At 65.1% G+C, this 54,302-nt stretch carries 61 protein-coding genes (1 of these 61 running past the window's edge); 12 read left to right on the top strand and 49 right to left on the bottom strand.

Translation table 11 applies throughout. The features are described 5' to 3' along the window. A protein-coding gene (locus ACQ5SA_RS06110) for a T6SS phospholipase effector Tle1-like catalytic domain-containing protein (RefSeq protein ID WP_353101447.1) crosses the window boundary here: on the top strand, nt 1-568 show its 3' portion. Its footprint begins 905 nt before the window's first position; only the last 568 of its 1,473 coding nucleotides appear in the window; its start codon lies beyond the left edge, outside the window; it ends in the stop codon at nt 566-568. A 78-nt stretch (nt 569-646) separates the two neighbouring features. Here ACQ5SA_RS06110 and ACQ5SA_RS06105 read toward each other — a convergent pair whose 3' ends face one another. From ACQ5SA_RS06105 to ACQ5SA_RS06075, 7 genes are all read right to left on the bottom strand, one after another. Next, nucleotides 647-1,471: a ferritin-like domain-containing protein gene (locus ACQ5SA_RS06105; RefSeq protein ID WP_499313454.1), complete on the bottom strand. Its 825-nt coding sequence runs from the start codon at nt 1,469-1,471 to the stop codon at nt 647-649. A gap of 10 nt (nt 1,472-1,481) precedes the next feature. Beyond that, nucleotides 1,482-2,948 carry an amidophosphoribosyltransferase gene (gene purF / locus ACQ5SA_RS06100; protein WP_499313451.1) on the bottom strand — a complete coding sequence of 489 codons (1,467 nt, stop codon included), beginning with the start codon at nt 2,946-2,948 and terminating at the stop codon, nt 1,482-1,484. A gap of 30 nt (nt 2,949-2,978) precedes the next feature. Then, on the bottom strand, nt 2,979-3,758 hold the full coding sequence (locus tag ACQ5SA_RS06095; protein WP_230112740.1) for a CvpA family protein: 780 nt from the start codon (nt 3,756-3,758) through the stop codon (nt 2,979-2,981). Between the two features lie 46 nt (nt 3,759-3,804). After that, nucleotides 3,805-4,842 (bottom strand): SPOR domain-containing protein, encoded by a 1,038-nt coding sequence (locus ACQ5SA_RS06090; RefSeq protein WP_499313447.1) that lies wholly within the window; start codon nt 4,840-4,842, stop codon nt 3,805-3,807. 81 nt (nt 4,843-4,923) lie between these two features. After that, nucleotides 4,924-6,195 (bottom strand): bifunctional tetrahydrofolate synthase/dihydrofolate synthase, encoded by a 1,272-nt coding sequence (gene folC / locus ACQ5SA_RS06085; protein ID WP_499313443.1) that lies wholly within the window; start codon nt 6,193-6,195, stop codon nt 4,924-4,926. 42 nt (nt 6,196-6,237) lie between these two features. Continuing rightward, complete coding sequence (locus tag ACQ5SA_RS06080; protein ID WP_499313439.1) at nt 6,238-6,882, bottom strand: histidine phosphatase family protein; 645 nt, start codon at nt 6,880-6,882, stop codon at nt 6,238-6,240. 189 nt (nt 6,883-7,071) lie between these two features. Further along, complete coding sequence (locus ACQ5SA_RS06075) at nt 7,072-9,234, bottom strand: S46 family peptidase (protein WP_499313436.1); 2,163 nt, start codon at nt 9,232-9,234, stop codon at nt 7,072-7,074. A 512-nt stretch (nt 9,235-9,746) separates the two neighbouring features. Between ACQ5SA_RS06075 and tdh the strand changes: the two genes are divergently transcribed. Then, the gene (gene tdh, locus ACQ5SA_RS06070) at nt 9,747-10,769 is read left to right on the top strand and encodes an L-threonine 3-dehydrogenase (protein ID WP_032952044.1); all 1,023 of its coding nucleotides are present in this window, start codon (nt 9,747-9,749) and stop codon (nt 10,767-10,769) included. Between the two features lie 196 nt (nt 10,770-10,965). Here tdh and ACQ5SA_RS06065 read toward each other — a convergent pair whose 3' ends face one another. Beyond that, nucleotides 10,966-11,658: a TorF family putative porin gene (locus ACQ5SA_RS06065; protein WP_482997133.1), complete on the bottom strand. Its 693-nt coding sequence runs from the start codon at nt 11,656-11,658 to the stop codon at nt 10,966-10,968. A 210-nt stretch (nt 11,659-11,868) separates the two neighbouring features. Between ACQ5SA_RS06065 and kbl the strand changes: the two genes are divergently transcribed. Then, entirely contained in the window at nt 11,869-13,074 is a 1,206-nt protein-coding gene (gene kbl / locus ACQ5SA_RS06060) for a glycine C-acetyltransferase (protein WP_499313434.1), read from the top strand. A 127-nt stretch (nt 13,075-13,201) separates the two neighbouring features. On the opposite strand, the gene ACQ5SA_RS06055 is transcribed toward kbl, so the two are convergent. The 4 genes from ACQ5SA_RS06055 to ACQ5SA_RS06040 form a co-directional block, all read right to left on the bottom strand. Beyond that, nucleotides 13,202-13,540 (bottom strand): hypothetical protein, encoded by a 339-nt coding sequence (locus ACQ5SA_RS06055; protein ID WP_025878095.1) that lies wholly within the window; start codon nt 13,538-13,540, stop codon nt 13,202-13,204. A gap of 85 nt (nt 13,541-13,625) precedes the next feature. Continuing rightward, on the bottom strand, nt 13,626-14,435 hold the full coding sequence (locus ACQ5SA_RS06050) for a pseudouridine synthase (RefSeq protein WP_499313430.1): 810 nt from the start codon (nt 14,433-14,435) through the stop codon (nt 13,626-13,628). Between the two features lie 20 nt (nt 14,436-14,455). Then, entirely contained in the window at nt 14,456-14,962 is a 507-nt protein-coding gene (locus ACQ5SA_RS06045; RefSeq protein WP_049467667.1) for a hypothetical protein, read from the bottom strand. Between the two features lie 217 nt (nt 14,963-15,179). Next, nucleotides 15,180-16,271: an OmpA family protein gene (locus tag ACQ5SA_RS06040; protein ID WP_230112734.1), complete on the bottom strand. Its 1,092-nt coding sequence runs from the start codon at nt 16,269-16,271 to the stop codon at nt 15,180-15,182. A 359-nt stretch (nt 16,272-16,630) separates the two neighbouring features. On the opposite strand from ACQ5SA_RS06040, the gene ACQ5SA_RS06035 reads away from it, so the two are divergent. The 5 genes from ACQ5SA_RS06035 (at nt 16,631) to ACQ5SA_RS06015 (ending at nt 22,044) form a co-directional block, all read left to right on the top strand. Continuing rightward, nucleotides 16,631-17,650, top strand: coding sequence for a zinc-binding alcohol dehydrogenase family protein (locus ACQ5SA_RS06035; protein ID WP_353101404.1), 1,020 nt, complete (start codon nt 16,631-16,633; stop codon nt 17,648-17,650). A 139-nt stretch (nt 17,651-17,789) separates the two neighbouring features. Continuing rightward, nucleotides 17,790-18,419, top strand: a complete 630-nt coding sequence (gene yczE / locus ACQ5SA_RS06030) for a membrane protein YczE (protein ID WP_353101402.1) — start codon at nt 17,790-17,792, stop codon at nt 18,417-18,419. A gap of 138 nt (nt 18,420-18,557) precedes the next feature. Further along, nucleotides 18,558-20,588, top strand: a complete 2,031-nt coding sequence (locus tag ACQ5SA_RS06025; RefSeq protein ID WP_499313428.1) for an FAD-dependent oxidoreductase — start codon at nt 18,558-18,560, stop codon at nt 20,586-20,588. 300 nt (nt 20,589-20,888) lie between these two features. Continuing rightward, nucleotides 20,889-21,347, top strand: a complete 459-nt coding sequence (locus tag ACQ5SA_RS06020) for a cell wall hydrolase (protein WP_025878087.1) — start codon at nt 20,889-20,891, stop codon at nt 21,345-21,347. A gap of 85 nt (nt 21,348-21,432) precedes the next feature. After that, the gene (locus ACQ5SA_RS06015) at nt 21,433-22,044 is read left to right on the top strand and encodes a glutathione S-transferase N-terminal domain-containing protein (protein ID WP_499313426.1); all 612 of its coding nucleotides are present in this window, start codon (nt 21,433-21,435) and stop codon (nt 22,042-22,044) included. 65 nt (nt 22,045-22,109) lie between these two features. Here the strand turns inward: ACQ5SA_RS06015 and ACQ5SA_RS06010 are convergent, their stop codons facing one another. From ACQ5SA_RS06010 to ACQ5SA_RS05985, 6 genes are all read right to left on the bottom strand, one after another. Beyond that, on the bottom strand, nt 22,110-23,153 hold the full coding sequence (locus ACQ5SA_RS06010) for a suppressor of fused domain protein (RefSeq protein WP_499313422.1): 1,044 nt from the start codon (nt 23,151-23,153) through the stop codon (nt 22,110-22,112). A 45-nt stretch (nt 23,154-23,198) separates the two neighbouring features. After that, complete coding sequence (locus ACQ5SA_RS06005) at nt 23,199-23,702, bottom strand: hypothetical protein (protein WP_353101396.1); 504 nt, start codon at nt 23,700-23,702, stop codon at nt 23,199-23,201. 222 nt (nt 23,703-23,924) lie between these two features. After that, nucleotides 23,925-25,805: a propionate--CoA ligase gene (gene prpE, locus ACQ5SA_RS06000; RefSeq protein WP_230112728.1), complete on the bottom strand. Its 1,881-nt coding sequence runs from the start codon at nt 25,803-25,805 to the stop codon at nt 23,925-23,927. A gap of 656 nt (nt 25,806-26,461) precedes the next feature. Then, on the bottom strand, nt 26,462-27,076 hold the full coding sequence (locus ACQ5SA_RS05995) for an RluA family pseudouridine synthase (RefSeq protein ID WP_230113308.1): 615 nt from the start codon (nt 27,074-27,076) through the stop codon (nt 26,462-26,464). A 91-nt stretch (nt 27,077-27,167) separates the two neighbouring features. Further along, the gene (locus tag ACQ5SA_RS05990; protein ID WP_025879435.1) at nt 27,168-28,154 is read right to left on the bottom strand and encodes a malate dehydrogenase; all 987 of its coding nucleotides are present in this window, start codon (nt 28,152-28,154) and stop codon (nt 27,168-27,170) included. Between the two features lie 148 nt (nt 28,155-28,302). Further along, the gene (locus ACQ5SA_RS05985; RefSeq protein ID WP_499313414.1) at nt 28,303-28,794 is read right to left on the bottom strand and encodes a peptidylprolyl isomerase; all 492 of its coding nucleotides are present in this window, start codon (nt 28,792-28,794) and stop codon (nt 28,303-28,305) included. 240 nt (nt 28,795-29,034) lie between these two features. Here ACQ5SA_RS05985 and typA point away from each other — a divergent pair, with 240 nt between their 5' ends. The 3 genes from typA to ACQ5SA_RS05970 are packed head-to-tail and all read left to right on the top strand — an operon-like array spanning nt 29,035 to nt 33,024. Further along, the gene (gene typA, locus ACQ5SA_RS05980) at nt 29,035-30,882 is read left to right on the top strand and encodes a translational GTPase TypA (RefSeq protein WP_108266192.1); all 1,848 of its coding nucleotides are present in this window, start codon (nt 29,035-29,037) and stop codon (nt 30,880-30,882) included. A gap of 10 nt (nt 30,883-30,892) precedes the next feature. Further along, nucleotides 30,893-31,360, top strand: coding sequence for a DUF2127 domain-containing protein (locus ACQ5SA_RS05975; RefSeq protein ID WP_025879438.1), 468 nt, complete (start codon nt 30,893-30,895; stop codon nt 31,358-31,360). A gap of 41 nt (nt 31,361-31,401) precedes the next feature. Then, nucleotides 31,402-33,024, top strand: a complete 1,623-nt coding sequence (locus tag ACQ5SA_RS05970) for an amidase (RefSeq protein ID WP_499313410.1) — start codon at nt 31,402-31,404, stop codon at nt 33,022-33,024. Between the two features lie 88 nt (nt 33,025-33,112). On the opposite strand, the gene ACQ5SA_RS05965 is transcribed toward ACQ5SA_RS05970, so the two are convergent. Then, nucleotides 33,113-34,252, bottom strand: coding sequence for a mechanosensitive ion channel family protein (locus tag ACQ5SA_RS05965; RefSeq protein WP_499313406.1), 1,140 nt, complete (start codon nt 34,250-34,252; stop codon nt 33,113-33,115). Nucleotides 34,253-34,965: 713 nt separating this feature from the next. Continuing rightward, a complete protein-coding gene (locus tag ACQ5SA_RS05960; RefSeq protein ID WP_499313404.1) occupies nt 34,966-36,357 on the bottom strand; it encodes a class II 3-deoxy-7-phosphoheptulonate synthase in 1,392 nt (463 codons plus the stop codon). A gap of 225 nt (nt 36,358-36,582) precedes the next feature. Between ACQ5SA_RS05960 and ACQ5SA_RS05955 the strand changes: the two genes are divergently transcribed. Next, nucleotides 36,583-38,709 carry a TonB-dependent receptor gene (locus ACQ5SA_RS05955; protein ID WP_499313401.1) on the top strand — a complete coding sequence of 709 codons (2,127 nt, stop codon included), beginning with the start codon at nt 36,583-36,585 and terminating at the stop codon, nt 38,707-38,709. A 117-nt stretch (nt 38,710-38,826) separates the two neighbouring features. Here the strand turns inward: ACQ5SA_RS05955 and ACQ5SA_RS05950 are convergent, their stop codons facing one another. The 29 genes from ACQ5SA_RS05950 to ACQ5SA_RS05810 all read right to left on the bottom strand — a co-directional run. After that, nucleotides 38,827-39,333 carry a disulfide bond formation protein B gene (locus tag ACQ5SA_RS05950; RefSeq protein ID WP_089239011.1) on the bottom strand — a complete coding sequence of 169 codons (507 nt, stop codon included), beginning with the start codon at nt 39,331-39,333 and terminating at the stop codon, nt 38,827-38,829. A 192-nt stretch (nt 39,334-39,525) separates the two neighbouring features. Further along, the gene (gene rplQ, locus ACQ5SA_RS05945) at nt 39,526-39,909 is read right to left on the bottom strand and encodes a 50S ribosomal protein L17 (RefSeq protein ID WP_089239009.1); all 384 of its coding nucleotides are present in this window, start codon (nt 39,907-39,909) and stop codon (nt 39,526-39,528) included. 197 nt (nt 39,910-40,106) lie between these two features. Continuing rightward, nucleotides 40,107-41,105 carry a DNA-directed RNA polymerase subunit alpha gene (locus ACQ5SA_RS05940; RefSeq protein ID WP_025879320.1) on the bottom strand — a complete coding sequence of 333 codons (999 nt, stop codon included), beginning with the start codon at nt 41,103-41,105 and terminating at the stop codon, nt 40,107-40,109. 55 nt (nt 41,106-41,160) lie between these two features. Then, on the bottom strand, nt 41,161-41,790 hold the full coding sequence (rpsD, locus tag ACQ5SA_RS05935) for a 30S ribosomal protein S4 (protein ID WP_025879319.1): 630 nt from the start codon (nt 41,788-41,790) through the stop codon (nt 41,161-41,163). A gap of 15 nt (nt 41,791-41,805) precedes the next feature. Beyond that, nucleotides 41,806-42,195, bottom strand: a complete 390-nt coding sequence (gene rpsK / locus ACQ5SA_RS05930; protein WP_004145443.1) for a 30S ribosomal protein S11 — start codon at nt 42,193-42,195, stop codon at nt 41,806-41,808. Between the two features lie 11 nt (nt 42,196-42,206). Further along, entirely contained in the window at nt 42,207-42,563 is a 357-nt protein-coding gene (rpsM, locus tag ACQ5SA_RS05925; RefSeq protein ID WP_025879318.1) for a 30S ribosomal protein S13, read from the bottom strand. A gap of 346 nt (nt 42,564-42,909) precedes the next feature. After that, a complete protein-coding gene (secY, locus tag ACQ5SA_RS05920) occupies nt 42,910-44,277 on the bottom strand; it encodes a preprotein translocase subunit SecY (protein WP_025879317.1) in 1,368 nt (455 codons plus the stop codon). 7 nt (nt 44,278-44,284) lie between these two features. Continuing rightward, nucleotides 44,285-44,728, bottom strand: a complete 444-nt coding sequence (gene rplO, locus ACQ5SA_RS05915) for a 50S ribosomal protein L15 (protein WP_025879316.1) — start codon at nt 44,726-44,728, stop codon at nt 44,285-44,287. Nucleotides 44,729-44,732: 4 nt separating this feature from the next. After that, on the bottom strand, nt 44,733-44,924 hold the full coding sequence (rpmD, locus tag ACQ5SA_RS05910; RefSeq protein WP_089239005.1) for a 50S ribosomal protein L30: 192 nt from the start codon (nt 44,922-44,924) through the stop codon (nt 44,733-44,735). Then, the gene (gene rpsE / locus ACQ5SA_RS05905; protein ID WP_025879314.1) at nt 44,917-45,459 is read right to left on the bottom strand and encodes a 30S ribosomal protein S5; all 543 of its coding nucleotides are present in this window, start codon (nt 45,457-45,459) and stop codon (nt 44,917-44,919) included. Before rpsE ends, rpmD begins: the two co-directional genes overlap by 8 nt. 161 nt (nt 45,460-45,620) lie before the next feature. Continuing rightward, nucleotides 45,621-45,974, bottom strand: a complete 354-nt coding sequence (gene rplR / locus ACQ5SA_RS05900; protein ID WP_025879313.1) for a 50S ribosomal protein L18 — start codon at nt 45,972-45,974, stop codon at nt 45,621-45,623. 32 nt (nt 45,975-46,006) lie between these two features. Further along, nucleotides 46,007-46,531, bottom strand: coding sequence for a 50S ribosomal protein L6 (gene rplF, locus ACQ5SA_RS05895; RefSeq protein WP_089239003.1), 525 nt, complete (start codon nt 46,529-46,531; stop codon nt 46,007-46,009). Nucleotides 46,532-46,548: 17 nt separating this feature from the next. Beyond that, complete coding sequence (gene rpsH, locus ACQ5SA_RS05890) at nt 46,549-46,947, bottom strand: 30S ribosomal protein S8 (RefSeq protein WP_025879311.1); 399 nt, start codon at nt 46,945-46,947, stop codon at nt 46,549-46,551. Between the two features lie 232 nt (nt 46,948-47,179). Then, on the bottom strand, nt 47,180-47,485 hold the full coding sequence (rpsN, locus tag ACQ5SA_RS05885; RefSeq protein ID WP_089239001.1) for a 30S ribosomal protein S14: 306 nt from the start codon (nt 47,483-47,485) through the stop codon (nt 47,180-47,182). Between the two features lie 18 nt (nt 47,486-47,503). Next, on the bottom strand, nt 47,504-48,046 hold the full coding sequence (gene rplE / locus ACQ5SA_RS05880; RefSeq protein ID WP_025879309.1) for a 50S ribosomal protein L5: 543 nt from the start codon (nt 48,044-48,046) through the stop codon (nt 47,504-47,506). Between the two features lie 11 nt (nt 48,047-48,057). Beyond that, nucleotides 48,058-48,375, bottom strand: a complete 318-nt coding sequence (gene rplX / locus ACQ5SA_RS05875; RefSeq protein WP_025879308.1) for a 50S ribosomal protein L24 — start codon at nt 48,373-48,375, stop codon at nt 48,058-48,060. A gap of 16 nt (nt 48,376-48,391) precedes the next feature. After that, nucleotides 48,392-48,760 carry a 50S ribosomal protein L14 gene (gene rplN, locus ACQ5SA_RS05870; protein WP_025879307.1) on the bottom strand — a complete coding sequence of 123 codons (369 nt, stop codon included), beginning with the start codon at nt 48,758-48,760 and terminating at the stop codon, nt 48,392-48,394. Between the two features lie 12 nt (nt 48,761-48,772). Beyond that, a complete protein-coding gene (gene rpsQ, locus ACQ5SA_RS05865; RefSeq protein WP_004145355.1) occupies nt 48,773-49,042 on the bottom strand; it encodes a 30S ribosomal protein S17 in 270 nt (89 codons plus the stop codon). A gap of 11 nt (nt 49,043-49,053) precedes the next feature. Continuing rightward, a complete protein-coding gene (gene rpmC, locus ACQ5SA_RS05860) occupies nt 49,054-49,239 on the bottom strand; it encodes a 50S ribosomal protein L29 (RefSeq protein ID WP_025879306.1) in 186 nt (61 codons plus the stop codon). After that, complete coding sequence (rplP, locus tag ACQ5SA_RS05855) at nt 49,239-49,652, bottom strand: 50S ribosomal protein L16 (RefSeq protein WP_025879305.1); 414 nt, start codon at nt 49,650-49,652, stop codon at nt 49,239-49,241. The genes rpmC and rplP overlap by 1 nt, the downstream gene beginning before the upstream one ends. A 5-nt stretch (nt 49,653-49,657) precedes the next feature. Next, nucleotides 49,658-50,392, bottom strand: a complete 735-nt coding sequence (gene rpsC / locus ACQ5SA_RS05850; RefSeq protein WP_004145350.1) for a 30S ribosomal protein S3 — start codon at nt 50,390-50,392, stop codon at nt 49,658-49,660. An 18-nt stretch (nt 50,393-50,410) separates the two neighbouring features. Continuing rightward, the gene (gene rplV, locus ACQ5SA_RS05845) at nt 50,411-50,746 is read right to left on the bottom strand and encodes a 50S ribosomal protein L22 (protein WP_004145348.1); all 336 of its coding nucleotides are present in this window, start codon (nt 50,744-50,746) and stop codon (nt 50,411-50,413) included. Between the two features lie 12 nt (nt 50,747-50,758). Further along, nucleotides 50,759-51,028, bottom strand: coding sequence for a 30S ribosomal protein S19 (rpsS, locus tag ACQ5SA_RS05840; protein WP_004145340.1), 270 nt, complete (start codon nt 51,026-51,028; stop codon nt 50,759-50,761). A 6-nt stretch (nt 51,029-51,034) separates the two neighbouring features. Next, nucleotides 51,035-51,862 (bottom strand): 50S ribosomal protein L2, encoded by an 828-nt coding sequence (gene rplB / locus ACQ5SA_RS05835; RefSeq protein ID WP_025879304.1) that lies wholly within the window; start codon nt 51,860-51,862, stop codon nt 51,035-51,037. Nucleotides 51,863-51,872: 10 nt separating this feature from the next. Next, nucleotides 51,873-52,172 carry a 50S ribosomal protein L23 gene (gene rplW / locus ACQ5SA_RS05830; protein WP_025879303.1) on the bottom strand — a complete coding sequence of 100 codons (300 nt, stop codon included), beginning with the start codon at nt 52,170-52,172 and terminating at the stop codon, nt 51,873-51,875. Continuing rightward, on the bottom strand, nt 52,169-52,774 hold the full coding sequence (gene rplD / locus ACQ5SA_RS05825) for a 50S ribosomal protein L4 (RefSeq protein WP_025879302.1): 606 nt from the start codon (nt 52,772-52,774) through the stop codon (nt 52,169-52,171). Before rplD ends, rplW begins: the two co-directional genes overlap by 4 nt. A 12-nt stretch (nt 52,775-52,786) precedes the next feature. Next, entirely contained in the window at nt 52,787-53,437 is a 651-nt protein-coding gene (gene rplC / locus ACQ5SA_RS05820) for a 50S ribosomal protein L3 (RefSeq protein ID WP_499313379.1), read from the bottom strand. A gap of 11 nt (nt 53,438-53,448) precedes the next feature. Continuing rightward, nucleotides 53,449-53,760: a 30S ribosomal protein S10 gene (gene rpsJ / locus ACQ5SA_RS05815; protein ID WP_010341589.1), complete on the bottom strand. Its 312-nt coding sequence runs from the start codon at nt 53,758-53,760 to the stop codon at nt 53,449-53,451. 333 nt (nt 53,761-54,093) lie between these two features. After that, nucleotides 54,094-54,302: EF-Tu C-terminal domain-related protein (locus tag ACQ5SA_RS05810; protein WP_499313374.1), on the bottom strand; the 209-nt coding region annotated here is incomplete at its 5' end.

The following is a 54,302-nucleotide window of genomic DNA, read 5'->3' as shown; positions in this document are numbered from 1 at the left end:
ACCGCCACTGGCCCTGCTGCAGGCGACGACCGCTTACGCGGAAGCACAGGCCGACGCCGAACGCTGGCAGCAGCAGCTGGGGCTGAACCCGAAGGAAGTGTGGGTCGATGTCTGGCACCAATGGCAGCAGCAACGACGCGCGGGCAGCCGCAGCGTGCTGATGTCGCCGGTGCTGTACGTCACCGCTGCCGTGGTGCTGCACCGGCGCATCGACTGGCGCTATCAGCTGGTGGCGCTGCAGGTGATGCAGAAGCACGCCATCGATGCCGGCGTGACCTGGACCGCCGATGCCGCCGAGGTGGCGGGTTGGGAGCTGCCCGGCGCGCTGCAGCCGATCGCACGCCGCCTGATCGCCGGCCAGCCACTGACCCCGACGCAGGAAGCGTTGCTGCGCCGCCGTTACCTGATGCAATCCGCGCACTGGAATTTCGATGCGCTCGGCGATACCGCCCTGACCTACACCGCTGATGCCGGTGTCAGCGAGCTGCCGTATCGCCCGGGGCCGGGGCTGTTCTACATCAACCGGCCGACGGTGGATGGCAGACGCGTGGTGTTGCCGAACGGGTGAACGAGCGAACGGCATCCACGCATGGCGTGGATCTACTGCAAGCGCGCCATGCGTGGATGATGGAGCAACCGATGCCGGTCAACCCGCCTGTTCGATCAGATTGGCGAGTTCATCCGCATCGAACCCGGCCAGCAGGCGGGCCTCGATATTGAACGGCCCGTGCAGGTAACCACCGGCATACTCGACCAGCAGTTCCTTGAAACGCGCACGCGGTTCGACACCGGCGCGCTCGCAGTACCAGCGGAACCAGCGCGAACCGGCAGCAACGTGTGCAACCTCCTCGCGCAGGATCACTTCCAGCACGTCAGCGGTTTTACCATCGCCGACGTTGCGCAGCTTGTCGATCATGCCCGGCGTCACGTCCAGGCCACGCGCTTCCAGCACGCGCGGCACCAGCGCCATGCGTGCCAGACCATCGTGCGCGGTCTTCCCGCACATTTCCCACAAGCCGTTGTGCGCAGGAAAATCGGCGTACTCATGGCCGTGTGCCTGCAGGCGCTCGCGCAGCAGCATGAAGTGGCGCGATTCGTCGTCGGCGCAGCTCACCCAGTCGGCATGGAACGCCGCCGGCAGACCGCGGAAACGGTACACCGCGTCCCAGGCCAGGTCGATCGCATTGAGCTCGATATGGGCGATGGCATGGATGAACGCCGCGCGCCCTTCCACACCGCCCAGACCGCGCCGGGGCACTTCACGCGGATGCACCATCCTCAGCTGCGGCGGCCGGCCCGGCATTCGGATCGGATCGGCCGGCGGCGCATCGGCCGGTACGTTCAACCGGCCGGCGCGGAACGCAGCGGCGTAGGCCTGGGTCAGAGCAACCTTGCGCAGAGGATCGGCTTCGGCCAGGCACTGCTGCGCGGCGCGCAGCAGATTGCCGCCGACGTCAGGCACGTCGATCACCGCCTGGACCTCAGGCGCGGCTCTTGTGCTTGGCGTCGTCCGACCGCAGCTGCTGGATGCGCTCGAAGTAGCCCGGCTCGATGCCCGTCGGGTAATGCCCGTTGAAGCACGACGAATCGAAGTTGCGCAGCGCCGGATTGCCTTCGCTCACCGCCGCTTCCATGTCTTCGATGTCCTGGTAGATCAGCCAATCACAACCCAGGTGCGCTTCGATTTCCTCGATGCTGCGGTTGTGCGCGACCAGTTCTTCAGCAGCCGGCATGTCGATGCCGTAGATGTTCGGGTAGCGCACCGGCGGCGCAGCGCTGGCCAGGTAGACCTTGCGCGCGCCGGCGTCACGCGCCATCTGCACGATCTGCTGGCTGGTGGTGCCGCGCACGATCGAGTCGTCCACCAGCAGCACCACGCGGTTGCGGAACTCCAGGTGGATCGGGTTGAGCTTGCGACGCACCGACTTCACCCGTTCGCCCTGGCCCGGCATGATGAACGTGCGGCCGATGTAACGGTTCTTGATGAAGCCTTCGCGGTACTTCACCCCGAGCACGTTGGAGATTTCCAGCGCGGCATCGCGCGAGGTGTCCGGGATCGGGATGATGGTGTCGATGTCGTGGTCCGGGCGCAGGCGCAGGATCTTCTCGCCCAGCTTGATGCCCATGCGCATGCGCGCCTTGTGCACCGACACGTTGTCGATCATCGAATCCGGGCGCGCAAAGTACACGTACTCGAAGATGCACGGGGTGTGCTCGGCCGGCTCGGCGCAGATTTCCGAGAACAGTTCGCCGCGCGCGGTGATCACCAGCGCTTCGCCCGGCTGCACGTCACGCACGCGCTGGAAGCCCAGCACGTCCAGTGCGGCCGACTCGGAGGCCACGATGTACTCGTCCCCCTCGGCGTGGCTGCGCTTGCCCAGCACCAGCGGGCGGATGCCATGCGGATCGCGGAAAGCAACCAGACCCAGGCCCAGCACCACGCTGACCACCGCATAGCCGCCCTTGCAGCGACGGTGCACGCCGGCCACCGCGCGGATGGCCGCTTCCGGACTGAGCTGGCGCTGCTGTTCCAGTTCGTAGGCGAACACGTTCAACAGCACTTCGCTGTCCGAATCGGTATTGACGTTGCGGCGGTCCTGCTCGAACACCTGCTGGCGCAGATCCTCGGTGTTGATCAGGTTGCCGTTGTGGGCCAGCGCGATGCCGTACGGCGAATTGACGTAGAACGGCTGTGCCTCGTCCATGCCTTCCGAACCGGCGGTCGGGTAACGCACATGGGCGATACCGACGCTGCCTTCCAGGGTGGACATGGTGCGTGCATCGAAGACATCGCGGACCAGGCCGGTGGCCTTCTGTACCCGCAGGCGGCTGCCGTTGACCGTGGCGATGCCCGCCGCGTCCTGGCCGCGATGCTGGAGGACGGTCAAGCCGTCATACAACTGCCCGGCGACGTTCTGGTTGCCGACGATTCCGACGATGCCACACATGATGCGAGGTCTCCGCTGGGCTGTGCCCAGTTACAAGGAAGGTGGCCGTGCCTGGCCAGAGTTGTCGCCGCGTCTGCGGTCGACATTGGCCGGGTCGCCCGGCTCGATGCTGCCCGGTAGTGCTGGGGCGTCCGGGCGCACTTCGGCCGGATCATATGCCTCGCCCTGTTCCGCCTTCGCAGGCCGCAGCCATCCGCTGCCCGCCACTATCTGACCGAGTACGCCATTATCGCCTGTCGCCCCCGGCTTGCCCACTCCGGCGCCGGCACTCTTGCCCAGCTCCATCAATGCAGATGGGGACAGCGCGTCCATCGGCAAGGCCTTGGGCAGCAGGTCGGCCCCCGGCACCTGCCACTGCGGCAGTTTGCTGTTCATCCAGCCTACGGCCGGGTTCAGCACCGGCCGCAGCGCCGAGCCGCGCCAGGAGGGTTCGGCGGTGAGCGGGGTGAAACCGGCCAGCAGCAGCAGCACGGCCGCGATGAGGCCGCCACGCACGGCGCCGAGGACCCCGCCCAGCAGGCGGTCCAGGCTGCCCAGCATGTTGCGGTGAACGATGGCCTTGATGACCATGCCGATCACGGCGACGACGATCATCACGCCGATGCCGACGCTGAGGTAGCCGCCGATGAAATGCTCGCCCCCGGGCGCGGCCGGTGCAGACCACCAGCGTGCGGCGTCATTGCCGAAGGCGAAGGCGGCCCAGGCGGCGACCAGCCACGATACGGTGCCGATGACGATGCCCACGAAGCCGCGCAGCAACCCGAGCAGGGTGGAGGCGGCGATCACGATCAGCAGCACCACGTCGATCATGGCGCTCCGTTCCTTCGGCGGCGCTGGCAACGGGGCTGCGTACAGGTCATGGGTGCGGTCGCACCATGCCGGCCACGCCGACCTTGGCGGCGACCTGCGCCTTCAACTGTTCGGCATCGGCGCGGTTGGCGACCGGTCCGACGCGGACCCGGTGCAGGCTGCCCTTTTCGGTACGCACCTGCTCGACGAAGGCGCTGAAGCCTGCCGCGCGGACCTTGTCGCGCAGGGCGTTGGCATCGTTGGCCTGGCCGAATGCGCCGAGCTGCACGGCAAAACCTACTCCGCTGGCAGCCGGTGCGGCCGGCGTAGTCGGCGGGGTGGCCGGCTTGCTGGCGGTCGCTTCCGGCTTGGGCTCGGGCTTCGGTTCCGGCTTGACCACCGGCTTGGCCGGTTCCGGCTTGGCAGCCGGCGGTGCTGCTGCGGTCGGCGTGCTCGGCGGCAGGCTTTCACTGCGCACCGGATTGCCGGTCGCCGACGGCGTAGCCGCCGCGACGGGGGTACTGGCACTCGGCGCGGGCGTCGGCGTGCTGGCCACCGGTGCGCTGGTCGAGGGCTTCGCATCGAGGGTGATGACTTCTGCCTTCACGTCGGCACGGACCTTCACCGCCTGCAGCCGGGCCGCTTCGGCCTGGGCGCGGTCGGCATACGGTCCAACGCGTACGCGCCAGGCCGGGCGACCGTTGATCGATGCGGTCTCGATGAAGCCCGGAAGCTGCGAGCGTTTCAGGTAGGCGACCACCGCATCGGCGTCACCCTGGCTGCCGTAAGCGCCGAAGGTCACCGCGTAATTGCCGGCGGCCACTGCGGGCGACGTGTCCACGGTCGGCGGGGCAGCCGGTGCGGCGGCCTCCTCGACGGGACGGGCCTGGCCGCTCTGCAAGCCGGTGGCACCACCGGCAGGCGCGACCAGCGGCAGTTCACGGGTTTCGAACTGGCCATCGGCCGGCGCATCGGGCGCGGCGATCGGCACATTGGCCACACCGCTGTCCGGGGCCGGGCCCTTGACGAGCATCGGCAGGAAGATGACGGCCAAGGCCACCAGGACGATGGCACCAATCAGACGCTGTTTCAGGGGCGTATCCACGTAGGGCAGGCGGCAGGCTGGACGTTGCGGTCGATTATACGGGTGCTGGACCGGGCGGCGTCGGTAATGGCTGAACGGCGGTCAGGCGGAGGCCTGCAGCCATTGCAGCGCAGCGGCAGCGGTATGGAAGGAGCCGAACACCAGTACGCGGTCGCCGCGATCGGCACGGGCCAGTACCTGCGCCAGCGCCTGTTCGACGGTATCGGCCAGCGCCGCAGTGGCTGCGGCGGTATCGGCCAGGCGCGCCTGCAGCTGCGCCGCACTCTGGCCACGCGGGCCATCCAGCCCGGCCAGGGTCCAGTCGCCCACCACGTCCTGCAGGGCCTGCACCACGCCCACGGCGTCCTTGTCCTGCAGCGCGGCGTACACCGCCAAGGTGCGCCCGGGGGCGGCCTCGGCCTTCAGCGCGCGCGCCAGCTGGGCGGCCGCCTGCGGGTTGTGGCCGACATCGACGCGAACCTGCACGCCATCGCGCTCGAACGCCTGCAGGCGCCCGGCGATGCGCGCCGCGGCCACGCCTGCGGCCCATGCCGCGCGCGGCACCGGCTTGTCCAGCGCACGCAGCGCAGCGATCGCCGCACCGGCGTTGGCCAGTTGGATCGGCCCGGCAAGTGCCGGGGTCGGCAGCTCCAGGCGGGTGCCGACATCGCGCCAACGCCAACGCTGCGCGTCGATCGGTTCGTAGAAATAGTCGCTGCCACCGCGGATCGCATTGGCACCTACCAGGTAGGCGCGCGCCAGCACGCTCGACGGCGGATCGGTCTCGCCCAGGATCACCGGCTTCCAGCCGCGGATGATGCCGGCCTTCTCGGCACCGATGGCCTCGCGGTCCTCGCCCAGCCATTCGGCGTGATCGATGTCCACGGTGGTGATCACCGACACGTCGGCGTCGACGATGTTGACCGCATCCAGGCGGCCGCCAAGGCCGACTTCGAGCACGGCCAGATCGAGATCGGCATCGGCGAACAACTGCAGCGCGGCGAGCGTTCCGTACTCGAAATAGGTCAGCGTCACATCACCGCGCGCTGCCTCGACCGTGTTGAACGCAGCGACCAGTGCGGCGTCGGCGGCATCCTGGCCATCGATGCGCACACGCTCGTTGTAGCGCAGCAGGTGCGGTGAGGTGTACGCACCGACCTTCCAGCCCGCAGCGCGCGCGATGGCTTCGATGAAGGCGACGGTGGACCCCTTGCCGTTGGTACCACCGACCACGATGGTGTGCCTGGCCGGCGTGCTCAGGCCCATCGCGGTGGCCACGGTGCGCACGCGCTCCAGTCCCATGTCGATGGTGGCCGGGTGCTGGCGTTCAATGTAATCCAGCCAATCGGCCAGAGTGGTCGGGGTGTTCTTCACGGCAAGGCTTCCAACAGGTACAGGTGGTTCAGGACAGGAAATTCAGAGGGCGCGGTGCTTGGCTTCACCGAAGAACGGCGTGTGGTGCGCGCAGTCGTTCAGGCGCACCACTTCCAGGTTGTCCAGATCGGGGCCTTCAAGCAGGTTGAGGGTGGTCGGTGCCTGGCGGAAGGTCCACAGGCGCGACAGCGGCAGGCCGAGGATGCGGCACAGGATCACGCGGTTGACCGCATCGTGGGCGACCACCAGCAGGGTGTCGTGCTCGCCCAGGCCTTCGGCGGCACGCGCCAGGCCACGCCAGCTGCGCTCCAGCACCAGGCGCAGCGATTCGCCACCGGGCATCAGCACGGTATCGGGCTCGTCGCGCCAGGCCTGCAGGCGCGACGGGTCTTTCTCGTTGATTTCGCTGGCCAGCAGACCTTCCCACTCACCGTGGGCGATTTCCTGCAGCTCCGGCTCGGTCAGCAGCATGTCGGCGCGTGCAGCGCCAAGGGCCAGCTGTGCGGTGCGCTGGGCGCGCGACAGCGGCGAGGCCACTGCACGGGTGATGTCCACCGACGCCAGGCGGGCGCCAAGCGCCTGAGCCTGGGCTTCACCGATGGGCGAAAGCGGGATGTCGATCTGGCCTTGGTAGCGGCCTTCGGCGTTCCACGGCGTTTCGCCGTGACGGGCAAGCAGGATGCGCATGCGAACAAGGGGTCCTGGGGGAGGAGTTCCGGCGCAGTGTTCACATCCTGTGAAGTACGCGGAACAGGGATGATACCCGTTCGGCGGACTGGGCCGGTCGGGGCATGAAAAAACCCCGCGACAGACGTCGCGGGGTTTCAGCATTTCCGGCGGGTTGGTCGAGGTTGCCGGCCAGCGGCCGGCACTACCTTATCTCGCCAGGTTCAGTTCCTTCAGCAGCTGCGGCGCCGGCGCCACCTCCTGCATGATCCACTGCATGTAGCGGCTGTCGACGGCGATCATGCGGGTCATCACCGGGTCGAACACCCAGTTGGAGCTGACCGATTCCCAGTTGCCGTCGAAGGCCAGGCCAACCAGCTTGCCGTTGGCATCGAGCACCGGCGAACCGGAGTTGCCACCGGTGATGTCCAGGTTGGACAGGAAGTTCACCGGCACCGAACCGATCCGCTTGTCTTCCAGGCCGCCATAGCGCTTGGCCTTGACCGCATCCAGCAGCGCCTTCGGCGAGTCGAACGGATCTTCACCGGTTTCCTTCGCCGCAACACCTTCCAGGGTGGTGAACGGGGTGTACTTCACGCCGTCCTTGCCATAGCCCATGACGTTGCCGAAGGTGATGCGCAGCGACAGGTTGGCATCGGGATACACGAACTCGCCCTGGCTCTTCTTGTAGTCGGCCACGGCCTGCAGGTACAGCGGACGTGCGGTCAGCGATTCGCCTTCGCGGATCTTCTTCTGCTCTTCCTGCTTCAGCAGCGCCGGCATGACGGCCACCGCGTACTGGATGGTCGGATCATTGCTGGCTTCGAAGGCAGCGCGGTCGGCCTTGAACCACTTCAGGCGGTTGTCCAGGCTGCCCAGTTCGGTGCCGCCCAGCTTGCTCACCAGCGACTTCACCGCAGCGGCATCGCTGCCGGCCAGCCACTTGTTCAGCACTTCGTTGTCGCGCTGCGCGGCCGGCAGTGCCACGTACTGGTCGAGCCAGTAGGTCTGCAGCTGCTGGTCCATCTTCGCCACGTAGCGGCGATCCATCTGCTTCAGGCTGCCTTCGATGGTGGTCAGGTCGCGGTCCTGGTAACCGGCTTCGCGCTCGGCATCGGGCTTGCTGCGCTCGATCGACAGGCGATACAGGGTGATTGCCGCGCCGACGGCCGAGGTGTTGTTGAACTGGCCAACGAACAGGTCGCGCTCGCGCGTGGACTTGCTGGTATCCAGGTGCTGCAGCAGCTGCGCGTGCGCAGCCAGTGCCGGCTTGCCGGCAGCGCCCTGCTTCTTCAGCCAGGCCAGCACCGCCGCTTCTTCGGCCTGCTTCTGGCCGGCGGCATCGATGCGCTTGAAGCCTTCCAGCTGGCCCAGGTAGTTCTTGGCCACGTTGTTCATGCTGGCGGCGGTGGCGGCGTACTTCACCTTGACGTCGGCGTCGGCCTTGCCAGCGTCGGCAATCATCTTCAGCACCGCGTTGTAATGGCGGGCAATGGTCGGGTAGGTGAAGCTGGCAGTCTCGTTGAACTCACCGGCCAGCGCGTAACGGTTGGTGCGGCCCGGGTAGCCGGCCACCATCACGAAGTCGTCGGCGCCCAGCGGCGTATCGGCGAATTTCAGGAAGTGCTTGGGCTGGTACGGCACGTTGTCGGCCGAGAACGCCGCCGGCTTGCCGTCCTTGCCGACGTAGGCACGGTAGAACGAGAAATCACCGGTGTGGCGCGGCCACATCCAGTTGTCGACATCGCCGCCGAACTTGCCGACGCTGCCCGGAGGTGCATAGACCAGGCGCACGTCCTTGATTTCCAGGTTGCGGAACAGGCGGTAGGTGTTGCCGCCGGAGAAGCTGTACAGACGGCAGCGGAAGCCGGCATCGGCTTCACAGGCGGCAACCTGGGCCTTGTCGAAGGCATCCAGCGCGCGGCTGCGGGCCAGCGGGTCCTTGCCGGCGCCAGCGATGGCGGCCTTGGCTTGGGCGGTGACGTCGGTGATCTGGTCGAGCACGAACACGCGGGCATTCGGGCCGGCACTCAGTTCGTCGCTGTGCTTGGGCGCGTTGAAGCCGTCCTTGATCAGGTTCTTCTGTGCGGTCGAGTTCAGCTGGATCGCACCGTAGGCGCAATGGTGGTTGGTGACCACCAGGCCCTGCGGGGACACGAAGCTGGCGGTGCAGCCGCCCAGCGCGACCACGGCGCCCATCGGGTCGCCGGTCAGGTTGGCCAGCTGTTCCGGGGACAGCTTGAGGCCGGCCTTCTGCAGCGGGCCGGCGATTTCCGGCAGCTGCTGCGGCACCCACATGCCTTCAGCGGCATGGGCGACCTGGACCAGCCCAAGGCTGGCGACGACGGAGAATGCAAGCAGGTTCGAGCGCATGGAGCGGCCCCTGGTAGTGGAACTCTCGATTGTAGCCCGCCGCCCTGCCCCGGCCCGAACCCCGGAAGTCATGCACTCGAGTGCTTTCGCCGTTCAGCGTCTCCATTGCGATCGGGACCGAGACGGGAGGCCAGGCTGATGCAGGACACGCCGTAAACCCCGCTCCGCGGCCCGGCCCAGCCGCTGGCGGCTGTGCGTTCGGGCGCTTGCGAAGCAGTGCTTCGCAAGCAAAGCGCCCTCACCCATGGGGGCTCGGTCGCGCCATCCATGGCGCTCACGGTCCTGCATCGGCCTGGCCTCCAGCCTCCCCACAATCCCCTGGCCTCGGACGGTAGCGCCGGGCCATGCCCGGCGAGCGCAGCGGCGTCACTGCGCGGCACCGTTCGAAACGCCCCCCTGCGCACAGCTTTCGTTCCACCAATGCACCCGCAGCGCAACATGGGAAATCCGCGTGGCGCCCTATAATCCGCGCTTTCCCCCTGATGAGTTCCACCCCGATGGCGCAGCAAACGATGAAGGCCCTGGTCAAGCGCGAAGCGGCCAAGGGCATCTGGATGGAAGAGGTGCCGGTGCCGACCCCGGGCCCCAACCAGGTCCTGATCAAGCTGGAAAAGACCGCGATCTGCGGCACCGACCTGCACATCTACCTGTGGGACGAATGGAGCCAGCGCACGATCAAGCCGGGCCTGACCATCGGCCATGAGTTCGTTGGGCGCATCGCAGAGATCGGCCCGGGCGTGACCGGCTACGAGATCGGCCAGCGCGTCTCGGCCGAAGGCCACATCGTCTGCGGCCACTGCCGCAACTGCCGCGGCGGTCGTCCGCACCTGTGCCCGAACACCGTCGGTATCGGCGTCAACGTCAACGGCGCGTTCGCCGAATACATGGTGATGCCGGCCAGCAACCTGTGGCCGATCCCCGACCAGATCCCGTCCGAACTGGCCGCCTTCTTCGACCCGTACGGCAATGCCGCGCACTGCGCGCTGGAATTCAACGTCATCGGCGAAGACGTGCTGATCACCGGCGCCGGCCCGATCGGCATCATCGCGGCGGGCATCTGCAAGCACATCGGTGCACGCAACGTGGTGGTGACCGACGTCAACGACTTCCGCCTGAAGCTGGCCGCCGACATGGGCGCCACCCGCGTGGTCAACGTCGCCAACACGTCGCTGAAGGACGTGATGAAGGAACTGCACATGGAGGGCTTCGACGTGGGCCTGGAAATGAGCGGCAATCCGCGCGCGTTCAACGACATGCTCGACTGCATGTACCACGGCGGCAAGATCGCCATGCTCGGCATCATGCCCAAGGGCGCCGGCTGCGACTGGGACAAGATCATCTTCAAGGGTCTGACCGTGCAGGGCATCTACGGCCGCAAGATGTACGAGACCTGGTACAAGATGACCCAGCTGGTGCTGTCCGGCTTCCCGCTCGGCAAGGTGATGACCCACCAGCTGCCGATCGACGACTTCCAGAAGGGCTTCGACCTGATGGAAGAAGGCAAGGCCGGCAAGGTCGTCCTCAGCTGGAATTGATTCATCGTGGCTTCGCCACGTTGAATCCGCGCAGGTTTCCTTATCCCCGCGCCTGCGGCGCGCCCCCTTGAACAACAAGGGGGCTCTCACCCAGCCGGGGTCAGGAACGCGGCAGGAATTGAAAAAGGCGCCCATTGGGCGCCTTTTTCTTTGGGGTTGCCGGCCAGCGGCCGGCACTACCGTAACGCCTGCGACGTTACTTTCCGACGGCGACGCTCAGCATCACCCGGCTGTGCGCCAGCTTGCCGGAGTTGTCGCGGCCATTGCCGTCGGTGCCGTAGTAACCCAGGCCGACATTGAACAGGCCGAACTGGCGGGCGACGCCGACGTTCCAGTCCGTGTAGTCCTTGGCGATACCGTCCTCGAAGGTGCTGCGGCCGACGTTGGCATTGAGCTTGAAGTCCTTCGGCAGGCCCCAGCTGCCACCCAGGCCGAAGTACCAGCCATCGGTGCTGCTGTTCCACACATCGTTGCTGTAGGCCACCGTCAGCTTGTAGGTGTCGTCCAGCGTGGTGGTGGTGATCAGCTCGTTGTAGTTCTGGTGGCTGGACTTGAGGTAGGTGTAACGGTTCAACAGCACGTCGAAGTTGACGCGCTCGGTCACGTCCACGCCGTAGCCGATCAGGTAGTCGACCTCGGTCTTCGGATCGCCTGCGCCGAAGTCGACGCCCGAGCCCCAGACGCCGGCATACAGGCCGACCGGGCTGGTGTAGGTGAAGCCGGCCTGCAGGGTCGGATCCTCATCGGTCTGCGACACACCACGGAACAGGTAGTCCGAGACGGCGGTGACGTTCCAGCTGTACGGAGATTCGTTGTCCTGGGCGCTGGCGGCGAACGGCGCGAGGGTCAGGGCGGCGGCAATGGCGAGGCAGGCACGGGCGTGCTTCATGGGCGTCTCCGGTGGGGTCGGTGGCGTGGAAGGCGGGATCTGCAGCGGGCGCAGCGACCGGAGCCAGACAGCCCCGGTTCACGAATTTTTAACCCGTTTGCTATTGCGATGCAACATGTGCCGGCCATGGCGGTGCCCCCTACGCCCCGGTCCGCAGCCGTCGATGCCCGGTAGAATCAGTGGTTTCCCGTGCTGAGCCGTGCCCACGCCATGACCGACTCCTCCGCCCTGACCCGCCACTATGCTGAGGAACTGGACGCCATCCGCGCCCAGGGCCTGTTCAAGTCCGAGCGGATCATCACCAGCCCGCAGTCCGCCGAGATCACCCTCGAAGACGGCCGCAAGGTGCTGAATTTCTGCGCCAACAACTATCTCGGCCTGGCCGACCATCCGGACCTGATCCAGGCCGCGAAGGACGCGCTGGACAGCCATGGTTTCGGCATGGCCTCGGTACGCTTCATCTGCGGCACCCAGGACCTGCACAAGCAGCTGGAGGCACAGATCGCCGGCTTCTTCGGCAAGCAGGACACGATCTTGTACGCGGCCTGCTTCGATGCCAACGGCGGCCTGTTCGAGCCGCTGCTGGGCGAGAACGACGCAATCATCTCCGATGCGCTGAACCATGCTTCGATCATCGACGGCGTGCGCCTGTGCAAGGCCAAGCGCTTCCGCTACGCCAACTGCGACATGGCCGACCTGGAAGCCCAGCTGCAGGCCGCCGATGCCGCCGGCTGCAAGACCAAGCTGATCACCACCGACGGCGTGTTCTCGATGGACGGTTTCATCGCGCCGCTGGACGAGATCACTGCGCTGGCGAAGAAGTACAACGCGCTGGTGCACATCGACGAATGCCATGCCACCGGCTTCCTCGGCGCGACGGGCCGCGGCTCGGCCGAGGTCAAGGGCGTGCTGGAGAAGATCGACATCATCACCGGCACCCTGGGCAAGGCCATGGGCGGCGCACTGGGTGGCTTCACCTGCGCCAGCGCCGAAGTGATCGAGCTGCTACGCCAGCGTTCGCGGCCGTACCTGTTCTCCAACTCGCTGCCGCCGCACGTGGTCGCCGCCGGCATCAAGGCGTTCGAGATGCTGGCTGCGGCCGATGACCTGCGCAGCACCCTGGCCGAGAACACCCGCTACTTCCGCGAGAAGATGACCGCCGCGGGTTTCGACGTGAAGCCCGGCGTGCACCCGATCAGCCCGGTGATGCTGTACGACGCACCGCTGGCGCAGAAGTTCGCCGAGCGCCTGCTGGAAGAGGGCATCTATGCGATCGGCTTCTTCTTCCCGGTGGTACCGAAGGGTCAGGCGCGCATCCGCACCCAGATCAGCGCCGCGCACAGCCGCGAGCATCTGGACCGCGCGATCGATGCGTTCACCCGCATCGGCGTCGAGCTGGGCGTGATCAAGGGCTGATCATCGGCGGGGTCGGATCCTTTTCCTGCGGAAAGGGCTCTGACCCTTCAGGCCAAAGCGTGCCGACCAAGGTCGGCACCTACCGGAGTCTGATGACGTGCCGACCCAGGTCGGCACCTACCCGGCGCTACTTCTTCTTTTTCTTCTTGTCCTTGGGCTCGTCCTTGCTGGCGACCACCACCGGCTTGGCGGCAGCATCCTGCCCATTGCCCTTGGCAACGCGGATGCCATTGGCTTTCATCCAGGCATCGAACTGGTCGGCGGTCATCTTCTGGTCGCCGTTGCTCATCATGAAGCGATAGCTGCCGCGGCCATCCAGTTCCGGGGTCTTTACTTCAACCACCGGGGTCTCGGCCGGCCGATCGGCCTTGGCCGTTTTCTTGTGGCCGCCACACGCGGTCAACAGCACGATCGGCAACAACAGGCTGGCGCAGCGCAGGGTTTGCTTGAGGGTCGGGTGATACATGGGCAGGCTCCGTTCTGGACATTCGACAACCAGGCGCCCCCTACGCCTGGAACGGTGGCCGGCAACCGCCGGCCGTGGGCATCACTCAGCCCGGTGCAGCGGCCCCCAGCCGCTGCTGGTCGCTGACCTCCAGCGCCCGCCACTGGCCCTTGCCGAGATCGCCGAGCGTGAGCTCTCCGATCGCAACGCGGACCAGGCGCAGCACCTGCAGGTCGAAGGCCGCCAGCAGGCGACGGATATGGCGGTTGCGGCCCTCGTCGAGGACCACCTCCAACCAGGCGGTCTTGTCGCCGCTGCGCAGCACGCGCACGGCCAGGGCGAGGAGAAATTCACCCTCGTCTTCGACACCGGCGCGCAGCGCCGCCAGGGTGTCGTCATCGGGCAGGCGATCCACCTGCACGTGGTAGGTCTTCTGCGGGCCGGTCTCCGGATCGGTCAGGCGTGCGGCCCACTGCGGATCGTTGCTGAACAGCAACAGGCCTTCACTGGCTTTGTCCAGGCGACCGACCGGCGCGATCCACGGCAGGCCGGCGCCATCGAAGCAGCGGTACACGGTGTCGCGGCCACGCTCGTCCTGCACGGTGGTGACCACCCCGCGCGGCTTGTTGAGCATCAGGTACAGGCGCTGTGGTGCGCCCATCGGCTGGCCGTCGACCTCGATCGGCGGCGCCGGGCTGGCAATCGGGAATTCCGGATCACGGACGATGCGCCCGGCGACGCGGACGCGGCCATCTGCAATCCAGCGCGCGGCCTCGCTGCGCGAGCACATGCCGGCCTTGGACAGCACGCGCGCCAAGCCATGGCGCACGCCAGCGGAAACCGCAGGGGGATTCGCACGCCCACGCGTAGCGTGGGAGCGGGCAGCGGGGGCAGCAGGTGGGCGGCGCGTGCGCAAGCCTCTGCTCCCCGCCGCGCTTACTTCTTGTCGACCGGCTTGGTCTCAGCCGGTACTTCGGCTGCGGCCGGGGTAGCAGCCGGAACCGGACGTGCCTTGACCACGCGCACGCCGCGCGCCTTCATCCAGGCGTCAAACTCTTCGGCGGTCATACGCTTGCCGTTCTGGCTCATGTCGAAGCGCCACGGCGTGTTGTCGAACTCGGTCTGCGGCTTGTACGCGGCAGGATCATTCGGCTTCACCGCCGGCGCACTCGGAATCGCCTTGGCGATGTTCTGGCAGCCATCGATGCGCAACCGCTGCAGCACCTGGTCCAGCGACTGCGACGGATCGTAGCTGCTGCCCAGCACGCCGCTGGCCATGCCCAACTGGCTGCTGCGGATATAAAGCTCGTCGGCCACCGGGGCGACGGCCGTGGCCGGCAACGGCAGCGGCGAAGCGCTGGTGTTGACCGAGCAATCGACCGCAGCGTGAGCAGCAGGAACCAGGGCCAGCGCCAGAACGGCAGCCGATGCAGAGCGCAGCATGAGGGCATCCACGAAAGGAAGTGACGCGGCGAGTTTAGCAATGCCGCGTCATCTTTCAAGCGCCACTTTCAATGAATACGCCAACTCATTGGTTTCATAAGCAAATTGCCGACGAACGGTCGCCACTGAAGCGCTGATTCATCATTCCGGACCGCACAAACAACAAGACCCGGCCGAAGCCGGGTCCTGCTGTGTCTTACTGGCAGAGCGTCAGAACTTAGTTCTGGACGTTCAGCTCGGTACGACGGTTCTTGGCGCGACCTTCCGGATTGTCCGAACCATCCGGGTTGGTGTTCGGTGCAATCGGACGGCTCTCGCCGTAGCCGATCGGACCGGCCAGACGGCCAGCGTCGACGCCGTTCTTGGTCAGGTAGTTGTACACCGCGGTGGCGCGGCGCTCCGACAGCTTCTGGTTGTAAGCGTCGGTACCCTTCGAGTCGGTGTGACCGGCGACTTCAACGCGCAGATCCGGGTAACGCTTCAGGATCTCGGTGGCTTCGCTCAGGATGGCCACAGCGTCCGGACGCAGGTTCGACTTGTCGAAGTCGAAGTTCACGCCCTTCAGGTCGATCGAGACCGGCACCGGGCAACCGTCCGGACCGATGGTCTGACCCGGCTGCGAGTTCGGGCACTTGTCGTCGCAGTTGTTGACGCCGTCACCGTCGTCATCCAGGTCGGCGCAGCTCGGGGCAACCGGAGCCGGTGCCGGAACAGCAGCCACCGGGGCCGGGCCCAGCGGGATCACGACGCCGACCGAAGCCAGCACGTCGCCGAACCAGCTTTCGTCGCGCGCGGCGATGCTCTGGTCGTCGAAGTCAGCGCGGTAGGCCACTTCGGCGCGGACAGCAACGCGCTTGTCGAAGGTGGTCTGCAGGCCGACGCCGAGCTTGGCAGCCAGGTTGCCGTCCTTGCGCTCACGCGGACCGTTGGTGTTCAGAGCCGGGTACTCTTCTTCCGACTTCTGGTAGCCCAGGCCGCCCACGATGTAGGGGTTCCAGCCGCGGCCTTCCTTGATGAAGTGGCGACGCAGATCGAACGACACGCCGTACTGCGACCAGTTCTGATCCTGGTTGGCGTCGAAGTTCGGGTTCTGGTAGTTCAGCTCACCATCCAGCGACCAGTTCGGGCTGATGAACTTGCCCAGACCCAGGGTCACGAACGGAGCGTCGTTGGTCAGACGGTCGTTATCCTGGAAGTTGAAGCCGGCCGAACCGGTCAGGTACCAGCGGTCATCGAACTCCTGCGCCGACGCAGCCTGGGCGAAAGCCAGACCGCCCAGCAGCGCGGCAGTAAGGATCTTCTTGTTCATTGAGTACAGCTCCTATTTCGGGGGTATGAAACCGGTAGAGGCATGGGCCAGCACTACTGCGTCGATGTTCAGACAGCCGATTCAGCACGCCACCGCCGCGAACATTATGCTCAGGCGGGTGAAGGTCATGTTAACAGTCCCGTAACATGTGAAGCGTCGTGCACGACCGGCTACCGGCCCGACGTTGAAACCCTATACAGGATGATGAAAATCCGCAAGACCCACACACCACAAGGGTTTGGAAGGGTTTAAGGGCCAGATGCGACAGTTTTGGCTCTGGTTTATCGGAAAGCGGTTCAGCGCGCGCCCATCGAGGTGAGGAACCTTATGATGCAGACAGGAACCGAGCTGGAGCCGCAATGAAAGCCGTCGCCCTGTGCCGTGAATCCGCCCCTGCCCTGCGCGATCTGGTGCTGCCACCGCCGCCGCCACCGCGCGGCCGTGACCTTCTGATCCGTGTCGAAGCAGTTTCCGTCAATCCCGTGGATGGGAAGCTGCGTGCAGGTACGTCAGCCGCGTCGCTGGATAACCCGCGCATTCTCGGCTGGGACGCGGCAGGTGTCGTTGAAGCCATGGGCGAGGAGGCCAACCTGTTCGCCTCCGGGGACGAGGTCTACTACGCCGGAGACGTCACCCGACCCGGCTGCAACGCGCAGTATCAGCTGGTGGATGAGCGACTGGTGGCGCGCAAACCGACCACCCTCGACTTCGCCGAAGCGGCCGCGCTGCCGCTGACCACCCTGACCGCCTGGGAACTGCTGTTCCAGCGCATGCCCCTGCTGCTTGATGACCGCCGCCACGCCGGCCAGCGCCTGCTGGTGATCGGTGGTGCCGGCGGCGTCGGCTCAATGGCGATCCAGCTGGCCCACCACGCGGGATTCGAGGTCATCGCCACCGCCTCGCGTGAAGCCTCGATCGACTGGTGCCGGCGGATGGGCGCCCAGCATGTCATCGACCATCGCCAGCCCCTGCTACCGCAGCTGCAGGCGCTTGGCATCGACGATGTGCAGGTGGCACTGAACCTGGCCGATACCGACCACTACTGGGACGAACTGGGGCAGCTGCTGGCGCCGCAGGGACATGTCGGCCTGATCGTCGAACCGCGCGGCCCGCTGCGCATCGGCGATCCCTACAAGGCCAAGTGCATCGGCATCCATTGGGAATTCATGTTCGCCCGCGCGCGCTTTGCCACCGCCGACCGCATCGAGCAGCACCGCATTCTCAACCGCGCCGCCAGCATGATCGATGCGGGCCAGTTGCGCGGCACGCTGAGCGAAGTGCTGGGGCCGATCAATGCGGCCAACCTGGACGCCGCCCACCAGCGTCTGGCCGGCGGCCGCACCATCGGCAAGCTGGCGCTGGCCGGCTGGGACGACTGATTCACCATTACGCGCACCGGGCACGGCTCGACGCCGTGCCCGGCGCGGCCTGTGGCAGTGGATTGGCTGGCATCTGTATCTATTGAATGACCCGTTTCAGGCATAGGGTGGCAACAGATTCCCCTGCCCTGAGCCTGTCATGCCCACCGCCCTGCCCCTGCGCCTGCTGCAACTGATCATCGGCCTGTTCCTCTACGGCTTCGGCGCCTCGCTGATGATCCGCGCCGCGATCGGTGTCGCGCCGTGGGATGTGCTGTCGCAGGGCATCGCTGCACAGACCCCGTTGTCGTTCGGCCTGGCCACCAACGTGATCGGCGCGCTGGTACTGCTGTTGTGGTGGCCGCTGCGACAGAAGCCCGGCGTCGGCACCGTGCTCAACGTGATGCTGATCGGTCCTTCGGCCCAGTTCGGGCTGTGGCTGCTGCCCCCGGCCGTCGGCCTGGGCTGGCAGGTGGCGATGTTCTGCGCCGGCATGCTGCTGGTGGCGCTGGCCACCGGCCTGTACATCGGCGCAAAGCTGGGCCCTGGTCCGCGCGATGGCCTGATGACCGGGCTGCACGCGCGCACCGGCTGGCCGATCTGGAAGGTGCGTAGCCTGATTGAAGGCAGCGTGCTGCTGCTGGGCTGGTGGCTGGGCGGCGATGTCGGCGTAGGCACGCTCGCCTTCGCGTTGCTGATCGGGCCGCTGTGCGGGGTCACCCTCGGCTGGTTCGGGATCGGCCGCGCACCGGTAGTGCCGGACGCTGGCCGGCAACCGCAGACGCCTTGACCTACCGTGGTTGCCGGCCAGCGGCCGGCACTACCGCCCCCGGAGTTCGGGGGCAGCGCCGCAGGCGCGACCAAACAGCCCTTGCCCCGGCCGCCGTTTCGCGGCACCCTTCGCGCTTCCGTACGCAAGCGTATCGACATGTCGCCAGCCAACGAAAGCGCCTACCCCCACCTGTTCGCCCCGCTGGACCTGGGCTTCACCCAGCTGCGCAACCGGGTGCTGATGGGCTCGATGCACACCGGCCTGGAAGATCGCGCACGCGACTTCCCGCGCCTGGCCGCCTACTTCGCAGAGCGCGCCGAAGGCGGCGTCGGCCTGATCGTCACCGGCGGCTTCGCGCCGAACGTGGTGGGCTGGCTCAAGCCGTTCGGCGGCAAGCTGTCCTGGCCTTGGGAAGTGCGCCCGCATCGGCAGCTGACCGCCGCCGCGCACCAGCACGGCGCGAAGATCTGCCTGCAGCTGCTGCATGCCGGGCGCTATGCCTATCACCCGCTGTCGGTGGCGCCATCGAAGCTGAAGGCGCCGATCAATCCGTTCACCCCGCGCGCCTTGTCGGCCAGCGGCGTCGAGCGGCACATCGCCGACTACGCACGCAGCGCGAAGCTGGCCCGCGAGGCCGGCTACGACGGCGTGGAAGTGATGGGCTCGGAGGGCTACCTCATCAACGAGTTCATCGCCCCGCGCACCAACAAGCGCAATGACCGCTGGGGCGGTGATGCCGCACAGCGCATGCGCTTCGCGGTGGAGATCGTGCGTCGCATCCGCGAGGCGTGCGGTCCGGATTTCATCATCATCTATCGCCTGTCGCTGGTCGACCTGGTCGAAGATGGCAGCAACTGGGAAGAGATCGTGCAGCAGGCCCAGGCTATCGAGGCAGCCGGCGCGACGATCCTCAATTCCGGCATCGGCTGGCATGAAGCGCGCATTCCGACCATTGCCACGTCGGTACCGCGCGGTGCGTTCGCCGCAGTCACCGCCAAGCTCAAGCCGCACGTGACGTTGCCGCTGGTGGCGACCAACCGCATCAACATGCCCGATGTCGCCGAGCGCATCCTCGCCGATGGCGGTGCCGACATGGTGTCGCTGGCGCGCCCGCTGCTGGCCGATCCGCAGTGGCCGAACAAGGCCCGCGCCGGCCGTGCCGAGGCCATCAACACCTGCATCGCCTGCAACCAGGCCTGCCTGGACCACGTGTTCGAAAACAAGCTGGCCAGTTGCCTGGTCAACCCGCGCGCTGCCCACGAAACCGAGCTGGTCTATACCCCGACCACCGCACCGAAGCGGATCGCCGTGGTCGGCGCCGGTCCGGCCGGCCTGGCCTGCGCCACGGTCGCTGCCGAACGCGGCCACCAGGTCACCCTGTTCGACGCCAGCGAGGAGATCGGTGGCCAGTTCAACGTGGCCAAGCGCATTCCCGGCAAGGAAGAGTTCCACGAGACCCTGCGCTACTTCCGCCACAAGCTGGCCGAGACCGGCGTGCAGCTGCGCCTGGGCACCCGTGCGGACGCTGCCAGCCTGGCCGGCTTCGACGAGGTCGTACTGGCCACCGGCATCATGCCGCGCAAGGTCGACTTCCCCGGTGCCGACCACGCCAGGGTGGTCAACTACCTGGACGTGCTGCTGGGCCGGGTCGAGGTCGGTGCCAGCGCCGCCATCATCGGCGCCGGCGGCATCGGCTTCGATGTCGGCGAGTTTCTCGCCCATGACGGCCTTTCGCCGTCGCTGGACCCGCAGCGCTGGATGGCCGAATGGGGCGTGGATGCCACCTTCGAGGCCCGCGGCGCACTGGCACGGCCGGCCGTGGAGGCATCTCCCCGCAAGCTGTGGCTGCTGCAGCGCAGCGCCGGCAAGCCCGGTGCGCGCCTGGGCAAGACCACCGGCTGGATCCACCGCGCCACGCTGAAAGCCAAGGGCGTGCGCATGCTGGGTGGTGTCGAGTACCTGGGCGTGGACGATGCGGGCCTGCGCATCCGCGTCGAGGGCAGCGAGCAGCTGCTGCCGGTCGACCACGTGGTGATCTGTGCCGGGCAGGAACCGCAGCGCGCGCTGCAGGCCGAACTGCAGGCAGCCGGCATCACCGCACAGCTGATCGGCGGTGCCGATGTGGCCGCCGAACTCGATGCAAAACGTGCCATCGATCAGGGCAGCCGGGTCGCCGCCGCGCTCTGATGAAAACCTGAATGGGGGCCGCAATGTGATTTCCGTCACCGGCCCCCAAGCTGAATGTCAAGCCGGACAATTCAGGATGCGTTCGGCAATGCCCCCCTACCTTGCGCCATCTTTCCGCTCACCAGCCAGTTTCCGGTGAGCCGGTGCGGACCCCGCCGATCGATCCACGATCGTGTTCTTGGGGCCGCCCACGGGGCAGCCCCGATGGCCGCCTCCCCATGACGCTAAGTCGTACCCCGCCTCCCAGCAGCCCGCGCTGCCGGAACCGCAAGGTGCGTCCCACACGGAGCAAGGAGTTATATGAAACTGGCCTGGATTCTCTGGCTGTCGCAGTTGTTGCCGCAGCCGGCCGCTGATTCATTGTGTTTGAGCACCACCGTTTACCTGGAAGCCCGCGACCAGACCCTGCGTGGCCAGCAGGCCGTGGCCGAGGTCGCCCTGCGTCGCCTCGACAGTGGCCTATGGGGCGATTCGATGTGCCAGGTGGTGACCGCGCGCAAGCAGTTCGCCCCCACCATCGTCTCCCCCGGCACCCAGCTGGGCAACGATGCGGCCTGGAGTGAGGCGATGGACGTAGCCTTCGACGCCGAGCGCAACTGGGCGCTGCCGGCCGGTGAGCGCCGCGAGATCGTGCCCGGTGCCAGCCACTTCGCTGCGCTGGCCATTGCCAGCCCGAACTGGCGCAACGCCTACCAGGTGGCCACCATCGGCGATCACACCTTCTACAAGGTGCAGAACCTCAAACCCCGGCAATCGTAACGATCCGTTGCCGGCGGCAGCGTTGCCGCGCGCCGGTGGGCTCTGGGATAGTGGGGGTTTCCCGCTACACCCGCCTGGAGTTCCCATGAAGCTGTACAGCAAGCCCGGTGCCTGTTCCACCGCCGACCACATCGCCCTGCAGTGGACCGGCCAGCCGTTCGAAGTCGAACTGCTGAACAAGGACACCCTGAAGGGTCCGGAATTCCTCAAGATCAATCCGGCCGGCGCCGTGCCGGCGGTCGTCGATGGCGACTTCGTGCTGCTGCAGAACGCAGCGATCATGGGCTACATCGCCGACACCTATCCGCAGGCCGGTCTCGGTGGCGATGGCAGCCCGCATCAGCGCGCTGAAGCCACCCGCTGGCTGGCCTTCGTCAACTCCGACGTGCACCCGGCGTTCTCGCCGCTGTTCTCGCCGGGCAAGTTCATCGCCGATGAAGGGCAGTACGACGCGATCCGCGCCGCTGCACACAAGCGCCTGCGCGCGCTGTTCGAGACCGCCGACAAGCAGCTGGCCGACAAGCCGTGGCTGGCCGGTTTCCGCAGCTTCGCCGATCCCTACTTCTACATCACCCTGCGCTGGGCGGCTGGCACCAAGGTCGACCTGTCGGGCTTGGACAACCTGGCCGCCTACAAGGCGCGCATGGACGCCGATGCGGGCGTGCAGGCGGCGCTGAAGGCCGAAGGCCTGGCCTGATGGAACCGGGGTCGGATCCGTCTGCGCAGCAGGCGGCTCTGACCCCACCGTTACCATCGGCGCGGTCAGCCGATTTCGCGGATCACTTCGCCCTTCGCATCGCGCAGGAACGTCGGCACCACTTCAACCTGCAACGTACTCGACACCGTGTAGGTCCCGCGTTCCGGCCGCACCTGATGCCAAGCCTGCAACGCCGCGTCATCCATCACCCAGCGCACGTTGTCGCCCTCGACCGTGGCGGCGCCATCGGTGGCAGGCATGAACTCCCATTGCCGTTCGCGGCTGACCAGCGTCAGTGACTTGCCGTGGCGCAGGCGCAGTGGCAGCAGTTCACCCACGCTGCCGACCTGCCCTGCCCCCAGCACCAGCGTGGTAATGCCCGCCGTCTGCCGCCAGTCCAGCGTTTCGATGAACAACATGCCCGTACTGGATCCCTCACGCTCGCTGCCAGCGTGCACCTGCGCGGCCAGCGCCGGATCGTCCAGCAGGTTGCCGCGATGCAGGTCGGTGATCCACAGCGGCATCGCCGGCTCCAGCACCTGCAGAACACCGCGCGTGGACCAGCGCTTGATCGCGTCCATTTCCTCATCGGTCAGACCGACCACCTGCAGGAACTGCAGCTGTCCATTGGCGGTATCGCGCGCGGGCAACTGTGGATCGGCGACGAACGCCAGATGGCAAAGACGGGTGTCGGTCTCCAGCGCGATCGGGCCGTTGGCGTTGAGGTGGTGCCCATCCTCGAACACATTGCCGCTGCTGAACACATAGCGCGCCAGATTCTGCAGCAGGTTCATCGGCCACGCCGGTGGCGCGCTGTCCGCACGCTCATCCTTGTCCGCAGCCAGACGGAACGTCAGCTCGAAACCATAGCCACTGGTCGCCACATCACTGCTCTCCTTTGCATACAGTTCGGAGAGACCGTAGGTGACGTAGTGCCAATGCGGAACCGGTGCTTCCGCCCAGTACACGCTGATGCCGTCGAGCGGATCCTGGCCACCCAGCGTGTACGGCAGCGCGGTACCGAAGTGACGCGGTTCCTGGCCGGCGTACAGCGGCGCCAGCGCGGCATTGATCGCATCCCAACCGGGGGTATCGGTGTCTTCCTGCACGGGGGCTCCTGGGCGGAAAAAGAGCGGACCACTTTACCCCGCACGTCAGCCCGGCACGACCTCGGCCGCAACCGGCGTCAGCGACACCTGGACCTCCTGCCACCAGCGCTGTGCCAGCGCCGGGCTGCGCGCCTTGCCGATCGCGGTGATCATTTCCGGGCACAACCGCTCCAGGGTGACCGCGTCAGTGCAACGCTCGATCTTCAACTGCATGAAGTAGCCTTTCAGCCCGAGATGGCGGCGCACGGCATCGCTCATCGCGTCGTACAACTGCTGGTACAGCGCCGGATCCTGCTCGCGGCCGCTGCAGAGTCCGCGCTGCGGGGCAGGTTCAGCCCTGCCGCCGACCACTTCGATCAGGCCCAGTGCGGCCAATTGTTCCAGCGCATCCTGCGGTGCGCGCAGTCCCTCGAACAAGCCGCGCAGTTCGCTTTCATCGCGCTGGCCGTCAACCATCAACAGGATCGAACGCAGCGCCGCCGGCAGGCGCCGGGCACGGTCTTCGATCTCCTGGCGGCCAGCGGCCGTCTTGGCATGCAGCAGTGCCATAGCTCCCCCTTCCCTCGATGCGATACGCATGCGTGCCCTTGCGGGCACGCCCCCCTGTTCGCCATCGCCGGGTGGCACGCGCGTTCCCCGGCGCGCGCCGCGTGTTGCAGGTCGATGACAGCCGGAGCTTAGCGCATGTCCTTCGCCCGAGGGGGGGGGCCGGCCGCTGGCCGGCAGCCCCGCCAATCCCGAGGTTGCCGGCCAGCGGCCGGCACTACCTGATCAGCGCCCCAGCGCGCGGCGGATCTCTTCCAGCGCGCCCGGGTCGTCCAGCGTCGACAGATCGCCGGGATCGCGCTGCTCGGCCAAAGCCTGCAGCGAACGCCGCAGCAACTTGCCCGAACGGGTCTTTGGCAGGGCGTTGACCACGTGCACATGCGCCGGCCGCGCCACCGCTCCCAGCGACGCGGTCACCGTGGCCATCATCTCTGCCACCACCGCAGCCGGATCTTCGCCATCAAGGCCCTGCTTGAGCGTGACGAACACCAGCGGCACCTGCCCCTTCAACTCGTCCTTCACCCCGATCACTGCGGCCTCGGCCACGCGCGGGTGGCTGGAGATGGCCTCTTCGATCTCACGCGTGCCCAGGCGGTGGCCGGCCACGTTGATCACATCGTCGGTGCGGCCCAGGATGAAGGTATAGCCATCGTCATCGCGGATGGCCCAGTCCAGCGAGCTGTACAGCAGTTCCTTGAAGTGGCTGAAGTAGCTCTGCAGGAAGCGGCTGTCGTCATTCCAGACCGTGCTCATGCAGCCCGGCGGCAACGGCGGCGTCATCACCAGCACACCCTTCTGCCCCGCAGCCACTTCTTCACCGGTGTTCTCGTCGATCACCTTCATGCGGTAGCCGAGATTGGGGAAACCCGGTGAGCCGAAGCGCACCGGTTTCATGTCCAGCCCGGGCAGCAGGGTCAATGCCGGCCAACCGGTTTCGGTCTGCCAGTAGTTGTCGATGATCGGCTTGCCCAGCGCGTCGCTGATCCAGTGCGCGGTCGGTTCGTCCAGCGGCTCGCCGGCCAGGAACAGGTACTTCAGCGCATCCAGGTCGTGCCGGTGGATGAAATCGGCATCGTGCTTCTTCAGCACACGGATCGCCGTCGGCGAGGAGAACATCGTGCGCACGTTGTACTGCTCGCACAGCGCCCACCAGATGCCTGGGTCAGGGTTGGTCGGCAGCCCTTCGTACAGCAGCGAGGTGCAGCCGCCGATCAGCGGGCCATACACGTTGTAGGAATGGCCCACGGCCCAGCCGACGTCGGAGGTGGAGAACATCACCTGTCCGGGCTTGCAGTCGAACACGGTCTGCATCGACTGCGCCATCGCCACCGCATAGCCACCGACATCACGCTGCACGCCCTTCGGCTTGCCGGTGGTGCCGGAGGTGTACAGCAGGTAGCTGGGTTCGCTCGATTCCAGCCATTGCACCGGCACATCGGTTTCGCCGATCTGCGCACGCAGGCTGGCGTACTCGACGTCACGCCCTTCGATGCGTGGCTCGGCCGGGTCCAGCCCGCGCGAAACGATCAACACGTGCGGCGGCGGATTGCTGGCCTCAGCGCAGGCGGCATCGACCATAGCCTTGTACGGAATGAGCTTGCCACCGCGCATGCCGGCGTCGGCGGCGATCAGCAGCTTCGGCTTGGCATCGTCGATGCGCAGTGCGAGATTGTGCGCGGCGAAGCCACCGAACACCACGGAGTGCACCGCACCGATACGTGCACAGGCAAGCATGGCGAACACGGCCTCGGCCATGTTCGGCATGTAGATCACCACACGATCCCCGTGGCCGACACCGAGATGTTTCAGCACGGCGGCGAAGTCGTTCACTTCGCGATACAGCTGGCGATAGGTGACTTCGCGGGTGCTGTTGGTTTCGGTGGAGATGGCGACCAGCGCGAGCTGGTCCGGGCGGTCGGCCAGATGCCGGTCGACGGCGTTGTAGCAGAGATTGGTTTCGCCACCGACGAACCAGCGCCGGAACGGCGGGTTGCTGTAGTCGAGCACCTGTTGCGGCGGCTTGTGCCAATGGATGCGCTTGGCTTCCTCGCCCCAGAATGCCTCCGGCTCATCGATCGAACGGCGGTAGGTTTCCTCGTAGTTCATGACGCAGCCCTCCCAGACAAAGTCATGGTTCGAGCATAGTCCGGCGCTGGCGCGCGGGCCGCCCTACCTTGGTAGGGGGTGTGTTGCCGGCAGGGCTGCGCCCTGCACCCGCAGAGGCCGGAGCAACGGCAACGGCAACAGCAACAGCCGAAGCAACAGCAACGGCAGATTCCGGGTTTGGCGGGGAGGGGGCAGATGGCGGGGGTCGCTGCAAGTACGTCCATGTAAGCTCGGTCGCGCCATCCATGGCGCTCACGCCCCCGCCATCTGCCCCCTCCCCGCCTCCGACAATTTCCCGCTGCTGTTGGGCTGCTGTTGGTAGCTGTCGACTTTGGTCGACACGTAGATCCACGCCATGCGTGGGTGCTTTTCGATGAATTGTCGAAATATTCGATTCCGATGGATTTGATCCACGCAAAGCGTGGATGGACCATCCGTCACCGGAGATCTATCGAAGGCGGGGCGGTGTGGGTTGGCAGGACCGTTGGCGCCATGGATGGCGCCATCGAGCCCCCATGGATGGGTTTACGGCGTGTCCTGCCAACCCACACCGCCCCGCCCAACAAGCAGAAAACCAGAGCCGCCTTGGCTGTTGCCGTTGCCGTTGCCGTTGATTCGGCAGGTGCAGGGCGCAGCCCTGCCGATACACCTGCTCTCTAGAACGGAGTGGCAGACTCGAACGCGAGCGCCTCGCCTGTCACCGGATGGGTGAACTGCAGCTTCCGCGCATGCAGGTGCACGCGCTGCGCTGCTTCTGCGCCATATAGCACGTCGCCGACGATGGGATGGCCGAGGCTGGCCATGTGCAGGCGCAATTGATGGCTGCGGCCCGTGATCGGCTCCAGTTCAACGCGCGTGCGTTGCGCCGCGATGTCACGCGACAGCACGCGCCACCGGGTCAGTGCCGGCTTGCCGCGTTCGTGGTCGACCATCTGCTTCGGGCGGTTCGGCCAATCGACGATCAGCGGTAGATCCACTTCGCCCGCATCTCCTTCAAGCAGGCCGTGCACGATGGCTTCATAAAACTTGCCCACCTGGCGCTTCTCGAACTGCATCGACAGCGCCACCTGCATGTCCTTGCCGCGCGCGTGCAGCAGCAGGCCGGAGGTGACCTGGTCCAGGCGATGCACGGTCAGCGCGTCGGCATACAGCGCCTGCAGGCGCGCGACCACGCAGTCCTGGTTCTCGGCGCTGCGGCCAGGCACCGACAGCAGGCCGGCTGGCTTCTCAGCCACCAGCAGCGCGTCGTCGATGTAATGCAGATGGATCATGTGATGCTGCGCGACTCCATATGAAAACGGGGAAGCCGAAGCTTCCCCGTTTTCTGCAACAACGAACCGGTCAACACCGGTACCGGCCGCATCAACCCAGCAGGTGGGCGACGCCGGCGCGCTCTTCTTCCAGCTCGGCCAGGGTCTTGTCGATGTACTTCTGGCTGAAGTCGTCGACCGGCAGATCCTTGACCAGGGTGTACTCGCCGTTCTCGGTGGTGACCGCGAAGCCGAAGATCACGCCTTCCGGAATGCCGTAGGAACCGTCGGACGGCACGCCCATGGTGACCCACTTGCCGTTGCTGCCCAGCACCCAGTCACGCACGTGGTCGATCGCTGCGTTGGCGGCCGAAGCAGCCGAGGACGAGCCACGGGCTTCGATGATCGCCGCGCCGCGCTTGCCGACGGTCGGGATGAAGGTGTTGGCGTTCCACTCCTGGTCGTTGATCGCATCGGCGATCGACGCACCATCGGCGGTGGCGAAACGGTAGTCCGGGTACATGGTCGGGCTGTGGTTGCCCCACACCACCAGCTTCTCCATGCCGGCGACCGGCTTGCCGAGCTTGGTCGACAGCTGGCTCAGCGCACGGTTGTGGTCCAGGCGCAGCATGGCGGTGAAGTTGCGCGGGTTCAGGTCCGGCGCCGACTTCATGGCGATGTAGGCATTGGTGTTGGCCGGGTTGCCGACCACCAGCACCTTCACGTCACGCTTGGCGACCTTGTTCAGTGCGGCGCCCTGGGCGGTGAAGATCTTCGCGTTTTCCAGCAGCAGATCCTTGCGCTCCATGCCCGGGCCGCGCGGACGTGCGCCGACCAGCAGGGCGATGTCGGCGTCCTTGAAGGCGACTTCGGCGTCGTCGGTGCCGACCATGCCGGCCAGCAGCGGGAACGCGCAGTCTTCCAGCTCCATCATCACGCCCTTCAGGGCGGCCTGGGCCTTGTCGACCGGCAGCTCCAGCAGCTGCAGGATGACCGGCTGGTCCTTGCCCAGCATTTCACCGGAGGCGATACGGAACAGCAGGGCGTAGCCGATCTGGCCGGCGGCGCCGGTCACGGCAACACGAACAGGTGCTTTCATGGGGATTTCCTCTGCTAAGAAGCGTAGTGCCGGCCGCTGGCCGGCTAAGTAGCGATGGGGGAGATGGCCGCACGGGCGGGGATGGGCCTGGCGGGGCGGCCGCAACATGGAAACGGCCCCCTTCGCAGGGGGCCGTCCGGGTATTGGATCAGGCGGGAATGAGCTTGTTCCACTCACCCACGCGCTCAGCCTGGGCGGCGAGCAGAGCGTCGGTGTCGCCTTCCAGGGTGATCGAATGGATTACGTCGCCCTGCTTGACCGAATCAACGATCACCTGGCCTTCCAGCACCTGGCCGAACACGGTGTGCTTGCCGTCCAGCCAATCGGTCTTGATGTGGGTGATGAAGAACTGGCTGCCATTGGTGTTCGGGCCGGCGTTGGCCATCGACAGCGAGCCGATCTGGTGCTTCACACCATTCTTCTCGTCTTCGAACTTGTAGCCCGGGCCGCCGGTGCCACGACCCTGCGGGCAGCCGCCCTGGATCATGAAATCAGGGATCACGCGGTGGAAGATCAGGCCATCATAGAAGCCGCGCTTGACCAGGTTCACGAAGTTGGCGACCGTCAGCGGCGCCTTGTCGGCGAACAGCTCGACCTTGATCGGGCCCTGGGTGGTGTCGAAAGTGGCGATGAGGGACATGCAGATCCTTGGGATGCGGGGTGTGTAATCAGCCCCATAAGGATACACCTCCCCCGTGGCCCGGGCAGCTTCGACCATGGGCGCAGGCAGGGTCTTCAGCCTGCGGACGGGCAGCGCCGGGGCGGCAGTCTGAATGGGGGCCTCAGCGGGTCTGAAATCCAGGTTTTCGCCAATCGTCAAGTTCGACGTATAATGTTGGACTTCTTTTTCCAAATCCGGCGCCGACTGGCCCCCTTTCGTATGTCCATCGAAAATCTTCGCAACATCGCCATCGTCGCTCACGTCGACCATGGCAAGACCACCCTGGTCGACCAGCTGCTGAAGCAGTCCGGCACCCTGTCCGAGCGTACCGTCCTCGCCGAGCGCGTGATGGACAGCAACGACCAGGAAAAGGAACGCGGCATCACCATCCTGGCCAAGAACACGGCCATCACGTGGGAAGACAAGAAGACCGGTATCAAGAACCGGATCAACATCGTCGACACCCCGGGACACGCCGACTTCGGCGGCGAGGTCGAGCGCGTGCTGTCGATGGTCGACACCGTGCTGATCCTGGTCGACGCGATGGACGGCCCGATGCCGCAGACCCGCTTCGTCACCCAGAAGGCCTTCGCGATGGGCTTCAAGCCGATCGTGGTGGTCAACAAGGTCGACCGTCCGGGCTCGCGTCCGGAGTGGGTGATCGACCAGGTCTTCGACCTGTTCGACAAGCTCGGCGCCACCAATGAACAGCTCGACTTCCCGATCGTCTACGCCTCGGCCCTGAACGGCTACGCCGGCCTGGAAGACAGCGTGCGCGACGGTGACATGACCGCGCTGTACGAAGCGATCATGCAGCACGCGCCGCGGCCGGAAGTGGACCCGGAAGGTCCGTTCCAGATGCGCATCAGCCAGCTGGACTACAACAACTTCGTGGGCGTGATCGGCATCGGCCGCATCCAGCGCGGCACCCTGAAGAAGGGCATGCAGGTCGCGGTGATCGACCGTGAAGGCAAGAAGCGCAACGGCAAGGTCGCACAGGTGCTGGGCTTCCTGGGCCTGGAGCGCATCGAGCAGGACACCGCCGAGGCCGGCGACATCGTCGCCATCTCCGGCATTGCCGAGCTGACCATTTCCGACACCCTGTGCCACCCGGACACCCCGGAAGCACTGCCGGCGCTGACCGTCGATGAACCGACGATCTCGATGACCTTCCAGGTCAACAACTCGCCGTTCGCCGGCAACAAGGACCTGTCCGGTGGCAAGTTCCTGACCAGCCGCCAGATCAAGGACCGCCTGGACCGCGAACAGGTCCACAACGTGGCCCTGAAGGTGGAACAGCTGGAAGACGCCGACAAGTTCCTGGTCTCCGGCCGTGGCGAACTGCACCTGTCGGTGCTGATCGAGAACATGCGTCGCGAAGGCTACGAGCTGGCCGTGTCGCGCCCGGAAGTGATCATCAAGCAGATCGACGGCCAGGCCATGGAGCCGATCGAACAGCTGGTGGTGGACATTGAAGAAGTGCACCAGGGCGGCGTGATGGAAAAGCTGGGCTCCCGCAAGGGCCAGCTGAAGAACATGGAATCGGACGGCAAGGGCCGTGTGCGCCTGGAATACCAGATCCCGGCCCGTGGCCTGATCGGTTTCCAGAACGAGTTCAAGACCCTCACCCAGGGTTCGGGCCTGCTGTTCCATGTGTTCGACCATTACGGCCCGAAGGAACAGGGCGCCATCGCCAAGCGCCAGAACGGCGTGATGATCGCCAATGCTCCGGGTGCCACCCCGGCGTACTCGCTTGGCCCGCTGCAGGAACGCGGCAAGCTGTTCGCTGCTGAAGGCGACAACGTGTACGAAGGCCAGCTGATCGGTATCCACTCCAAGGACAACGATCTGACCGTCAACGCGATCAAGACCAAGCCGCTGACCAACATGCGCGCTTCGGGCAAGGACGATGCGATCCAGCTGACCCCGGCGATCAAGTACTCGTTGGAACAGGCGCTGGACTTCATCGAAGACGACGAGCTGGTCGAGATCACCCCGAAGGAAATCCGTCTGCGCAAGAAGGGTCTGACCGAAAGCGACCGCAAGAAGTCGTCGCGCGGCGGCTGATCCAGCAACTGTGAGCCAGAACGGCTACAACCCGGATCCGCATCGGCATCCGGGCCTCCACGTCATCGCCTTGCTCGAAGCGAGCAAGGCGATGCTGGCGTTGTTGGCGGCTACCGGACTGGAAATCCTCGGTCCGCAGCCGCTTCGCGACGGCGTCAATGCCCTGATCCGGCGTTTCAGCCTGGACCCGGATCACGGCACCCTGCCCTCGCTGTTGAATGCAATCAGTCCCGACGCGGTGCACCTGGCCGCGGCGGCGATGATCGGCTACGGCCTGCTGCACCTGGTCGAAGCCTGGGGTCTGTGGAAAGCCAAGGCATGGGCCTCCTGGCTGGGCTGCCTGACCGCCTCCATCTACCTGCCCTTCGATATCTACGCGATCGTCCGCCATCCCGGCTGGGCCTCGTGGACGGTGCTGGCGATCAACCTGATCGTCGTCTACGTGCTGGCGCGCGACCTGCGCAAGCGCCGCCGCTGAGCAGCCGCTACACTGGGGATCGGAGCCGTCGAAGCTGCCCCATGCGCCTGTCCTTGCCGCCCCTCCTGTCCTGTCTGATCGCCGCACTGCCTGCGGTGTTTGCTGCTGGCTGCAGCCCGGCCACGTCCAGCGCCCACGCTGCCGAACCGGGTAGCAGCAACGTGCCTTTCGCTTACGCCGAGACCGAGGTCTCCGACCTGCAGGCACGCATGGTCGCCGGCGAACTGGACAGCACCACCCTCACTCACGCCTACCTCAAGCGCATCGCCACACTGGACCGCGCCGGACCGCGCCTGCGCGCGGTGATCGAGCTCAACCCCGATGCCCTGAAGGAAGCTGCCGAGCGTGATCGCGAGCGCCGTGCCGGCCGCCTGCGCGGACCGCTGCATGGCATCCCGATCCTGCTGAAGGACAACATCAACACCGCGCCAATGGCCACCAGCGCCGGCTCCCTCGCCCTGCAGGGCTTCCGCCCCGACGATGCCTACCTGGTCCGCCGCCTGCGTGAAGCGGGCGCGGTGGTGCTGGGCAAGACCAACCTCAGCGAGTGGGCCAACTTCCGTGGCAACGACTCCATCTCCGGCTGGAGCGCGCGCGGTGGCCAGACCCGCAATCCCTACCGCCTCAGTCATTCGCCCTGCGGCTCCAGCAGCGGCAGCGCGGTGGCCGTGGCCGCCAACCTGGCCAGCGTGGCGATCGGCACTGAAACCGATGGCAGCATCGTCTGCCCCGCGGCGGTCAACGGCGTGGTCGGCCTGAAACCGACCGTCGGCCTGGTCAGCCGCGAAGGCATCATCCCGATCTCCTTCAGCCAGGACACTGCGGGCCCGATGACCCGCAGCGTCGCCGACGCCGCCGCCGTGCTGACCGCCATCGCCGGCCGCGATGATGCCGATCCCGCGACCGCGACCATGCCCGGCCGCGCGGTCTACGACTACACCGCACGACTGGATCCGCAGGGCCTGCGTGGCAAGCGCATCGGCCTGCTGCAGACACCATTGCTGAAGTATCGCGGGATGCCACCGCTGGTTGAGCAGGCGGTCGCCGAGCTGCGCCGCGCCGGCGCCGTGGTGGTGCCGGTGGAACTGCCCAACCAGGGCGCCTGGGCCGATGCCGAGCGCATCGTCCTGCTTTACGAATTCAAGGCGGGACTGGAGCGCTACCTCAGCACCTACCAGGCGCCATTGCGCAGCCTGGCCGGGCTGATCGCCTTCAACGAGGCACACAAGGGCCAGGAACTGGGCCTGTTCGGCCAGGAGCTGCTGCAGGAGGCCGAGGCGACCCCTGGCCTGGGTGATCCCGTGTACATCCGCGCGCGCAGCGATGCGCGGCGGCTGGCGGGCCCGGAAGGCATCGACGCCGTGTTGGCATCGCAGAAGCTGGATGCGCTGGTCGCACCGACGACCGGCGTGGCCTGGCCCCTGCGCAGCACAGGCGATGACTTCCCCGGCGAGAGCTACAGTGTCGCCGCCGTCGCCGGCTACCCCAGCCTGAGCGTGCCGATGGGCCAGATCGATGGCTTGCCGGCAGGGCTGCTGTTCATGGGCACGGCCTGGAGCGAACCGAAGTTGATCGAGATGGCCTACGCGTATGAGCAGCGCACGCGCGCCCGGCGTCCACCGCACTTCGATACCGATACCTTGATCGAATCCGGCGATCCCTGACATCCGGTAGTGCCGGCCCTTACATCCGGTAGTGCCGGCCGCTGGCCGGCAGTTTCAGAAGGGTCGAGTTGCCGGCCAGCGGCCGGCACTACCGATCCGACGGCTCCACCGGCGCGATGGCCGCCTCCCCATCCTCCGCACCCGGCGAGCGCACATCCGCGCTGCCTGCACGCCGCATCCGCGGCATATCCAGCTCATCGTCCCGCTGCAGGCGCGCGCGTACCTGCGGCAGCGATTGCGGATGCTCGCGTGCGAGGAAATCCAGCATGCGTTCGCGCACCAGGCAGCGCAGGTCGAACGCATCACCGGAACTGCGCGCACTGACCAGCAGCCGCACCTGGATCGCGCGCTCGCTGGTCTCGGTCACCTGCGTCACGCACACCCGTCCATCCCACAGCGGCTGGCCCTGGCAGATGCGTTCCAGCTCGGCACGTATCGCCGCGATCGGCGCACGGTAGTCCAGCCACAGGAAGGCCGTACCCAGCAGGTCGGCACTGCGTCGCGTCCAGTTCTGGAAGGGATGCTCGATGAACCATGTCAGCGGCACCACCATCCGCCGCTCATCCCAGATCCGCACCACCACATAGCTGCTGCCGATTTCCTCGACACGCCCCCACTCGCCCTCGACGATCACTACGTCATCGAGCCGGATCGGCTGTGTCACCGCGATCTGCACGCCGGCGATCAGGTTGCCGAACACCGGTTTGGCGGCGATACCCGCCACCAAGCCGATCAGGCCCGCAGAAGCCAGCAGTGCGGTGCCGATCTTCTGCACCATCGGGAAGGTCAGCAGCACCAGCGAAGCACCGAGCACGATGATGCCGCCCATCAGCACGCGACTGAGCACCCGCGTCTGGGTCTGGATGCGGCGCGCTTCGAGGTTGTCCGAGACATCGATGGGATGGCTGCGCAGGATCGCGCGCTCGCCCGCAGCAACACCGCGCACCAGCAACCAGATGAAGCAGGCGGTCAAGCCGATGTGCAGCACGCGCAGCAACTGATCGAGCGTATGTTCCGGCAACGGCGTGGCCTGCAGCGCCGGCACCAGCAGCAGCAAGGGCAGCGCCAGCGCCAACGGCGGACCGATCACCCGGCCGATGCGCGCACGGCGCCGATCACGCCCGCGCAGGCGGCGGTACAGCGCCAGTACGGCCCAAGCACCCAGGCCTCCGACCACCAGGGCGGTTCCGATCGGCCACAGATACTGCTGCAGGTGTTGCCAGACCACTGTGCATCCTCGCTGTCTATATCGAGGAGCCAGCGTGGCGCATGCACCATGAGCGCGATGTCAGCCGTTCGTAAGCAGAATGTAGGCGGGGGTGTTCGGCAGGGCTGCGCCCTGCACCCGCAGAGGCCGGAGCAACGGCAACGGCAACAGCAACGGCAAAAGCCGGCATTCCGTGGGATGGCAGGGTGGGTCCGGTTGCGGGGGGACGCCGTGAATCCCCAGACCGGCCCAGCCGCTGGCGGCTGTGCGTTCGGGCGCTTGCGAAGCAGTGCTTCGCAAGCAAAGCGCCCTCACCCCTGGAGGCTTGGGCGCGCCATCCATGGCGCTTACACCCCCGCAACCGGACCCACCCCGCCTTCGACAGATTCCCGCCATCTGTCGGAATGTCATGGCCTGCTCTTGGTGGGTGTCGACCTTGGTCGACACGTAGATCCACACCATGCGTGGATGCTCTTCGATCAATTGTCGAAATATTCGATTCCGATGGAGATTCATCCACGCATGGCGTGGATCTACCAGACATCAGGAAACTGTCGAAGGTGGGGCGGTGTCGGAGTGCGGGGTGTCAGCCGCATGGATGCGGCTGCCAAGCCTACAGGGACGTACTTGCGGCGTCCCCGCACTCCGACACCGCCCCGCCAACCACGGAATCCCGCTGTTGCTGTTGCTGTTGATTCGGCAGGTGCAGGGCGCAGCCCTGCAGAAGCCAACCCTCAGCGCACCTGCTCCTGCTTGCGCACGATCGCCATCGCAATCTCCAGCGACTGCTCGTAGTTCAATCGCGGATCGACAGTCGAACGATAGGCACGCTCCAGATCACGCTCGGTCAGCTCGCGCGCACCGCCGGTGCATTCGGTCACATCCTCACCGGTCAGTTCCAGATGCACGCCACCCAGGCGGGTGCCTGCGGCCGCGTGCAGGTCGAACGACATCTCGACCTCACCACGCACGTTGTCGAAGCGCCGCGTCTTGAAGCCGTTGGCAGTGCTCTCGGTATTGCCATGCATCGCATCGCACACCCACAGCACGCGGCGACCATCGCGTTTGACCGCATCCAGCAGCAGCGGCAGCTTCTGCGCGATCTGCGCCGCGCCCATGCGATGGATGAAGCTCAGGCGGCCCGGCTCGTCATCTGGATTGAGCACATCGATCAGGCGCAGCAACTGGTCGGGCGTTACCGACGGGCCGACCTTGATCGCGATCGGATTGCGCACGCCACGCAGGTACTCCACGTGTGCGCCATCCAGCGCGGCGGTACGCATGCCGATCCACGGATAGTGCGTGCTCAGGTTCAACCAGCCCTGCTGGCGCGGCACCTGCCGGGTCAGCGCCTGCTCGTAGGGCAGCAGCAGCGCTTCATGCGAGGTGTAGAAATCGATGCGGTTGAGGTTGTGCACGCGGGCCCCGGCCAGGGTCTCCATGAAGTGCACGGCATCGCCGATCGAGGCGACCATCTTCTGGTACTCAGCGGCCAACGGCGAGTGGCTTACCCATTCCAGATTCCAGTATTCGGGATGGTGCAGGTCGGCGAAGCCGCCATCGATCAGCGCACGCACGAAGTTCATCGTCATCGCCGAATGCGCGTGGGCCTGCAGCATCCGCTTCGGATCGGGCAGCCGCGCCGCCTCGGTGAAGGCCGGCGCATTGATGACATCGCCGCGGTAGCTGGGCAGGGTCACGCCATCGCGGGTCTCGGTATCGGCCGAACGCGGCTTGGCGTACTGCCCGGCGAAACGGCCGACGCGGATCACCGGCTGACGCAGGCCGTGCACCAGCACCAGGCTCATCTGCAGCAGCACCTTCAACCGGTTGGAAATCGTGCCCGATTCGCAGTCGCTGAAATTCTCCGCGCAGTCACCGCCCTGCAGCAGGAAACGCCTGCCTTCCTGGGCATCGGCCAGCTGCTGCTTCAGCGCCAGGATCTCCCACGATGTAACCAGTGGCGGCAGGCGCTTCAACTCGTGCAGGGCGGCATCCAGTGCCACCGGATCGGGATAGGTCGGCATCTGCAGCGCGGTCTTGCCCCGCCAGCTCTCCGGTGACCACGCAGCGCCAGCGGCGAAAGCGGCAGGATCGGGGGCGGGCGGAACGGCGGACAGGCTCATCACGGACATCCGGGGGTGGGGGGCGGTCATGGTCGCAGAGCCAGCCGCTGGCGCAAAGGGCCAGGCACCGCCACGTCTGCCTGAACGGTGCGGAAAGGGGCGGTGTGATCGGCCAGAAACGGCATGGTCGCCGTTGCGGGACAGGCGCATGATCGGCACGCAGTTGTTACGGAGTAACACTCCCTCATGGACCGGCCCCCCTTTCCCCTTCCCTGCCCATTTCCCATGAAGCCCTCCCTGCTCACCACCGCCATCACCTTCGCCCTGATCCTGGCCAGCCAACCTGTGCTTGCCGCCGACGCTGATGCCAGCGCGGCTGCGGTCAAGGACCTCGACGTGGTCACCGTCAGTGCCCAGCTCGACCAGGCCCGCAACGCCCTGTCCCCGGACATCGGCAGCAGCCAGTACCAGATCACCGCCGAGGACATCCAGAAGCAGCCCCTGGGCGCCTCCGCCCCGCTCAGCCAGGTGCTGCTGCAGGCCCCGGGCGTGGTCCAGGACTCCTACGGCGGCGTGCACGTGCGCGGCGACCACGCCAACCTGCAGTACCGCATCAACGGCGTGCTGCTGCCCGAATCGATCTCCGGCTTCGGCCAGACCCTGGATGCGCGCACGATCAAGAGCATCCGCCTGATGGACGGTGCCCTGCCGGCCCAGTTTGGTGAGCGCACCGCCGCGGTGGTGGATATCACGACCCGCAGTGGCGCCGAGCTGGGCAACGGCGGCAGCGCCGGCATCACCGCCGGCTCGTTCGGCAAGGTCAACCCGAATGCCTCCTGGTGGGGCAACCAGGGCCGCTGGAGCTGGTTCCTGACCGGCAACTACGATCAGAACGAGGTCGGGCTGGAAAACCCCACCAGCGCACGCAAGCCGCTGCATGACGATACCCACCAGGGAAAGGCCTTTGCCGACCTGACCTATCTGGTCAACGACAGCACCCGCCTGAGCGTGTTCGCCGGCTTCGCCAACAACCGCTTCCAGATTCCGGTCAACCCGGGGCAGACCCCGCAGTTCGGTTACCTGGACACCACCACCTTCGATTCCAGCCAGCTGGACGAAACCCAACGCGAGACCACCCGCTTCGGCATGCTGGTGCTGCAGGGAACACTGGGCCAGACCGCGTACCAGCTGTCGGCCGGCCAGCGCTACAGCGACGTGGCCTTCAACCCGGACATCGTCGGCGACCTGGTGTTCAGCGGCGTCGCCTCGCAGGTCCAACGCAGCAACCGCGCCAACACCCTGCAGGCCGATTTCTCCACGCCGCTGGGCGACAACCACACCCTGCGTTATGGCCTGTATGGCAACTACGAACACGCCGCCGCCAACAACAGCAGCTGGGTATTCCCGGTCGATGCCGATGGCCGGCAGACAAGCACCACGCCGCAGCTGATCCCGGACCGCAACGCGTTCCACGCCAGTACCGCAGCACTGTACGTGCAGGATGAGTGGCGGATAGGCGATGACTGGACGGTCAACTACGGCCTGCGCGGCGACCGCTTCAAGGCGTTCGGCCACACCGAGGGCCAGCTCAGCCCGCGCTTGGGCGTGGTCTGGAATGCCAGCGACAGCACCACGGTGCATGCCGGCTACTCGCGCTATTTCACCCCGCCCGCCAGCGAACTGGTTGCCGGCAGCGATCTGGCCCTGTTCGACGGCACCAGCAATCAGCAACCCGCCGGTGGCAGCAACACGCCATTGTCCGAGCGCAGCGACTATTACGACATCGGCGTTTCACAGCAGGTCGGCGAGCACCTCACCCTCGGCCTGGATGCCTACGACCGCCGCGTCTCGCGCCTGCAGGACGAAGGCCAGTTCGGCGCCGCCTACATCTATTCCACCTTCAACTATCGGCGCGGCCACATCCACGGCCTGGAGTTCAGCGCCGACTACAGCAACGGGCCGATCAGCGCGTACTTCAACGCGGCCTACAACAAGGCGATGGGCACCCAGGTCATCACCAGCCAGTACAACCTCGATCCGGATGCATTGGCCTACGTGCAGCAGAACTGGATCCACCTGGACCACGACCAGAAGCTGACTTCTTCCGGCGGCGTCAGCTATACCTTCGCTGGCCACAACCGGGTGGGCGCGAACTACGTGTACGGCAGCGGCCTGCGTTCGGACATCGAGGGCGTGCCCAATGGCGGCGAGCTGCCGTCGTATCTGCAGGTCAATCTCAGCGCCGCGCATGACTTCAACGCCGACAGTGGTCACCCGCTGCACGTGCAGCTGGCCGTGCTCAACACGCTGGACCGCAGCTACCAGCTGCGCGATGGCGGCGGCATCGGCGTGTTCGCGCCGCAATGGGGGCCGCGTCGCGGCGCCTATCTGAGCCTGCAGCAGGATTTCTGAGGTAGTGCCGGCCGCTGGCCGGCAACCCCGGGGATGGTGCAGTCCCGTGCGATGCCGGCCAGCGGCCGGCACTACCGGAACGCGGCAGAGCCACGCCATGCGTGGCTTCAGACTGGATCAGCGCTTGACCTTGCGCAACGACACAACCAGCGCCCACAGCGCCAGCAGCACGAACCACACGCCCGACCACATCGGCATGGTCAGACCAAGGAAGGTCCAGTCGATGTTGCCGCAGTTGCCGGTGCCGGTCAGCACGGTACGGAACACTTCCAGCGGCCCCATGGTCTCTCGCAGGAAGGCCAACGGCGGGCCACAGGTCGCACCCATTTCCGGCGGCAGCATCTGCACGTAGACATGGCGTGCGGCGATGCCCACGCCCACGGCAGCGGCGATGAACGCGAGGATGCCGTAGGTCGCCCGACCCGGACGGTTGGACGGCCCGTGCAAGGCACCGATCAGGAACAGCAGGCCCAGGGCAACGAATGCCAGGCGCTGGAAGATGCACAGCGGACACGGCTCCAGCCCCATCTTCAACTGCAGGAAGATGGCGTAGCCCAGCAGGCCCGCGCAGATCAGGAAGCCCAACAGGAACTGGGCGCGGAAAGGCCAGCGCAGAGGATTCATCGGCAACGCTCGTGTAGTACGGACCGCAAGCGTAACCGAGAGTGCGCGCCATTCGAACCGCCACAACGTCGCGCCCGTCGGAACGTTGCGGGGTCGCATCCCTTTGCACATGCAAAGGGCTCTGCCCCCCAGAAACGGAAAAACCCGGCACGAGGCCGGGTTCTTCACCGAATGACGGGTGTAGCGCGTCGATTACTCTTCGACGGCTTCAGCCACGACCGGACGGTCAACCAGTTCGACGTAGGCCATCGGCGCGTTGTCGCCGGCGCGGAAGCCGCACTTCAGCAGGCGCAGGTAACCGCCCGGACGGGTCGCGTAGCGCGGGCCCAGGATGGTGAACAGGTTGCCGACGGCTTCGTTGTCGCGCAGGCGGGCGAAGGCCAGACGACGGTTGGCGACGGAGTCGACCTTGGCCAGGGTGATCAGCGGCTCGGCGACGCGGCGCAGTTCCTTGGCCTTCGGCAGGGTGGTCTTGATCAGCTCGTGCTTGAACAGCGAGGCGGCCATGTTCTTGAACATCGCTTCGCGGTGGGCGCTGGTACGGCTGAACTTACGGCCGGATTTCTGATGACGCATGGTGATATTCCTTGGTTAATGATGTGGCTTTGCGGATCGTTGTCGCCTTCCTGGCGCTGCTGCTCGGACTGCGGTTGGTCCTGGCCATCCGTCCTGGACGACCTGCCCGCGAACCTTCGTTCGTCGTGGCGGTATTGCCTTGGTGCAATGGCCCCGTCGTTGCCGACGGGGCCATGCAGTCTTGCAGAAAGGCTATATCAGCCCAGCATGCCGTGGCTGGCGACGCCGGCCGGCGGCCAGTTCTCCAGCTTCATGCCGAGCGACAGGCCACGCTGGGCCAGCACTTCCTTGATCTCGGTGAGCGACTTCTTACCCAGGTTCGGGGTCTTCAGCAGCTCGACTTCGGTCTTCTGGATCAGATCGCCGATGTAGTAGATGCTCTCGGCCTTCAGGCAGTTGGCCGAACGCACGGTCAGCTCCAGATCGTCGATCGGGCGCAGCAGCACCGGATCCACGCCGTTGTTGGCCGGCTTCGCCGCACCGCGGTCGCGGTGGGTGAAGTCACCGAACACCGACAGCTGATCGCTGAGGATGTCGGCAGCGGTACGCACTGCTTCTTCGGCGTCGATGGTGCCGTTGGTCTCGATATCGATGACCAGCTTGTCCAGATCGGTGCGCTGTTCGACACGAGCCGCTTCCACGGCATAGGCGACACGGCGGACCGGCGAGAACGAGGCATCCAGGACCAGACGGCCGATGGCACGGGTTTCTTCGTCCGGACGACGACGCGCAGCAGCCGGCTGATAGCCGAAACCACGCTCGATCTTCAGACGCATGTTCACTGCCGTGTCCTTGGTCAGGTGGCAGATCACGTGGTCGCCGTTCAAGATCTCCACATTGTGGTCGACCTTGATGTCGGCAGCGGTGACAACGCCCGGACCCTGCTTGGACAGGGACAGAGTCGCGTTGTCGCCAGAGTGCATACGGATGGCCACGTCCTTCAGGTTCAGCAGGACTTCCAGCACGTCCTCCTGCAGACCTTCGACCGTGGTGTACTCGTGCAACACGCCGTCGATTTCGACTTCCGTGATGGCGAAGCCCGGGATGGACGACAGCAGCACGCGACGCAGGGCATTACCCAGCGTATGCCCGTAACCCCGCTCCAAAGGTTCGATAACGACCTTTGCACGGGTGTCGGTAATGCGTTCGATCTGCGGACCGCGAGGACGCAGAACCTGGTTGGCGGTAACCGTCATGTTGCGGGTTCTCCTAGTGAACCCCCGGCCGTCGCCGGGGGCTCTCCAATGTGAATTACTTCGAATACAGCTCGACGATCAGCGCTTCGTTGATGTCCGCAGGCAGATCCGAACGATCCGGAACAGCCTTGAAGATGCCGGAGAACTTGCCGGAATCCACTTCAACCCACGACGGGCTCAGGTCATGCTGGGCGGCGACGGTCAGGGCTTCCTGGACGCGCAGCTGCTTGGCAGCCTTTTCAGACAGGGCGATGGCGTCGCCAGCCTTGACCTGGTACGAGGCCAGGTTGACCGACTTGCCATTCACGGTGACGCCGCGGTGCGACACCAGCTGACGGGCAGCCGGACGGGTCACGGCGAAGCCCATGCGGTAGACAACGTTGTCCAGGCGGGTTTCCAGCAGCTGCAGGAGGTTCTCGCCGGTGTTGCCCTTCTTGGTCGAGGCCTTCTTGTAGTAGTTGCGGAACTGACGCTCCAGCAGACCGTAGATACGCTTGACCTTCTGCTTTTCACGCAGCTGGGTAGCGTAGTCGGACAGCTTGCCCTTACGGGCAGTGGCGCCATGCTGGCCGGGCTTCTGCTCCAACTTGCACTTGGAATCCAGCGCACGCGCCGGGCTCTTCAGGGACAGGTCGGCGCCTTCGCGACGGGCGAGCTTACAGGTAGGACCGATATAACGAGCCATTTCTTATCGCTCCCTTTAGACGCGACGCTTCTTCGGCGGACGGCACCCGTTGTGCGGGATAGGCGTCACGTCGATGATGTTGGTGATCTTGTAGCCGACGTTGTTCAACGAACGCACGGCCGACTCACGGCCCGGACCCGGACCCTTGATGCGGACTTCCAGCGACTTCACGCCGTAGTCCAGCGCAGCACGACCGGCCTTTTCGGCAGCCACCTGGGCTGCGAACGGGGTCGACTTGCGCGAACCGCGGAAGCCAGCGCCACCGGAGGTCGCCCACGACAGAGCGTTGCCCTGACGGTCGGTGATGGTCACGATGGTGTTGTTGAACGAAGCGTGGACGTGGGCAACGCCGTCGGTGACGACGCGCTTGATCTTCTTCTTGGTCTTAGCAGCAGGCTTAGCCATTTATATGTCCCTTACTTCCTGATCGCCTTGCGCGGGCCCTTGCGGGTGCGGGCGTTGGTACGGGTGCGCTGGCCACGCAGCGGCAGACCGCGACGGTGACGCAGGCCGCGGTAGCAGCCCAGGTCCATCAGGCGCTTGATCGCGATACCGATTTCACGGCGCAGATCGCCTTCCACGATGTACTTGCCGACTTCGGCGCGCAGGCGCTCGATTTCCGGCTCCGACAGATCGCGGATCTTGGTGGTCGAAGTGACGCCTGCGACTTCGCAGACCTTCTTCGAACGGGTACGGCCGATGCCGTAAATGCTTTGCAACCCGACCCAGACATGCTTCTGGGCTGGCAGGTTGACGCCTGCAATACGCGCCATGACGCGGTTCTCCAGCTGAGTGATGGCCGACAGCGCGCTCAAGGCACGCCGATCCGGCAGGATGGATCAAAAAAGTGAACCAGTGATACTAACAAGGTTCCGGTTTACTTGGAAGCCCGTGAAACCAGAGGTTTCATGGACCCGGCCCGGGGAGTGTGCCCAGGCTCCGGCGCCGGATGGGGTTGGACCTGGAGTTGCCTCCCGGGCCGCCCGCGCTACTCCAGCGCGGGACCACCTCATCACACCCCCACCCGGAACCGCTGCGGGGGCCGCCCTTCGTTTGTGTGGCCAGAGTCCGCGAAGCGGAGGACCATCACGTCAGGAAGACGAAAGTATAGCAGGCTAATCAGCCGCGAGCAAAACCACCGCGGTTGCCGCCCTTCAGGTTGGCCTTCTTCAGCAGGCTCTCGTACTGGTGGGACATCAGGTGCGCCTGCACCTGGGCGATGAAGTCCATCACCACCACCACCACGATCAACAGCGAAGTACCGCCGAAGTAGAACGAGGCGTTCAACTGCGTGCGCATCAGTTCCGGCAGCAGGCAGACGATCACCAGGTAAGCCGAACCGGCAGCAGTCAGTCGGGTCAGCACGCCGTCGATGTAGTCGGCGGTGGCCTTGCCCGGACGGATGCCCGGAATCAGCGCGCCCGACTTCTTCAGGTTGTCGGCGGTTTCCTGCGAGTTGAACACCAGCGCGGTATAGAAGAACGCGAAACCGGTGATCAGCGCAGCGAACACGATCATATGCAGCGGCTCGCCCGGACCCAGGGCATTGGCGACCTTCTGCAGGGTCTGGCCAAAGGTGCTCTGGTTGGCAGCCTGGCCGGACCACATGGCCAGGGTGGCCGGGAAGGCCAGCAGGCTCGAGGCAAAAATCGCCGGAATGACGCCCGCCATGTTCAGCTTCAGCGGCAGGAACGAGGTCTGGTTCATGTACGCGTTGCGACCGCCCTGGCGGCGCGCGTAGTTCACCGTGATCCGGCGCTGGCCGCGTTCGACGAACACCACGAAGAAGGTGAAGGCGAGCACGACGATGGCGATCAGCAGCAGCTGGATGAACTGGATGTTGCCGTCGCGGTAAGCGTCGAAGGTGTGGATGACCGCACCCGGCAGGCCCGCCACGATACCGGCGAAGATGATCAGCGAGACGCCGTTGCCGATGCCGCGCTCAGTCACCTGCTCACCAACCCACATCAGGAACATGGTGCCGGCGGTCAGTGCGACCACGGCAGTGAGCACGAAGCCCATGCCCGGCATGTACACGACCGGTGCGCCGGTCGGCGACACCTGGCCCTGCAGCGCCAGCGCGATCGAACCGCCCTGCACCACTGCGAGCAGCACGGCGCCGATGCGCGAATACTGGGTGATCTTGCGGCGGCCGGACTCACCTTCCTTCTGCATCGCCTTCAGGGCGGGGAAGATGTGCACAGCCAGCTGCATCACGATCGATGCCGAGATGTACGGCATCACGTTCAGCGCGAAAATGCTGAAACGGTGCAGGGCGCCGCCCGAGAACATGTTGAACATGTCCACGATGCCGCCGCCCTGCTGTTGCATCATGGCAAGCATGGCATCGGGATTGACGCCCGGCACCGGCACGTAGCAGCCGATGCGATAGACGATCAAAGCCCCGACGACGAACAGCAAACGTTGACGAAGTTCAGTGAACTTGCCCATTCCGCCCGCGAGGTTACCGATGCCAGCTTGCGCCATGATTCTCTTACTCCGTTACGCTGCCGCCGGCAGCTTCGATCGCAGCCTTGGCACCAGCCGTGGCAGCAACACCCTTCAGGGTGAACGCCTTGGTCACTTCGCCCTTGACGACGACCTTGGCCTTCTTGGCAGTGCTCGGAACCAGCTTGGCAGCACGCAGGACAGCGAAGTCGATCTCGCCGGCCGGCAGCTTGTCCAGCTGGTACAGCAGCACTTCAGCGGTGTCCTTGGCGATCGGCGAACGGAAGCCGATCTTCGGCAGACGACGCTGCATGGGGGTCTGGCCGCCTTCGAAGCCAGCCTTGATCTTGCCGCCACCCTTACGGGCGAACGAACCCTTGTGGCCGCGGCCGCAGGTCTTGCCCAGGCCGGAGCCGATACCGCGACCGACGCGGGTACGCTCTTTACGAGCGCCCGGTGCCGGGCTCAATTCATTCAGATGCATGGTCATTGGATTATTCCTCAACCTTGACGAGGTAGTGGACCTTGTTGATCAGGCCGCGAACCTGCGGGCTGTCCTTCAGTTCACGCACATCGTTCAGCTTGCCCAGACCCAGCGCACGCACCGACAGGCGATGACGCGCCTGGGCACCACGCAGGCCGCGAACCAGACGGACCTTGACGGTCTTGGTGGTTTCATTAGCCATGGTTGAGATCCTCCACCTTCTTGCCGCGCTTGGCCGCGATACGAGCCGGCGACTGCGCTGCAGTCAGGCCCTTCACGGTGGCACGCACCAGGTTGATCGGGTTGCGCGAACCGGTGGCCTTGGCCAGCACGTTCTTCACGCCCACTGCTTCCAGGACGGCGCGCATGGCACCACCGGCAATGACGCCGGTACCTTCGGAAGCCGGCTGCATGAACACGCGCGCTGCGCCGTGACCATCCTTGATGGTGTGCCACAGGGTGCCGTTGTTCAGATCGACGGTGACCTGGTTCTTGCGAGCCTGCTCCATCGACTTCTGGATGGCAACCGGCACTTCACGCGCCTTGCCATAACCGAAACCGACCTTGCCTTCGCCGTCGCCGACAACAGTCAGGGCGGTGAAGGTGAACTGACGGCCACCCTTGACGGTCTTGCTGACGCGGTTGACCGCGACCAGCTTTTCGATCATGCCGTCGTCGACTTTCTCTTCGCGGTTACGGTCGCGATCGCGACCCCGCTGCTGACGTTCTTCTGCCATGTTTATTCCTTGGTTGTTGGGTTATGTACGGCTCGAGGCCGCTTATGGTTGTGGAGTGGTGCGTTGTTGCGGTGGGCCGCTGCAGAAGAGCGGCGCCGCCCAGCCTCACTCAGGCTGGCGAGCAGGCGGGCATGGGGACCGAAGTCCCCTGCCCTGATCCCTTAGAACTGCAGGCCGGCTTCGCGGGCAGCGTCAGCCAGGGCCTTGATGCGGCCGTGGTAGCGGTAACCCGAACGATCGAAGGCAACCTTCTCGACGCCGGCGGCCTTGGCGCGCTCGGCGACGATGCGGCCAACCTTGGCGGCGGCATCAGCGTTCTTGCCGTTCTTCAGGCCTTCCTTGATGTCGGCCTGGGTGGTGTTGGCAGCAGCCAGCACCTTCGAGCCGTCAGCGGTGAAGACCTGTGCGTACAGGTGCTGGCCGGTGCGCAGCACCGACAGGCGGGCAACACCGAGCACACGGATGTGGGCACGGGTCGACTTGGCGCGACGCAGGCGGGCGATGTTCTTGTTCATGATCTTTTTCCCTGGAAAGCGGAAGGTCCTAATTAGGCCTTCTTGGCTTCCTTGCGAATGATGACTTCGTCGGAGTACTTCACGCCCTTGCCCTTGTACGGCTCCGGCTTGCGGAACGCACGGATCTTGGCGGCAGCTTCACCGACGGCCTGCTTGTCAGCGCCCTGCACCAGGATTTCAGTCTGGGTCGGGGTGGTGATGGTGATGCCTTCCGGCGCCACGAACACGATCGGGTGCGAGTAGCCCAGCGACAGGCTGAGGTCCTTGCCCTGCATCGCAGCACGGTAACCCACGCCGACCAGCTCAAGCTTGCGCTCGAAGCCTTCGGAAACACCCTTGACCATGTTGGACAGGATGGCGCGGACGGTACCGGTCAGCGGGATCAGGTCCACGTTGTCGGTGCTCAGGGTGGCAACGCCGTTTTCGACATTGATGTTGATACCAGCCGGCTTGGCCAGCGACAGGGTGCCCTTCGGGCCCTTGGCGATGACGTTGTCGTTCTGGACGTTCAGTTCAACCTTACCCAGGTCGATCGGCTTCTTGGCTACACGGGACATGGTCTACTCCTTTCGCCTTAGGCCACGAAGCACAGGACTTCGCCGCCGACGCCCAACTGGCGCGCCTGCGCATCAGTCATGATGCCCTTGGAAGTGGAAATGATGGAAATGCCCAGGCCGTTCATGACCTTCGGCAGTTCGCTCTTGCCGCGGTACTGGCGCAGGCCCGAACGCGAGAAGCGCTTCAGGGTCGCGATGACCGGCTTGCCTTCGAAATACTTCAGCACGATTTCCAGCTCGGACTTGTTGTTCTCGAGCGCGGTCACGCGCAGGTCGGCGATGTAACCCTCGTCCTTCAGGACCTGGGCGATCGCAACCTTGATCTTGGACGACGGGGCTTTCACCGTCTGCTTGCCAACCGCTGCCGCATTCTTGATGCGGACCAGCAGGTCGGCGATGGGATCAGTCATGCTCATATGAGTACCTTTGAGTGCACCGATATCCGCTTTCGCGAAAATCTGTTGTCTCCTGGAAACGGGCCAGGCCCCCTCCCCCTACGCGTTGCGCAGAGCAAGACGCGGGAGTATACGCCAAAAGAGCCCGACTTGCGTCGGGCTCTTCGGTTTTTTGCAGAGGGAAAGCTGAACACTCCCCCTCCCCGGCTGCGAGGGCCCCCGAAGGCGCCCTCGCTGGCAGGACCGGCTGGAATTACCAGCTGGCCTTGCGCAGGCCCGGAACGTCGCCACGCATGGTGGCTTCGCGCAGCTTGTTGCGACCCAGGCCGAACTTGCTGTACACGCCACGCGGGCGGCCAGACAGTTCGCAACGGTTGCGGTGGCGGCTCGGCGACGAATCGCGCGGCAGCTTCGACAACTTGGTGGAGGCCTCGATCTTCTCTTCGTAGCTCGCGTCCGGGGAGGACACGATCTTCTTCAGAGCAGCACGCTTGACAGCGAACTTTTCAGCCAGCTTCTTCCGCTTGATGTCGCGGTTGACCATGGAGGTCTTTGCCATTTCGGTTTCCTCGACGAATCAGTTACGGAACGGGAACTTGAACGCTGCCAGCAGCGCCTTCGCTTCCGCGTCGGTCTTCGCAGTGGTGGTGATGGCGATATCCATACCGCGGATCGCGTCGACAGCGTCGAAGTCGATTTCCGGGAAGATGATCTGTTCCTTCACACCCATGTTGAAGTTGCCGCGACCGTCGAAGGAACGACCGGAAACACCACGGAAGTCGCGCACGCGCGGCAGCGAGATGTTGATCAGGCGGTCCAGGAACTCGTACATCTTGTGGCGACGCAGCGTGGTCTTGCAGCCGATCGGCCAACCATCACGGATCTTGAACGATGCCACCGAGATACGCGACTTGGTGACGATCGGCTTCTGGCCCGAGATCTTGGTCATGTCGCCAACGGCGTTTTCCAGGATCTTCTTGTTGGTGGCCGCTTCGCCGACACCCATGTTCAGGGTGACTTTGACCAGCTTCGGCACCTGCATGGAATTGGTGTAACCGAACTGCTTCATCAGCGCCGGCACCACTTCTTCCTTGTAAAACTTTTCGAGACGGGAAGTCATCTTCTCATTCCTCAGGCGTCGAGCGCCTCACCGCTGGAGCGGAACACACGCAGTTTGCGTCCATCCTCCAGCACCTTGAAGCCAACGCGCTCGCCCTTGCCCGAAGCCGGGTTCAGCACATTCACGTTGGAGATATGGATCGACGCTTCACGCTCGACCACGCCGCCGGCAACACCTGCCTGCGGGTTCGGCTTGGTGTGGCGCTTGACGATGTTCACGTTGGCGACGACCAGACGGTCGCCATCGACGCGGACGACTTCGCCCTGCTTACCCTTGTCCTTGCCGGCGTTGACGACAACCTGGTCGCCCTTCTTGATACGGTTAGCCATGATTATCTCCTGTCGCTCACAGCACTTCGGGAGCGAGCGAGACGATCTTCATGAACTTCTCCGAACGAAGTTCACGAGTCACCGGCCCGAAGATACGGGTGCCGATCGGCTCCTGCTTGTTGTTAAGCAGAACGGCAGCGTTGCCGTCGAAGCGGATCAGCGAGCCGTCGGCGCGACGCACACCCTTGCGGGTACGCACCACGACAGCGTCATACACTTCACCCTTCTTGACCTTGCCGCGCGGAATCGCATCCTTCACGGTGACCTTGATGATGTCGCCGATACCGGCGTAACGGCGCTTGGAACCACCCAGCACCTTGAAGCACATCACTCGCTTGGCACCAGAATTGTCGGCGACGTCAAGGTAGCTCTGCATCTGGATCATGATTCAGACTCCTTATTCAGCCGCACGCGTGATGACTTCCACCACGCGCCAGTTCTTGGTCTTGGACATCGGAGCAATCTCGGTCACGCGGACGACATCGCCTTCCTTGCAGGCGTTGTCGGCATCGTGGGCGTGCAGTTTCGTCGAGCGCTTGATGTACTTGCCGTACAGTGCGTGCTTGACCTGACGCTCAACCAGGACGGTAACCGTCTTGTCCATCTTGTTGCTGACGACACGGCCTTCGACCGTGCGCAGCGCTTTGTTTTCAGTATTGTCGCTCATAGCGGCCATCCTTACTTCGTGCTGCCGAGCAGGGTCTTGACGCGAGCAATTTCGCGACGCACCCGGCGGATGTCGTGTGTCTTCGGCAGCTGGCCGGTGACCTGCTGCATACGGACAGAGAACTGTTCCTTACGCAGGTCGATCAGGTGGGCCTTGAGGTCGTCAGCCGACTTTTCACGGAGAGTTTTGATATCCATCAGCGCACCGTCCGGGTCACGAAAGTGGTGGTGACCGAGAGCTTGGCGGCGGCCAGGCGGAACGCCTCGCGTGCCACTTCTTCGGTAACACCCTCGATTTCATAGATCATGCGGCCGGGCTGGATCTGGGCCACCCAGTATTCCACGTTGCCCTTACCCGAACCCATTCGAACTTCGATGGGCTTCTTGGTGATGGGCTTGTCGGGGAACACTCGGATCCACATCTTGCCGCCGCGCTTCACGTAGCGGCTGATCGAACGGCGAGCCGCTTCGATCTGACGCGCGGTCAGCTGACCGTGGGCGGTTGCCTTCAGGCCGTACTCGCCAAAGCTGACAGCGTTTGCGCTCCAGCTGAGGCCTTCGTTACGGCCCTTGTGCACCTTGCGGTACTTGGTTCGCTTGGGTTGCAACATTGTCGTTACCTCGCTTCACGAGCCGGGCGCTGACGGTCACCGCGGTCGCCGCGATCATGACGATCGTTGCGCGACGGGGTGTCGTCCTGCTTTTCCTGGCCAACCTGGGAGAAATCGAAGACCTCGCCCTTGTAGATCCAGACCTTGATGCCGATGATGCCGTAGGTCGTCTTGGCTTCAGCGAAGCCATAGTCGATGTCGGCACGCAGCGTGTGCAGCGGCACGCGGCCTTCGCGGTACCACTCCGAACGGGCGATTTCTGCACCGTTGAGGCGGCCACCGACGTTGACCTTGATGCCCAGGGCACCCAGGCGCATCGCGTTGCCGACCGAGCGCTTCATTGCACGGCGGAACATGATGCGACGCTCCAGCTGCTGCGCGATCGATTCGGCAACCAGCTGTGCGTCCAGCTCGGGCTTGCGCACTTCGGTGACGTTGATGTGCGCCGGGACGCCCATCATCTCGCTCACTTCCTTGCGCAGCTTCTCGATGTCCTCACCGCGCTTGCCGATCACCACGCCCGGACGGGCGGTGTGGATCGTCACGCGAGCGGTCTTTGCCGGACGCTCGATCAGGATCTTGCTGATGCCGGCCTGAGCCAGCTTCTTGCGCAGCATTTCGCGCACTTTCAGGTCGGCTGCCAGGTAACCAGCGAACTCGGCCTTGTTGGCGTACCACTTGGAGTTCCAGTCCTTGGAAATGCCGAGGCGGATACCAATCGGATGAACTTTATGACCCATGGTCTTTTCCTTATCCGCTTACTTGGCGGCGCCAACAACCACAGTGATGTGGCTGGTGCGCTTGAGGATGCGGGTACCGCGGCCTTTCGCCCGCGCCATGAAACGCTTCAGGGTCGGACCTTCATCTACCATGATGGTCTGAACCTTCAGCTCGTCGACGTCGGCGCCCTGGTTGTTCTCGGCATTTGCAATAGCCGACTCCACCACCTTCTTGATCAGGTGGGCAGCCTTCTTGTCCGAGAACTTCAGCAGGTTGACGGCACGCTCGGCCGGCAGACCGCGCACCTGGTCAGCGACCAGACGTGCCTTCTGCGGGGAGATGCGCGCGGTGCGCAGGATGGCTTTCGCTTCCATTGTCATCTCTCCTTACTTGCCCGACTTCTTGTCACCACCGTGACCCTTGAAGGTCCGGGTGATGGCAAATTCGCCGAGCTTGTGGCCGACCATGTTCTCGTTGACGAGAACCGGGATGTGGTTCTTGCCGTTATGCACGGCAATGGTGACGCCTACCATGTCAGGCAGGATCATCGAACGACGCGACCAGGTCTTGATCGGACGCTTGCTACCCGCAGCGGCAGCCACCTTAGCAACCAGGTGGTGATCGACAAACGGGCCCTTCTTGAGTGAACGTGCCATGGTCGATTAGCCCCTACGATCGCGGACGATGAACTGCTGAGTGCGCTTGTTATGGCGCGTCTTGTAACCCTTGGTCGGAACACCCCACGGGGTGACCGGATGCGGGTTACCCTGGCCGGCCTTCGCCTCACCACCACCGTGCGGGTGGTCAACCGGGTTCATGGCAGCACCACGAACGGTCGGGCGGACGCCGCGCCAGCGCTTGGCACCGGCCTTGCCCAGCTTTTCCAAGCTGTGCTCGTCGTTGCCGACTTCGCCGATGGTCGCGCAGCACTCAACCGGAACCTTACGCATTTCACCCGAGCGCAGGCGCAGGGTGGCGTAGATGCCTTCACGAGCAACCAGCTGCACGGCAGCACCCGCAGCGCGGGCGATCTGAGCGCCCTTGCCCGGCTTCAGCTCGATGCAGTGGATGGTGGTACCGACCGGGATGTTGCGCAGCGGCAGGGTGTTGCCCGCCTTGATCGGAGCATCCGAACCAGCGATCACCTGATCACCAGCCTTCAGACCCTTCGGGGCGATGATGTAGCGGCGCTCACCGTCGACGTAGCACAGCAGGGCGATGTGGGCGGTGCGGTTCGGATCGTATTCGATGCGTTCCACGCGCGCCGGGATGCCCAGCTTGTTGCGCTTGAAGTCAATCAGGCGGTAGTGCTGCTTGTGGCCACCACCGACGTGACGCACGGTGATGCGGCCGTGGTGGTTGCGACCACCCGAACGGCTCTGCGACTCGACCAGCGGGGCATGCGGAGCGCCCTTGTGCAGGTCGGGAGTAACCACGCGCACGGCCGAACGGCGACCGGGAGAAGTGGGCTTGAATTTCATCAATGGCATGGGATGTACCTCAGGCCTTGGCCGTTACATCGATCGACTGGCCGTCGGCCAGGCGAACGTACGCCTTGCGCCAATCGCCGCGGCGGCCAGCACGGTTACGGAAGGACTTGTTCTTGCCCTTGACGTTGACCACGTTGACTGCTTCGACCTTGACGTCGAACAGCTGCTCAACCGCGGCCTTTACATCGGCTTTGGTGGCTTCGTTCGAAATTTCGAAGACGTACTGATTGGAGAGTTCCTGCAGGCGCGCGGTCTTTTCGGAGACACGCGGGGCGAGCAGCACGCTGAAGATTTTTTCGTTGCTGTTCATGCCAGCCACTCCTCGACCTTCTTGACCGCGTCAGCGGTGATGACGACCGTGTCGGCACCGACCAGCGACACCGGATCCAGGCCCTGGACGTCACGCACTTCCACGTAGGGAATGTTGCGCGCCGACAGGTACAGGTGCTCGGAGGCTTCTTCAGTGACGATCAGCGGGCGCTTGCCCACTTCCAGGCCGGCCAGCTTGGCGATCAGAGCCTTCGTGTTGGTCGCTTCGACATCGAAGGACTCCACGATGGTCAGACGGCCCTGACGGTTCAGCTCGGACAGGATCGCGCACATGGCGGCACGGTACTGCTTACGATTGACCTTCTGCTCGAAGCTGCGCGGCTTTGCCGCGAAGGTGACACCGCCGCCGACGAAGATCGGAGCCGTCAGTGCGCCATGACGCGCGCCGCCGCCCTTCTGCTTCTTCGACTTCTTGGTGGTACCTGCCACTTCGGAGCGAGTCTTCTGCGCCTTGGTGCCGGCGCGACCGGCGTTGCGGTAAGCAACGACGACCTGGTGAACCAGATCTTCGCTGAAATCGCGACCGAACACGGCGTCGGAGACCGAGACCTTGTTATTGCTACCCGTGATAACGAGTTCCATCGTCATCTCTCCTTATGCCTTGCTCGCCGGACGGACGATCACGTCGCCACCCGCCGCGCCCGGAACGGCGCCGCGAACTGCGATCAGACCGCGCTCGACGTCGACCTTGACAACTTCCAGGTTCTGGGTGCTCTGCTGCACCGAACCCATGTGACCGGACATCTTCTTGCCCGGGAACACGCGGCCGGGCGTCTGGCGCTGACCCAGCGAACCCGGCGCGCGATGCGACAGCGAGTTGCCGTGGGTAGCGTCACCCATGCGGAAGTTGTAGCGCTTGATGGTGCCCTGGAAGCCCTTACCCTTGGTGACACCCTGGACGTCGACGATCTGGCCGACTTCAAAGATGTCCGCCTTGACTTCGCCGCCAACGGCGAAATCGCCGAGCCGGGCGTCTTCAACGCGGAATTCCCACAGGCCACGGCCCGCTTCCACTTTCGCCTTGGCGAAGTGGCCGGCTTCCGGCTTGTTGACCAGGGCAGCGCGACGCGCACCGACGGTCACCTGCACGGCGCTGTAGCCGTCAGCTTCGACGGTCTTGATCTGCGCGATGCGGTTGGGGGTTGCTTCGATCAGGGTCACCGGGATGGAACGGCCATCTTCGGTGAACACGCGGCTCATGCCAGCCTTGCGGCCCACGAAGCCCAACGAATATTTCTTCGTCATGGTCGTAGTCCTCAGGTCAGCTTGATCTGAACGTCGACGCCGGCAGCCAGTTCGAGCTTCATCAGCGCGTCCACGGTCTTGTCATTCGGGTCAACGATATCGAGCACGCGCTTGTGCGTGCGGGTCTCGTACTGGTCACGCGCGTCCTTGTCGACGTGCGGGGAGACGAGGATGGTGTAACGCTCGATCTTGGTCGGCAGCGGGATCGGGCCACGCACTTGCGCGCCGGTCCGCTTCGCCGTCTCAACGATCTCGCTGGCCGAACGGTCGATCAGACGATGATCGAACGCTTTCAGCCGGATCCGGATCTTTTGGTCCGCCATGGCGGTAGGTTCCTTCGATAAAAGAGCGACAGACAAAGCCTCTGGGTTGCTTTGCCCCATGAAATCCCTGAATACAGACGGCCCGCATTCCCGCAGGCCGACAAGGTCAATCCGTAGACCCCAAATACATAGGCAGACCCGTGAAGCCGGCCTGCCCAGACGGAGAAGCATAATGGCACGCAAGGCAGCTGTCAACAGTCTCCTGTTGACGCCGCCTGAATGGCATTGACCCTTCCTGGTCCGGGGAACACAAAGCACATCCTGTGCCTACTTTCCCGTTTGATACGCCCCGATGCCCTACCCAGGCAACATCGGGGCGCAGAGTCTAACAGATTACTCGAGGATGTTGGCAACCACGCCAGCACCGACGGTACGGCCACCTTCGCGGATTGCGAAGCGCAGGCCGGCGTCCATCGCGACCGGGTTGATCAGGGTGACAACCATCTTGATGTTGTCGCCCGGCATCACCATCTCGACGCCTTCCGGCAGCTCGACCGCACCGGTGATGTCGGTGGTACGGAAGTAGAACTGCGGACGGTAGC

The sequence above is a fragment of the Stenotrophomonas indicatrix genome (genome assembly GCF_050573115.1).
Classification (GTDB): Bacteria; Pseudomonadota; Gammaproteobacteria; order Xanthomonadales; family Xanthomonadaceae; genus Stenotrophomonas; species Stenotrophomonas lactitubi_A.
Note: the sequence above shows the minus strand (reverse complement) of the source record. Positions and strands in the feature narration are given on the sequence as shown.

What these genes read in the sequence shown, in the direction of transcription:
- rpsQ (WP_004145355.1), bottom strand. Translation starts at nt 49,042, where the DNA reads ATGAGCGACAATACTGAAAACAAAGCGCTGCGCACGGTCGAAGGCCGT.
- ACQ5SA_RS06095 (WP_230112740.1), bottom strand. Translation starts at nt 3,758, where the DNA reads ATGATCGACGTGGTGCTGCTGATCGTGATCGCCGCCTCCACCCTGCTC.
- ACQ5SA_RS05995 (WP_230113308.1), bottom strand. Translation starts at nt 27,076, where the DNA reads ATGATCCATCTGCATTACATCGACGACGCGCTGCTGGTGGCTGAGAAG.
- ACQ5SA_RS05960 (WP_499313404.1), bottom strand. Translation starts at nt 36,357, where the DNA reads ATGAGCCTGTCCGCCGTTCCGCCCGCCCCCGATCCTGCCGCTTTCGCC.
- rplO (WP_025879316.1), bottom strand. Translation starts at nt 44,728, where the DNA reads ATGACCATGCATCTGAATGAATTGAGCCCGGCACCGGGCGCTCGTAAA.
- ACQ5SA_RS06025 (WP_499313428.1), top strand. Translation starts at nt 18,558, where the DNA reads ATGTCGCCAGCCAACGAAAGCGCCTACCCCCACCTGTTCGCCCCGCTG.
- typA (WP_108266192.1), top strand. Translation starts at nt 29,035, where the DNA reads ATGTCCATCGAAAATCTTCGCAACATCGCCATCGTCGCTCACGTCGAC.
- ACQ5SA_RS06055 (WP_025878095.1), bottom strand. Translation starts at nt 13,540, where the DNA reads ATGTATCACCCGACCCTCAAGCAAACCCTGCGCTGCGCCAGCCTGTTG.
- rplR (WP_025879313.1), bottom strand. Translation starts at nt 45,974, where the DNA reads ATGAACAAGAACATCGCCCGCCTGCGTCGCGCCAAGTCGACCCGTGCC.
- rplF (WP_089239003.1), bottom strand. Translation starts at nt 46,531, where the DNA reads ATGTCCCGTGTAGCCAAGAAGCCGATCGACCTGGGTAAGGTTGAACTG.
- rpsN (WP_089239001.1), bottom strand. Translation starts at nt 47,485, where the DNA reads ATGGCAAAGACCTCCATGGTCAACCGCGACATCAAGCGGAAGAAGCTG.
- ACQ5SA_RS06040 (WP_230112734.1), bottom strand. Translation starts at nt 16,271, where the DNA reads ATGAACAAGAAGATCCTTACTGCCGCGCTGCTGGGCGGTCTGGCTTTC.
- tdh (WP_032952044.1), top strand. Translation starts at nt 9,747, where the DNA reads ATGAAGGCCCTGGTCAAGCGCGAAGCGGCCAAGGGCATCTGGATGGAA.
- rpsS (WP_004145340.1), bottom strand. Translation starts at nt 51,028, where the DNA reads ATGGCACGTTCACTCAAGAAGGGCCCGTTTGTCGATCACCACCTGGTT.
- rplN (WP_025879307.1), bottom strand. Translation starts at nt 48,760, where the DNA reads ATGATCCAGATGCAGAGCTACCTTGACGTCGCCGACAATTCTGGTGCC.
- ACQ5SA_RS06080 (WP_499313439.1), bottom strand. Translation starts at nt 6,882, where the DNA reads ATGCGCATCCTGCTTGCCCGTCACGGCGAAACGCCGTGGAACGCCGAA.
- rpsJ (WP_010341589.1), bottom strand. Translation starts at nt 53,760, where the DNA reads ATGGCGGACCAAAAGATCCGGATCCGGCTGAAAGCGTTCGATCATCGT.
- ACQ5SA_RS05955 (WP_499313401.1), top strand. Translation starts at nt 36,583, where the DNA reads ATGAAGCCCTCCCTGCTCACCACCGCCATCACCTTCGCCCTGATCCTG.
- rplC (WP_499313379.1), bottom strand. Translation starts at nt 53,437, where the DNA reads ATGACGAAGAAATATTCGTTGGGCTTCGTGGGCCGCAAGGCTGGCATG.
- ACQ5SA_RS06075 (WP_499313436.1), bottom strand. Translation starts at nt 9,234, where the DNA reads ATGCGCTCGAACCTGCTTGCATTCTCCGTCGTCGCCAGCCTTGGGCTG.
- prpE (WP_230112728.1), bottom strand. Translation starts at nt 25,805, where the DNA reads ATGAACTACGAGGAAACCTACCGCCGTTCGATCGATGAGCCGGAGGCA.
- rplW (WP_025879303.1), bottom strand. Translation starts at nt 52,172, where the DNA reads ATGAACAGCAACGAAAAAATCTTCAGCGTGCTGCTCGCCCCGCGTGTC.
- rpmD (WP_089239005.1), bottom strand. Translation starts at nt 44,924, where the DNA reads ATGGCTAATGAAACCACCAAGACCGTCAAGGTCCGTCTGGTTCGCGGC.
- rpsH (WP_025879311.1), bottom strand. Translation starts at nt 46,947, where the DNA reads ATGAGCATGACTGATCCCATCGCCGACCTGCTGGTCCGCATCAAGAAT.
- rpmC (WP_025879306.1), bottom strand. Translation starts at nt 49,239, where the DNA reads ATGGATATCAAAACTCTCCGTGAAAAGTCGGCTGACGACCTCAAGGCC.
- rplQ (WP_089239009.1), bottom strand. Translation starts at nt 39,909, where the DNA reads ATGCGTCATCAGAAATCCGGCCGTAAGTTCAGCCGTACCAGCGCCCAC.
- ACQ5SA_RS05950 (WP_089239011.1), bottom strand. Translation starts at nt 39,333, where the DNA reads ATGAATCCTCTGCGCTGGCCTTTCCGCGCCCAGTTCCTGTTGGGCTTC.
- ACQ5SA_RS05970 (WP_499313410.1), top strand. Translation starts at nt 31,402, where the DNA reads ATGCGCCTGTCCTTGCCGCCCCTCCTGTCCTGTCTGATCGCCGCACTG.
- ACQ5SA_RS06045 (WP_049467667.1), bottom strand. Translation starts at nt 14,962, where the DNA reads ATGCTGCGCTCTGCATCGGCTGCCGTTCTGGCGCTGGCCCTGGTTCCT.
- ACQ5SA_RS05985 (WP_499313414.1), bottom strand. Translation starts at nt 28,794, where the DNA reads ATGTCCCTCATCGCCACTTTCGACACCACCCAGGGCCCGATCAAGGTC.
- ACQ5SA_RS05940 (WP_025879320.1), bottom strand. Translation starts at nt 41,105, where the DNA reads ATGACGGTTACCGCCAACCAGGTTCTGCGTCCTCGCGGTCCGCAGATC.
- rpsK (WP_004145443.1), bottom strand. Translation starts at nt 42,195, where the DNA reads ATGGCTAAGCCTGCTGCTAAGACCAAGAAGAAGATCAAGCGCGTCGTC.
- rplE (WP_025879309.1), bottom strand. Translation starts at nt 48,046, where the DNA reads ATGACTTCCCGTCTCGAAAAGTTTTACAAGGAAGAAGTGGTGCCGGCG.
- rpsD (WP_025879319.1), bottom strand. Translation starts at nt 41,790, where the DNA reads ATGGCTCGTTATATCGGTCCTACCTGTAAGCTCGCCCGTCGCGAAGGC.
- ACQ5SA_RS05990 (WP_025879435.1), bottom strand. Translation starts at nt 28,154, where the DNA reads ATGAAAGCACCTGTTCGTGTTGCCGTGACCGGCGCCGCCGGCCAGATC.
- rplX (WP_025879308.1), bottom strand. Translation starts at nt 48,375, where the DNA reads ATGGCTAACCGTATCAAGAAGGGCGACCAGGTTGTCGTCAACGCCGGC.
- rplB (WP_025879304.1), bottom strand. Translation starts at nt 51,862, where the DNA reads ATGCCATTGATGAAATTCAAGCCCACTTCTCCCGGTCGCCGTTCGGCC.
- ACQ5SA_RS06020 (WP_025878087.1), top strand. Translation starts at nt 20,889, where the DNA reads ATGAAACTGGCCTGGATTCTCTGGCTGTCGCAGTTGTTGCCGCAGCCG.
- yczE (WP_353101402.1), top strand. Translation starts at nt 17,790, where the DNA reads ATGCCCACCGCCCTGCCCCTGCGCCTGCTGCAACTGATCATCGGCCTG.
- secY (WP_025879317.1), bottom strand. Translation starts at nt 44,277, where the DNA reads ATGGCGCAAGCTGGCATCGGTAACCTCGCGGGCGGAATGGGCAAGTTC.
- ACQ5SA_RS06035 (WP_353101404.1), top strand. Translation starts at nt 16,631, where the DNA reads ATGAAAGCCGTCGCCCTGTGCCGTGAATCCGCCCCTGCCCTGCGCGAT.
- ACQ5SA_RS06065 (WP_482997133.1), bottom strand. Translation starts at nt 11,658, where the DNA reads ATGAAGCACGCCCGTGCCTGCCTCGCCATTGCCGCCGCCCTGACCCTC.
- rpsE (WP_025879314.1), bottom strand. Translation starts at nt 45,459, where the DNA reads ATGGCAGAAGAACGTCAGCAGCGGGGTCGCGATCGCGACCGTAACCGC.
- rplV (WP_004145348.1), bottom strand. Translation starts at nt 50,746, where the DNA reads ATGGAAGCGAAAGCCATCCTGCGCACCGCGCGCATCTCCCCGCAGAAG.
- purF (WP_499313451.1), bottom strand. Translation starts at nt 2,948, where the DNA reads ATGTGTGGCATCGTCGGAATCGTCGGCAACCAGAACGTCGCCGGGCAG.
- rpsM (WP_025879318.1), bottom strand. Translation starts at nt 42,563, where the DNA reads ATGGCGCGTATTGCAGGCGTCAACCTGCCAGCCCAGAAGCATGTCTGG.
- rpsC (WP_004145350.1), bottom strand. Translation starts at nt 50,392, where the DNA reads ATGGGTCATAAAGTTCATCCGATTGGTATCCGCCTCGGCATTTCCAAG.
- kbl (WP_499313434.1), top strand. Translation starts at nt 11,869, where the DNA reads ATGACCGACTCCTCCGCCCTGACCCGCCACTATGCTGAGGAACTGGAC.
- ACQ5SA_RS06005 (WP_353101396.1), bottom strand. Translation starts at nt 23,702, where the DNA reads ATGGCACTGCTGCATGCCAAGACGGCCGCTGGCCGCCAGGAGATCGAA.
- ACQ5SA_RS06015 (WP_499313426.1), top strand. Translation starts at nt 21,433, where the DNA reads ATGAAGCTGTACAGCAAGCCCGGTGCCTGTTCCACCGCCGACCACATC.
- rplD (WP_025879302.1), bottom strand. Translation starts at nt 52,774, where the DNA reads ATGGAACTCGTTATCACGGGTAGCAATAACAAGGTCTCGGTCTCCGAC.
- rplP (WP_025879305.1), bottom strand. Translation starts at nt 49,652, where the DNA reads ATGTTGCAACCCAAGCGAACCAAGTACCGCAAGGTGCACAAGGGCCGT.